General features: G+C 70.5%; 58 protein-coding genes and 3 pseudogenes (2 of these 61 running past the window's edge). 9 read left to right on the forward strand and 52 right to left on the reverse strand.

All coding sequences use genetic code 11. From position 1 onward, the window contains the following. Window positions 1–28, reverse strand: the start of a protein-coding gene (locus KRR39_RS15665) for an RNA polymerase sigma factor sigma-70 region 4 domain-containing protein (protein ID WP_216938332.1). 182 nt of this gene lie to the left of the window's left edge; 28 of the gene's 210 nt are visible here — the first part of the coding sequence; the start codon lies at window positions 26–28; its stop codon lies off the left edge, out of view. Between the two features lie 66 nt (window positions 29–94). On the opposite strand from KRR39_RS15665, the gene KRR39_RS15670 reads away from it, so the two are divergent. Then, window positions 95–1,063 (forward strand): ketopantoate reductase family protein, encoded by a 969-nt coding sequence (locus tag KRR39_RS15670; RefSeq protein ID WP_216938333.1) that lies wholly within the window; start codon window positions 95–97, stop codon window positions 1,061–1,063. Here KRR39_RS15670 and KRR39_RS15675 read toward each other — a convergent pair. Further along, complete coding sequence (locus tag KRR39_RS15675) at window positions 1,060–1,656, reverse strand: class I SAM-dependent methyltransferase (protein WP_216938335.1); 597 nt, start codon at window positions 1,654–1,656, stop codon at window positions 1,060–1,062. The genes KRR39_RS15670 and KRR39_RS15675 overlap by 4 nt on opposite strands. Continuing rightward, a complete protein-coding gene (gene truA, locus KRR39_RS15680; protein ID WP_216938337.1) occupies window positions 1,649–2,503 on the reverse strand; it encodes a tRNA pseudouridine(38-40) synthase TruA in 855 nt (284 codons plus the stop codon). The genes KRR39_RS15675 and truA overlap by 8 nt, the downstream gene beginning before the upstream one ends. A 55-nt stretch (window positions 2,504–2,558) precedes the next feature. Here truA and KRR39_RS15685 point away from each other — a divergent pair, with 55 nt between their 5' ends. Beyond that, entirely contained in the window at window positions 2,559–2,912 is a 354-nt protein-coding gene (locus KRR39_RS15685; protein WP_216938344.1) for a GntR family transcriptional regulator, read from the forward strand. Window positions 2,913–2,969: 57 nt separating this feature from the next. Here the strand turns inward: KRR39_RS15685 and rplQ are convergent, their stop codons facing one another. The 32 genes and pseudogenes from rplQ to rpsJ form a co-directional block, all read right to left on the reverse strand. Further along, window positions 2,970–3,671: a 50S ribosomal protein L17, sunset domain variant gene (rplQ, locus tag KRR39_RS26570; protein WP_216938346.1), complete on the reverse strand. Its 702-nt coding sequence runs from the start codon at window positions 3,669–3,671 to the stop codon at window positions 2,970–2,972. 102 nt (window positions 3,672–3,773) lie between these two features. Then, window positions 3,774–4,787, reverse strand: coding sequence for a DNA-directed RNA polymerase subunit alpha (locus KRR39_RS15695; protein WP_216938349.1), 1,014 nt, complete (start codon window positions 4,785–4,787; stop codon window positions 3,774–3,776). 111 nt (window positions 4,788–4,898) lie between these two features. Continuing rightward, the gene (gene rpsD / locus KRR39_RS15700; protein WP_216938358.1) at window positions 4,899–5,507 is read right to left on the reverse strand and encodes a 30S ribosomal protein S4; all 609 of its coding nucleotides are present in this window, start codon (window positions 5,505–5,507) and stop codon (window positions 4,899–4,901) included. A gap of 32 nt (window positions 5,508–5,539) precedes the next feature. After that, window positions 5,540–5,947, reverse strand: a complete 408-nt coding sequence (rpsK, locus tag KRR39_RS15705) for a 30S ribosomal protein S11 (RefSeq protein ID WP_216938360.1) — start codon at window positions 5,945–5,947, stop codon at window positions 5,540–5,542. Window positions 5,948–6,018: 71 nt separating this feature from the next. Further along, a complete protein-coding gene (gene rpsM, locus KRR39_RS15710) occupies window positions 6,019–6,393 on the reverse strand; it encodes a 30S ribosomal protein S13 (protein ID WP_216938362.1) in 375 nt (124 codons plus the stop codon). Window positions 6,394–6,570: 177 nt separating this feature from the next. Continuing rightward, complete coding sequence (gene rpmJ, locus KRR39_RS15715; protein ID WP_004008316.1) at window positions 6,571–6,684, reverse strand: 50S ribosomal protein L36; 114 nt, start codon at window positions 6,682–6,684, stop codon at window positions 6,571–6,573. 57 nt (window positions 6,685–6,741) lie between these two features. Further along, complete coding sequence (gene infA, locus KRR39_RS15720; protein WP_011757309.1) at window positions 6,742–6,963, reverse strand: translation initiation factor IF-1; 222 nt, start codon at window positions 6,961–6,963, stop codon at window positions 6,742–6,744. Between the two features lie 219 nt (window positions 6,964–7,182). Continuing rightward, window positions 7,183–7,815 (reverse strand): lipase family protein, encoded by a 633-nt coding sequence (locus KRR39_RS15725; RefSeq protein WP_216938365.1) that lies wholly within the window; start codon window positions 7,813–7,815, stop codon window positions 7,183–7,185. A 52-nt stretch (window positions 7,816–7,867) separates the two neighbouring features. Further along, entirely contained in the window at window positions 7,868–8,689 is an 822-nt protein-coding gene (map, locus tag KRR39_RS15730; protein WP_216938367.1) for a type I methionyl aminopeptidase, read from the reverse strand. A 2-nt stretch (window positions 8,690–8,691) separates the two neighbouring features. Continuing rightward, window positions 8,692–9,276, reverse strand: coding sequence for an adenylate kinase (locus KRR39_RS15735; protein ID WP_216938369.1), 585 nt, complete (start codon window positions 9,274–9,276; stop codon window positions 8,692–8,694). Further along, window positions 9,276–10,565, reverse strand: coding sequence for a preprotein translocase subunit SecY (gene secY / locus KRR39_RS15740; RefSeq protein WP_216938370.1), 1,290 nt, complete (start codon window positions 10,563–10,565; stop codon window positions 9,276–9,278). The genes KRR39_RS15735 and secY overlap by 1 nt, the downstream gene beginning before the upstream one ends. Window positions 10,566–10,726: 161 nt before the next feature. Further along, window positions 10,727–11,167: a 50S ribosomal protein L15 gene (rplO, locus tag KRR39_RS15745; protein ID WP_216938373.1), complete on the reverse strand. Its 441-nt coding sequence runs from the start codon at window positions 11,165–11,167 to the stop codon at window positions 10,727–10,729. A gap of 1 nt (window position 11,168) precedes the next feature. Continuing rightward, entirely contained in the window at window positions 11,169–11,351 is a 183-nt protein-coding gene (rpmD, locus tag KRR39_RS15750; protein ID WP_216938379.1) for a 50S ribosomal protein L30, read from the reverse strand. After that, the gene (rpsE, locus tag KRR39_RS15755) at window positions 11,351–11,959 is read right to left on the reverse strand and encodes a 30S ribosomal protein S5 (RefSeq protein ID WP_216938380.1); all 609 of its coding nucleotides are present in this window, start codon (window positions 11,957–11,959) and stop codon (window positions 11,351–11,353) included. The genes rpmD and rpsE overlap by 1 nt, the downstream gene beginning before the upstream one ends. A gap of 49 nt (window positions 11,960–12,008) precedes the next feature. Continuing rightward, a complete protein-coding gene (gene rplR / locus KRR39_RS15760) occupies window positions 12,009–12,392 on the reverse strand; it encodes a 50S ribosomal protein L18 (protein WP_216938381.1) in 384 nt (127 codons plus the stop codon). 2 nt (window positions 12,393–12,394) lie between these two features. Further along, window positions 12,395–12,937 (reverse strand): 50S ribosomal protein L6, encoded by a 543-nt coding sequence (gene rplF / locus KRR39_RS15765; RefSeq protein WP_216938382.1) that lies wholly within the window; start codon window positions 12,935–12,937, stop codon window positions 12,395–12,397. A 26-nt stretch (window positions 12,938–12,963) separates the two neighbouring features. After that, on the reverse strand, window positions 12,964–13,371 hold the full coding sequence (gene rpsH / locus KRR39_RS15770; RefSeq protein WP_216938383.1) for a 30S ribosomal protein S8: 408 nt from the start codon (window positions 13,369–13,371) through the stop codon (window positions 12,964–12,966). A gap of 112 nt (window positions 13,372–13,483) precedes the next feature. Beyond that, entirely contained in the window at window positions 13,484–13,669 is a 186-nt protein-coding gene (locus KRR39_RS15775) for a type Z 30S ribosomal protein S14 (RefSeq protein ID WP_187577247.1), read from the reverse strand. 3 nt (window positions 13,670–13,672) lie between these two features. Next, the gene (gene rplE / locus KRR39_RS15780) at window positions 13,673–14,236 is read right to left on the reverse strand and encodes a 50S ribosomal protein L5 (RefSeq protein ID WP_216938384.1); all 564 of its coding nucleotides are present in this window, start codon (window positions 14,234–14,236) and stop codon (window positions 13,673–13,675) included. Continuing rightward, a complete protein-coding gene (gene rplX, locus KRR39_RS15785) occupies window positions 14,236–14,631 on the reverse strand; it encodes a 50S ribosomal protein L24 (RefSeq protein WP_216938385.1) in 396 nt (131 codons plus the stop codon). Before rplX ends, rplE begins: the two co-directional genes overlap by 1 nt. A 3-nt stretch (window positions 14,632–14,634) precedes the next feature. Next, a complete protein-coding gene (gene rplN / locus KRR39_RS15790) occupies window positions 14,635–15,003 on the reverse strand; it encodes a 50S ribosomal protein L14 (RefSeq protein WP_216938386.1) in 369 nt (122 codons plus the stop codon). 102 nt (window positions 15,004–15,105) lie between these two features. Continuing rightward, a complete protein-coding gene (gene rpsQ, locus KRR39_RS15795; protein ID WP_436972059.1) occupies window positions 15,106–15,381 on the reverse strand; it encodes a 30S ribosomal protein S17 in 276 nt (91 codons plus the stop codon). A gap of 14 nt (window positions 15,382–15,395) precedes the next feature. Continuing rightward, window positions 15,396–15,638, reverse strand: coding sequence for a 50S ribosomal protein L29 (rpmC, locus tag KRR39_RS15800; RefSeq protein WP_216938388.1), 243 nt, complete (start codon window positions 15,636–15,638; stop codon window positions 15,396–15,398). Next, on the reverse strand, window positions 15,638–16,057 hold the full coding sequence (gene rplP / locus KRR39_RS15805) for a 50S ribosomal protein L16 (protein ID WP_216938389.1): 420 nt from the start codon (window positions 16,055–16,057) through the stop codon (window positions 15,638–15,640). Before rplP ends, rpmC begins: the two co-directional genes overlap by 1 nt. A 5-nt stretch (window positions 16,058–16,062) precedes the next feature. Next, window positions 16,063–16,908 (reverse strand): 30S ribosomal protein S3, encoded by an 846-nt coding sequence (gene rpsC / locus KRR39_RS15810; RefSeq protein WP_216938390.1) that lies wholly within the window; start codon window positions 16,906–16,908, stop codon window positions 16,063–16,065. Beyond that, entirely contained in the window at window positions 16,908–17,366 is a 459-nt protein-coding gene (rplV, locus tag KRR39_RS15815) for a 50S ribosomal protein L22 (protein WP_216938391.1), read from the reverse strand. Before rplV ends, rpsC begins: the two co-directional genes overlap by 1 nt. Before the next feature lie 55 nt (window positions 17,367–17,421). After that, window positions 17,422–17,703: a 30S ribosomal protein S19 gene (gene rpsS / locus KRR39_RS15820; RefSeq protein ID WP_216938392.1), complete on the reverse strand. Its 282-nt coding sequence runs from the start codon at window positions 17,701–17,703 to the stop codon at window positions 17,422–17,424. Window positions 17,704–17,718: 15 nt separating this feature from the next. After that, on the reverse strand, window positions 17,719–18,552 hold the full coding sequence (gene rplB / locus KRR39_RS15825) for a 50S ribosomal protein L2 (protein ID WP_216938393.1): 834 nt from the start codon (window positions 18,550–18,552) through the stop codon (window positions 17,719–17,721). Window positions 18,553–18,588: 36 nt separating this feature from the next. Then, window positions 18,589–18,895: pseudogene (gene rplW / locus KRR39_RS15830) on the reverse strand (50S ribosomal protein L23). Continuing rightward, the gene (gene rplD, locus KRR39_RS15835; protein ID WP_216938395.1) at window positions 18,892–19,566 is read right to left on the reverse strand and encodes a 50S ribosomal protein L4; all 675 of its coding nucleotides are present in this window, start codon (window positions 19,564–19,566) and stop codon (window positions 18,892–18,894) included. Before rplD ends, rplW begins: the two are co-directional and overlap by 4 nt. Further along, complete coding sequence (gene rplC, locus KRR39_RS15840; protein WP_216938398.1) at window positions 19,563–20,237, reverse strand: 50S ribosomal protein L3; 675 nt, start codon at window positions 20,235–20,237, stop codon at window positions 19,563–19,565. Before rplC ends, rplD begins: the two co-directional genes overlap by 4 nt. Window positions 20,238–20,260: 23 nt before the next feature. After that, a complete protein-coding gene (rpsJ, locus tag KRR39_RS15845; RefSeq protein ID WP_008360994.1) occupies window positions 20,261–20,569 on the reverse strand; it encodes a 30S ribosomal protein S10 in 309 nt (102 codons plus the stop codon). A gap of 600 nt (window positions 20,570–21,169) precedes the next feature. Here rpsJ and KRR39_RS15850 point away from each other — a divergent pair. The 4 genes and pseudogenes from KRR39_RS15850 to KRR39_RS26585 all read left to right on the forward strand — a co-directional run. After that, window positions 21,170–22,093, forward strand: coding sequence for a hypothetical protein (locus KRR39_RS15850; RefSeq protein ID WP_216938400.1), 924 nt, complete (start codon window positions 21,170–21,172; stop codon window positions 22,091–22,093). 5 nt (window positions 22,094–22,098) lie between these two features. After that, a pseudogene (locus tag KRR39_RS26575) lies at window positions 22,099–24,393 on the forward strand (DUF4350 domain-containing protein); the annotation flags it as partial. A 220-nt stretch (window positions 24,394–24,613) separates the two neighbouring features. Beyond that, window positions 24,614–24,889: an AAA family ATPase gene (locus KRR39_RS26580; protein ID WP_436972060.1), complete on the forward strand. Its 276-nt coding sequence runs from the start codon at window positions 24,614–24,616 to the stop codon at window positions 24,887–24,889. A gap of 581 nt (window positions 24,890–25,470) precedes the next feature. Then, window positions 25,471–26,178 (forward strand): annotated as a pseudogene (locus tag KRR39_RS26585) (DUF58 domain-containing protein); the annotation flags it as partial. Window positions 26,179–26,180: 2 nt separating this feature from the next. Here KRR39_RS26585 and KRR39_RS15870 read toward each other — a convergent pair. After that, on the reverse strand, window positions 26,181–27,176 hold the full coding sequence (locus tag KRR39_RS15870) for a stage II sporulation protein M (RefSeq protein ID WP_216938404.1): 996 nt from the start codon (window positions 27,174–27,176) through the stop codon (window positions 26,181–26,183). 33 nt (window positions 27,177–27,209) lie between these two features. Here KRR39_RS15870 and KRR39_RS15875 point away from each other — a divergent pair, with 33 nt between their 5' ends. After that, window positions 27,210–28,019, forward strand: coding sequence for an RDD family protein (locus KRR39_RS15875; protein WP_216938406.1), 810 nt, complete (start codon window positions 27,210–27,212; stop codon window positions 28,017–28,019). Window position 28,020: 1 nt separating this feature from the next. Here the strand turns inward: KRR39_RS15875 and trmB are convergent, their stop codons facing one another. Next, window positions 28,021–28,692, reverse strand: a complete 672-nt coding sequence (gene trmB, locus KRR39_RS15880) for a tRNA (guanosine(46)-N7)-methyltransferase TrmB (RefSeq protein WP_254185182.1) — start codon at window positions 28,690–28,692, stop codon at window positions 28,021–28,023. Window positions 28,693–28,832: 140 nt separating this feature from the next. Continuing rightward, window positions 28,833–29,438, reverse strand: a complete 606-nt coding sequence (locus tag KRR39_RS15885; protein WP_216938416.1) for a tetratricopeptide repeat protein — start codon at window positions 29,436–29,438, stop codon at window positions 28,833–28,835. A 249-nt stretch (window positions 29,439–29,687) separates the two neighbouring features. Between KRR39_RS15885 and KRR39_RS26220 the strand changes: the two genes are divergently transcribed. Next, window positions 29,688–30,269, forward strand: a complete 582-nt coding sequence (locus tag KRR39_RS26220; protein ID WP_216938419.1) for a tyrosine-type recombinase/integrase — start codon at window positions 29,688–29,690, stop codon at window positions 30,267–30,269. 181 nt (window positions 30,270–30,450) lie between these two features. Here the strand turns inward: KRR39_RS26220 and KRR39_RS25660 are convergent, their stop codons facing one another. The 8 genes from KRR39_RS25660 to KRR39_RS15930 all read right to left on the reverse strand — a co-directional run bounded on the left by KRR39_RS25660 (window position 30,451) and on the right by KRR39_RS15930 (window position 43,149). Beyond that, the gene (locus KRR39_RS25660) at window positions 30,451–32,808 is read right to left on the reverse strand and encodes a collagen-like domain-containing protein (protein ID WP_216938421.1); all 2,358 of its coding nucleotides are present in this window, start codon (window positions 32,806–32,808) and stop codon (window positions 30,451–30,453) included. A gap of 1,071 nt (window positions 32,809–33,879) precedes the next feature. After that, window positions 33,880–35,073: an elongation factor Tu gene (tuf, locus tag KRR39_RS15900; protein WP_216938423.1), complete on the reverse strand. Its 1,194-nt coding sequence runs from the start codon at window positions 35,071–35,073 to the stop codon at window positions 33,880–33,882. Window positions 35,074–35,137: 64 nt separating this feature from the next. Beyond that, window positions 35,138–37,249 (reverse strand): elongation factor G, encoded by a 2,112-nt coding sequence (gene fusA / locus KRR39_RS15905; RefSeq protein ID WP_254185183.1) that lies wholly within the window; start codon window positions 37,247–37,249, stop codon window positions 35,138–35,140. Window positions 37,250–37,358: 109 nt separating this feature from the next. Continuing rightward, the gene (rpsG, locus tag KRR39_RS15910; RefSeq protein WP_216938425.1) at window positions 37,359–37,829 is read right to left on the reverse strand and encodes a 30S ribosomal protein S7; all 471 of its coding nucleotides are present in this window, start codon (window positions 37,827–37,829) and stop codon (window positions 37,359–37,361) included. After that, entirely contained in the window at window positions 37,829–38,203 is a 375-nt protein-coding gene (gene rpsL, locus KRR39_RS15915; RefSeq protein ID WP_216938427.1) for a 30S ribosomal protein S12, read from the reverse strand. The genes rpsG and rpsL overlap by 1 nt, the downstream gene beginning before the upstream one ends. Window positions 38,204–38,545: 342 nt before the next feature. Then, complete coding sequence (locus KRR39_RS15920; protein WP_254185184.1) at window positions 38,546–41,371, reverse strand: FAD-binding and (Fe-S)-binding domain-containing protein; 2,826 nt, start codon at window positions 41,369–41,371, stop codon at window positions 38,546–38,548. Beyond that, window positions 41,368–42,651, reverse strand: a complete 1,284-nt coding sequence (locus KRR39_RS15925) for a hydroxyacid-oxoacid transhydrogenase (protein ID WP_216938431.1) — start codon at window positions 42,649–42,651, stop codon at window positions 41,368–41,370. The genes KRR39_RS15920 and KRR39_RS15925 overlap by 4 nt, the downstream gene beginning before the upstream one ends. A gap of 9 nt (window positions 42,652–42,660) precedes the next feature. Then, window positions 42,661–43,149, reverse strand: coding sequence for an NUDIX hydrolase (locus KRR39_RS15930; RefSeq protein ID WP_216938433.1), 489 nt, complete (start codon window positions 43,147–43,149; stop codon window positions 42,661–42,663). A 108-nt stretch (window positions 43,150–43,257) separates the two neighbouring features. Between KRR39_RS15930 and KRR39_RS15935 the strand changes: the two genes are divergently transcribed. Next, on the forward strand, window positions 43,258–44,382 hold the full coding sequence (locus tag KRR39_RS15935; protein ID WP_216938435.1) for an acyltransferase family protein: 1,125 nt from the start codon (window positions 43,258–43,260) through the stop codon (window positions 44,380–44,382). Here KRR39_RS15935 and KRR39_RS15940 read toward each other — a convergent pair. The 6 genes from KRR39_RS15940 to KRR39_RS15965 all read right to left on the reverse strand — a co-directional run. Then, the gene (locus KRR39_RS15940) at window positions 44,379–45,164 is read right to left on the reverse strand and encodes a lysophospholipid acyltransferase family protein (protein WP_216938436.1); all 786 of its coding nucleotides are present in this window, start codon (window positions 45,162–45,164) and stop codon (window positions 44,379–44,381) included. The genes KRR39_RS15935 and KRR39_RS15940 overlap by 4 nt on opposite strands. Before the next feature lie 48 nt (window positions 45,165–45,212). After that, the gene (locus KRR39_RS15945; protein ID WP_216938438.1) at window positions 45,213–46,934 is read right to left on the reverse strand and encodes a family 16 glycosylhydrolase; all 1,722 of its coding nucleotides are present in this window, start codon (window positions 46,932–46,934) and stop codon (window positions 45,213–45,215) included. A gap of 337 nt (window positions 46,935–47,271) precedes the next feature. Further along, window positions 47,272–51,153, reverse strand: coding sequence for a DNA-directed RNA polymerase subunit beta' (locus tag KRR39_RS15950; RefSeq protein WP_216942707.1), 3,882 nt, complete (start codon window positions 51,151–51,153; stop codon window positions 47,272–47,274). A 90-nt stretch (window positions 51,154–51,243) separates the two neighbouring features. Next, the gene (gene rpoB, locus KRR39_RS15955) at window positions 51,244–54,723 is read right to left on the reverse strand and encodes a DNA-directed RNA polymerase subunit beta (RefSeq protein ID WP_216938440.1); all 3,480 of its coding nucleotides are present in this window, start codon (window positions 54,721–54,723) and stop codon (window positions 51,244–51,246) included. Between the two features lie 346 nt (window positions 54,724–55,069). Further along, complete coding sequence (locus KRR39_RS15960) at window positions 55,070–55,612, reverse strand: hypothetical protein (RefSeq protein WP_216938442.1); 543 nt, start codon at window positions 55,610–55,612, stop codon at window positions 55,070–55,072. A 137-nt stretch (window positions 55,613–55,749) separates the two neighbouring features. Then, window positions 55,750–55,838, reverse strand: partial view of an Rv1363c family protein gene (locus KRR39_RS15965; protein ID WP_216938444.1) — the 3' end only. The gene runs 460 nt beyond the window's last position; the window shows 89 of its 549 coding nt (coding positions 461–549); its start codon lies off the right edge, out of view; it ends in the stop codon at window positions 55,750–55,752.

A 55,838-nucleotide genomic window follows, 5' to 3' on the forward strand; every position in this document is an offset into this window, starting at 1 on the left:
CGGTGGCGAGGTCGTCGGTGCCGGTCATGGCTGTCAACCTACGTTGACGTCACGGGTCCTGTCAACGTTGGTTGACGACTGGCAGGCTGGCGCCATGCGATGGATGGTGTACGGCGCCGGGGCGGTCGGCGGGGTGCTCGGCGGACTGCTGCACGAGGCCGGCCGCGACGTGGTGCTGGTGGCGCGCGGCCCGCACCTCGACGCACTGCGCCGCGACGGGCTGACCCTGGCGTCCCCCGAGGGCACCCGCTCGATCGACGTACCCGCCGCCGGGGACGCGCGCGAGGCCCTCGGCGCGGACGGACCGGTCACCGTGCTGCTGGCGGTCAAGAGCCACCAGACGCAGGCCGCCGTCGAGGACCTGACCTCGGTGCTGCCCGCCTCCACCCCGGTGGTGTCGCTGCAGAACGGCGTGGCCAACGAGCCGTGGCTGCTGCGGTTCTTCGCCGACGTCCAGGGCGTCTGCGTGATGATGCCGACCGGCCACCTCGAGCCCGGGGTCGTCGAGCAGCACTCGGCGCCGGTCCCGGGCATCCTCGACGTCGGTCGCTACCCGGGCGGCACGGACGCCACCAGCCGGGCCGTGGCTGCAGCCTTCCGGGACGCCGGGTTCGTCTCGGAGCCCCGACCGGACGTGATGGCCTGGAAGCACCGCAAGCTGATGATGAACCTCGGCAACGCGGTCCAGGCCTGCTGCGCCCCCGGCCCGGCCGCCGACGACCTGGCCGGGCGGGCGGTGGCCGAGGGCGAGGCCGCCCTGGCTGCGGCCGGGATCCCCGTGGTCGGCGTCGCGCAGGACCGCGAGCGCCGCGGCGACCTCCTCCGGGTCGCCCCGGTCGCCGGTCGCGAGCGCGCCGGCGGGTCGTCCTGGCAGAGCCTGCGGCGCGGCACGGGGAGCATCGAGACCGACTACCTCAACGGCGAGGTGGTCCGGCTCGGTCGGCTGCACGGCGTGCCCACCCCGGCCAACGCGCTGCTCCAGGCCACCGCCCGGCGGCTGGCCGCCACGGGCGGCGTGCCCGGCTCGGTCCCGGCCGCGGACCTGCTCGCCCGGCTCGGCTAGGCCCGGCGCACCTCCAGGACCCGGAAGCCCTTGGCGCTCGAGAGCCGCGCGGTGGGCCAGCCCTGCTCCCCGAGCCAGCGCTGCAGCGAGTCGGCGCCGAGGTTCTTGCCGACCACCAGGACCGCGCGGCCGCCGGGCGCGAGCCGCGGCAGCCAGGTCAGCAGCAGCGCGTGCAGCGCCTCCTTGCCGATCCGGATCGGCGGGTTGGACCAGATCTCGTCGTAGGTCTCGTCGGCGGGCACGTCGGCGGGCGTCGCCGCGGTGAGCCGGTCGGCCACCCCCAGCGCCGCGGCGTTCTCGGCCGCCAGCAGCACCGCCCGCTCGTTGACGTCCACCGCGCGCACGACGGCGCCGGGGACCGCGACCGCGAGGGCCAGCCCGATCATCCCGTAGCCGCACCCGAGGTCGAGGTAGGTCCGGGCCGTCGGCGGCTCGGTCTCCCGGAACAGCACCGCCGTCCCGACGTCGAGGCGGCCGACGGCGAAGACGCCCGACCCCGAGGTCAGCGCGAGCTCGTGCCCCCACACCTCGGCCTGCAGCGGCACCCGCTTGAACGCGACCGTGGGGTCGGCGGAGAAGTAGTGGTCATCCACGGGGCTCCTCCACGCCGCCGGCCAGCACCCGGCGTCGGCGCGACTCCCGGGCGCGGGCAGCCAGCCCGTCGGCGTCCGGGTAGGCGACCTCCTCCAGCGTCAGCCCGTGCGGCTGCGCCACGGTGACACCCGGGTCCCGCACCCGGGCGGCCAGCACGTCCGCGGCCCACGACGCCGGCCGGCGCCCCTCGCCCACCGGGAGCATCACCCCGACCAGCGAGCGGACCATGGTGTGGCAGAACGCGTCGGCGCGCACCCGGGCGACGGCGAGACCCGCCGGGTCCCGCTCCCAGGACAGGTCGAGGAGCGTGCGGATGGTGGTGGCGCCCTCGCGGCGCCGGCAGAACGCCGCGAAGTCGTGCTCGCCGACCAGCGCCTCGGCGGCGCGGTTCATCGCCTCCAGGTCCAGCGGGCGCGACCAGGCCAGCACGTTGCGACGCACCAGCGGGTCGACCAGGCTGGGGCGGTCGGCGATCCGGTAGGCGTAGCGCCGCCAGACCGCGGAGAACCGCGCGTCGAAGCCGTCCGGCGCCTCGACCACCGACCGCACGCGTACGTCGGGGGGCAGCACGCCGTTGAGCCGGCGCAGCAGCGCCCGTGACGGGGTCTCCGCGCTGCGACCCGCGGCTCGCAGCACCGCGTCGGCGTCGACGTCGACGTGCACCACCTGCCCCCGGGCGTGCACCCCGGTGTCGGTGCGCCCGGCGCAGGTGACCGCGACACCGTCCAGGCGCAGCACCCGGGCCAGGGCCTCCTCGAGGAGCCCCTGCACGGTGCGCAGGCCCGGCTGGACGGCCCAGCCGTGGAAGTCGGTGCCGTCGTAGGCAAGGTCGAGTCGGAGCCGCACGGCGACATCCTCCCAACCGGGCGCCGTGGGTGCACATCCGCCCTAGGGTCGGCGCATGACGTTCCGCATCGACGCGACCTCGAGCACGCCGCCGTACGAGCAGCTGCGCACGCAGATCGCCGCCGGCGCGGCCGGCGGCGGGCTGCCGGCGGGCACGAAGCTGCCCACGGTCCGCGCGCTCGCCGAGCAGCTCGGGGTGGCCGCGAACACCGTGGCCCGCGCCTACCGCGAGCTGGAGGCCGACGGGGTGGTGGTCACCGAGGGGCGGCGCGGCACGTTCGTGCGCTCGGACGCGCTCTCCGCCCGGCTCGACGACGGTCTCGCGGACGCCTTCGTGGCCGGCGCCCGGCGGGCCGGCCTCACGCTGCCCGAGGCGGTCCGGCTCGTCGAGCAGGCCTGGGCCCGCTGAGCAGCAGAACGGCCCGCCGCCCCCGGAGGGGCGACGGGCCGTTGCAGGCGTGACGCGTCAGGAACCGGCCTTGGTGAAGCCGGCCGCCTCGGCCGCCTCGGCGGTGGCGAACCACACCTCGGCGACGGTCTGCTCGAACCACTGGCCGTCGGGCTCGTGGTACTTCTTGGAGTCCTCGTTGCCCTTGATCGGGAAGCCCTCCGGAGCCTGCGACTCGTCCTCGAGCGGGACGTGCGAGCCCTCGTAGGGACCCGCCACACCGCCCTCGGTCTCCTCGAAGGCCTCGATGTCGGCGCCCTCGACCTCGACCACGGTCTCCTCGGCCTCGGCCGCAGCCGGGGTCTCGGCGGCCGGGGCGGCGGTCGTGGTGCGGGACTGCGTGGCACGGGTGGTCGGGGAGTACTCCTCGGTCACCAGCTCGATGACCGCCATCGGGGCGTTGTCGCCCTTGCGCGGACCGATCTTGGTGATGCGGGTGTAGCCACCGGGGCGGTCCGCGTAACGGGGGCCGATCTCCTCGAACAGGGCGTGCACGATGCCCTTGTCGCGGATGACCGCGGCCACCTGGCGACGGTTGTGCAGGTCGCCCTTCTTGGCCTTGGTGATCAGCTTCTCCGCGTGCGGACGCAGGACCCGGGCCTTGGCCTCGGTCGTGGTGATCCGACCGTGCTCGAAGAGGCTGGTCGCGAGGTTCGCGATGATCAGCTTCTGGTGGGCCGAGCTGCCGCCGAGGCGGGCGCCCTTCTTGGGGGTAGGCATTCTTCTTCTCGATTCTCCCGGGCCGTGTCAGGTACCCGGATAGATGTGACTACGTCGTGGTGGAGCTGGTCGAGGCTCGTGGGTGGTCGAGCCGGTCGAGACTCAGTACTGCTCGTCCTCGACGAACGAGTCGTCGTCGTCGTCGTACGCCGCGAGGGCAGCCTGCGGGTCGAAGCCCGGCGCGCTGTCCTTGAGCGAGAGACCCATCTCGTGCAGCTTCGCCTTGACCTCGTCGATGGACTTGGCGCCGAAGTTGCGGATGTCGAGCAGGTCCTGCTCCGAGCGCGAGATGAGCTCACCCACGGTGTGGATGCCCTCGCGCTTGAGGCAGTTGTAGGAACGGACCGTGAGCTGCAGGTCCTCGACCGGCAGGGCGAGGTCCGCGGCGAGCTGCTCGTCGACGGGCGACGGGCCGATGTCGATGCCCTCGGCCTCGACGTTGAGCTCGCGGGCCAGGCCGAACAGCTCGACGAGCGTCTTGCCGGCCGAGGCGATCGCGTCGCGGGGACGGATCGACGGCTTGGTCTCGACGTCCAGCACCAGCTTGTCGAAGTCGGTGCGCTGCTCGACACGGGTGGCCTCGACCTTGTAGGTCACCTTCAGCACGGGGCTGTAGATCGAGTCGACCGGCATGCGGCCGATCTCGTTGTCGCCGCCCTTGTTCTGGACCGACGAGACGTAGCCGCGGCCGCGCTCGACGACCAGCTCCATCTCGAGCTTGCCCTTGTCGTTCAGGGTGGCGATCTTGACCTCGGGGTTGTGCACCTCGACACCGGCCGGGGGCGCGATGTCGGCGGCGGTCACGTCACCGGGGCCCTGCTTGCGCAGGTACATGGTCACGGGCTCGTCGTGCTCGGAGGAGACGACGAGGTCCTTGAGGTTCAAGATGACCTCGGTCAGGTCCTCCTTGACGCCCTCGATGGTGGAGAACTCGTGGAGCACCCCGTCGACCTTGATGCTGGTGACCGAGGCACCGGGGATCGAGGAGAGCAGGGTACGGCGGAGGGAGTTGCCGAGCGTGTAGCCGAAACCGGGCTCGAGGGGCTCGATCACGAACCGCGAGCGGAACTCGTCGACGGACTCTTCCGACAGGGTCGGACGCTGAGCGATAAGCACTTCTGGTTTCCTTTCCGAGCCCACCCGCTATTTGACGGACTCGAACACCGATTGTGGAAAGGGAGGGTGGTGGTGGGGGCCGCGGCGGGCCGGAGCCCCCACCGGGTGGTGCTACTTCTTCGAGTAGTACTCGACGATGAGCTGCTCCTGGACCGGGATGTCGATCTGCTGACGGACCGGGAGCGAGTGGATCAGCACGCGCATCCGGCCGGGCAGGGCCTCCATCCACGCCGGGACGATCCGCTCGCCGTGGGTCTCGCGAGCCACGATGAACGGGGTCGTCTCGAGGGACTTCTCCTTGACGTCGATGACGTCGTGCGCGGCGATCTGGTACGACGGGATGTCGACCTTCTTGCCGTTCACCTTGAAGTGGCCGTGGTTGACGAGCTGACGCGCGTGGCGACGCGTGCGGGCGAACCCGGCGCGGTAGACCACGTTGTCGAGACGGCACTCCAGCAGCTGCAGAAGGTTGTCACCGGTCTTGCCGGCGCGCCGGCTGGCCTCGGTGTAGTAGTTGTGGAACTGCTTCTCGAGGACGCCGTAGGTGAAGCGGGCCTTCTGCTTCTCCTGCAGCTGCGAGCGGTACTCGCTCTCCTTGATGCGCGCGCGACCGTGCTGGCCGGGCGGGTAGGGACGACGCTCGAACGCGGCGTCGCCGCCGACCAGGTCGACGCCGAGGCGGCGCGACTTCTTGGTCATGGGGCCGGTGTAACGGGCCATTTCTTAAGCCTCCTGGATCTTGCTGGTCGGGGTCAGACGCGGCGGCGCTTGGGCGGCCGGCATCCGTTGTGGGGCGTGGGCGTGACGTCCTGGATGGTGCCGACCTCGAGGCCGATCGCACCCAGCGAACGGATCGCCGTCTCGCGGCCCGAACCCGGGCCCTTCACGAAGACGTCGATCTTCTTCATGCCGTGCTCCATCGCCCGACGACCAGCAGCCTCGGCTGCCATCTGCGCGGCGAACGGGGTGGACTTGCGCGAACCCTTGAACCCGACCGTGCCGGACGAGGCCCACGCGATCACCGCACCCGTGGGGTCGGTGATCGTCACGATGGTGTTGTTGAACGTGCTCTTGATGTGGGCTTCGCCCTGAGCGATGTTCTTCTTCTCCTTGCGGCGCACCTTCTTGGCGCCGGAAGCCGTACGGCCCTTGGGAGGCATATGTCTGTTCTCCTGAAGTCTGGTGAAAGCGAACTGCGGAAGTCAGCGGGTGGCTGCGTCGAGACGCAGGGTCACTTCGCCTTCTTCTTGCCGGCGACGGTGCGCTTCGGGCCCTTGCGGGTGCGAGCGTTGGTCTTGGTGCGCTGACCACGGACGGGCAGGCCCTGACGGTGCCGTCGTCCCTGGTAGCTGCCGATCTCGATCTTGCGGCGGATGTCCGCCTGGACCTCACGCCGGAGGTCACCCTCGATCTTGTAGTCGGCTTCGATGGCGTCGCGGAGCTTCACCAGCTCGTCGTCACCCAGCGTGTGGACCCGGGCGTTCGGGTCGACCCCGGTGACGGCCAGGAGCTTCTGGGAGGTGGTACGGCCGATGCCGTAGATGTAGGTGAGTGCGATCTCGATGCGCTTGTCACGCGGGAGATCCACACCAACGAGGCGTGCCATGTGGTGGCGTTTCCCTTCGGTTCTGCTGGAGGTGTCTGTGACGTGTCGCGTCCTGGCCCGCCTCGGGTCAGGCCCCGGCCTCCAGACCGGGGGTGGTTCGCTGCGTCCCCCGGGGGGCGACGAGCTAAGCGATCACGTGGAGATGTTCAGTTGTTCTGCTGTCACACCAGGGCTGGATCAGCCCTGGCGCTGCTTGTGGCGAGGGTTCTCGCAGATCACCATGACGCGGCCGTGGCGACGGATCACCTTGCACTTGTCACAGATCGGCTTGACGCTCGGGTTGACCTTCATCAGAGGCCTTTCGGAATCGGCTGGAGCTCCTCCCCGGCAGGCCGGTGAGGAACGTGCTTACTTGTACCGGTAGACGATCCGCCCGCGGGTCAGGTCGTACGGCGAGAGCTCGACGACGACCCTGTCCTCGGGGAGGATCCGGATGTAGTGCTGACGCATCTTGCCGCTGATGTGGGCGAGGACCTTGTGACCGTTGCTGAGCTCCACCCGGAACATTGCGTTCGGGAGAGCCTCCACAACCGTGCCCTCGATCTCGATCACGCCTTCTTTCTTCGGCATGTCCTCCGCAATCTCATGTCTAGAAAAGTCTGACTGGTCTACCGTGGACCCGGGAACCGCCTCGTACGTCGTACGAGTGGACCTCGTGGAACCGCCGCCGCACCCTGACCCACGCACACCGCGAACTGGTTCTCACCGGGTGCCGGGCAGCCGCAGGGCGCCACGAAACGAGCCCACGTTGGGCCGACGCACCAGTCTACGGGAAGAGCTTCACAACCCCTAATCGCGGCGGGCCTCCCCGAGCAGCCGCAGCACCGCCGCCGCCACACCGGCCGGGTCGACGAGCTGGTGCAGGTGCCCACCGGGCAGCGTGCGGGTCGGCCAGCCCCGCGCGACGGCCTCGGCCCGCTCCTCGGCGTAGGTGTCCCCGAACCCGAGGTACGCCGCCGGCAGCCGCTCCCAGCCGGCCGGGCTGGGCACCTCGGCCGCGAAGTAGGACAGCGGCAGCCGGCGCTGCTCCCCCTCGACCGCGGCGCGCGAGCCGGCGTCCGGGAACAGCTCGTCGAGGCCGGCGGCGGGCCACCAGCCGGTCCAGGGCGGCAGCAGCCCGTCCGCGCCGGCCAGCGTCGCCAGGTGCTCCCGCAGCGCCGGCGGCGCGGCGGGGGTGCCCGGCGCGGACGACGGCAGCCCGGCGTCGACGAAGACGACCGCCTGCACGCGGCGCGCGGAGGCGAGGGCGGCGACGTACAGCCCGGCGTTGCTGTGCGGGACGAGCACCAGCGGCTCGCCCGCGGGCAGCCGGTCGAGCAGCCCGGCCACCACGTCGGCGGGTGACGCCACCGGGTCGGGCAGGTCGGGCACCGTCACCGGGCGCCCGTCGGCGCGCAGCCGCTCGGCCACCGGCTCCCACACCGCGGGCCCGAGCAGCGGGCTCGGGAGCAGGACCAGCCGGGTCGTCGGCGGGTCAGTGGCCGCCGTAGGGAACCCCGAGCTCGGCCAGCTTGGCCTTCCCGCCGTCCAGCGCGGTCAGCACCCAGGCACCGCTCCCGGTCAGCGTGAAGGTGTTCTCGAAGTGCGCCGAGAGCGAGCCGTCCTCGGTCGCGACGGTCCAGTCGTCCTCGAGCGTGCGGCTCCAGGGTTCGCCGGCCACGATCATCGGCTCCACGGCCAGCGCGAGGCCCTCGACCAGGCGGGTCCCCCGGCCCGGCCGGCCGACGTTGGGCACGTTGGGCGGCTGGTGCATCGCCGACCCGATCCCGTGCCCGGTGTAGTCCTCGACGATCCCGAAGTCGCCCTGGGAGCGGACGTAGCTCTGCACCGCGTGCGAGATGTCGCCGACGTGCCCGCCGAGCGCGGCCGCGGCGATGCCCCGCCACATGGACTCCTCGGTGACCCGCATCAGCTCGAGCGCCTCGTCGGGGACCTCGCCCACGGCGATGGTCACCGCGGCGTCGCCGTGCCAGCCGTCGACGATCGCGCCGCAGTCGATCGAGACGATGTCGCCCTCGGCGATCACCCGGTCACCCGGGATGCCGTGCACGATCTCGTCGTTGACCGAGACGCAGATGGTCGCCGGGAACGGCGGGTGGCCGTAGCCCAGGAAGGACGGCTTCGCGCCCGCCGCCCGGATGTTCTCCGCGGCGAGGGCGTCGAGCTCGCCGGTGGTCATGCCGGCGCGGGCGGAGGCGCGCAGCAGCGCGAGGGTCTCCCCCACCACCAGACCTGCGGCTCGCATGGTCTCGATCTGGGAAGGCGTCTTGATCTCGACGCCGCGGTCGCGGAACACGGTCAGGACGCGGGCGCGCCGTTGGTCTTCTCGAGCGCGTCGAAGACCCGGGCGGTGACGTCGTCCACCGCACCCATGCCGTCGACCTCGACGAGCAGCCCACGCTCGTCGTACACCTCGATGAGCGGAGCGGTCTGCTCGGTGTAGACGTCCTGGCGGTGCCGCATGACGTCCTCGGTGTCGTCCGAGCGACCCTCGTCCTGGGCCCGCTTGAGGAGCCGCTGGACGACCTCCTCCTTGTCGACGGTCAGCACCACGACGGCGTCGAGCGACTGGCCGGCGTCGGCCAGCATCGCGTCGAGCTCGGCCACCTGGGCCACCGTGCGCGGGTACCCGTCGAGCAGGAAGCCCTGGGCGGCGTCGTCCTCCGCGATCCGGTCGCGGACCATCGCGTTGGTGACCTCGTCCGGGACGTAGTCACCTGCGTCCATGTAGCGCTTGGCCTCGAGGCCGAGCTCGGTCTCCGCCGAGACGTTGGCCCGGAAGATGTCGCCGGTCGAGACCGCCGGGACCGACAGCCGCTCGGCGATCACCTTGGCCTGGGTGCCCTTGCCGGCACCAGGGGGTCCCATCAGGATGATTCTCATCAGCGCAGGAATCCTTCGTAGTTGCGCTGCTGGAGCTGGCTCTCGATCTGCTTCACCGTGTCGAGCGCGACGCCCACCATGATCAGGATGGAGGTGCCACCGAACGGGAAGTTCTGGTTGGCGCCGACGATCGCGATCGCGACCAGCGGGACCAGGGAGATCAGGGCGAGGTACAGCGACCCGGGCAGCGTGATGCGGGACAGGACGTAGTTGAGGTATTCCTCAGTCGGCTTGCCCGCCCGGATCCCGGGGATGAAGCCGCCGTACTTCTTCATGTTGTCTGCCACTTCCTCCGGGTTGAAGGTGATGGCGACGTAGAAGTAGGTGAAGAAGATGATCAGCGCCGCGTAGAGCGCCATGTACAGCGGGTGGTCACCCTTGACCAGGTACGTCGAGATGAACGTGGACCACTTGGAGTTGCCCGCGAACTGCGCGGCCATGGCCGGCAGGTAGAGCAGGCTCGAGGCGAAGATGACCGGGATCACGCCGGCCTGGTTCACCTTGAGCGGGATGTACGTCGAGGAGCCGCCGAACATCTTGCGGCCCACCATGCGCCGGGCGTACTGCACCGGGATGCGGCGCTGGCCCTGCTCCATGAAGATGACCGCGGCGATCAGCACCAGGCCGATGGCCAGGATCAGGGTGAAGACCCACCAGCCCTTGGCGACCCGGACGGCCCACAGGTTGGCGGGGAACGTCGCGACGACCTGGGTGAAGATCAGGATCGACATGCCGTTACCGATGCCGCGGTCGGTGATCAGCTCGCCGAGCCACATGATCACCGCGGTGCCGGCGGTCATGGTGATGACCATGACCAGCATCGTCATCAGGCCCTTGTCGTAGACGAGGTCCTTGCTGCAGCCCTGCAGCAGCTGCCCGCTGCGGGCCAGCGCGACGATGCCGGTGGCCTGCAGGATGGCCAGCGCGAGGGTGAGGTAACGGGTGTACTGGGTGATCTTGGTCTGCCCCGCCTGCCCCTCCTTCTTGAGGGTCTCCAGCCGTGGGATCACCACGACCAGCAGCTGCAGGATGATGCTCGCGGTGATGTACGGCATGATGCCGAGCGCGAAGATCGTGAGGCGCAGCAGCGCCCCGCCCGAGAACAGGTTGATCAGCCCGTAGAGGCCGTCGTTCTTGGTCGCGTCGAAGCAGGCCTGCACGTTGGCCACGTTCACGCCGGGCGCGGGGATCTGCGAGCCGAGCCGGAAGATCACGACGATCAGCAGCACGAACAGCAACTTGCGTCGCAGGTCCGGCGTCCGGAACGCGTTGGCGAATGCGCCTAGCACCTGGTCCTCTTCTCCATCACGTGCGGGTGTCCCCTCGAGTCTGGGAGAGGACCCCGGAAGCCTAACAGGGGCTCGAACGGCCTGGGCTGGCGGTCAAATGCCGCAGTCCGTCTCGTTCGAGCCCCTGACCCGGAGCCTCGCTCCGGAAGACAGCTGAGCCGTCAGATCTCGGTGGTGCTGCCCCCGGCAGCCGCGATCTTCTCCTTGGCGGACGCCGAGAACGCGTGCGCGCTCACGTCGACAGCCACGGTGATCTCGCCGGACCCGAGGACCTTCACCGGCTCGCCGGCGCGGACAGCGCCCTTGGCGACGAGCTCGGCGACGCCGACGGTGCCACCGTTCGGGAACAGAGCGCTCAGGCGGTCGAGGTTGACGACCTGGAACTCCACCTTGAACGGGTTCTTGAAGCCCTTGAGCTTCGGCAGCCGCATGTGGATCGGCATCTGGCCGCCCTCGAAGGCGGCCGGAACCTGGTAGCGGGCCTTGGTGCCCTTGGTGCCTCGACCGGCGGTCTTGCCCTTGGAGCCCTCACCGCGACCCACACGGGTCTTCGCGGTCTTGGCGCCCGGGGCCGGACGCAAGTGGTGCAGCTTGAGCGTCATGTCAGTCCACCTCTTCGACGACGATCAGGTGCCTGACCGTCTGGAGCATCCCACGGATCTCGGGACGGTCCTCCTTGACGACGACGTCGCCGATGCGCTTGAGACCAAGCGTGCGGAGGGTGTCCCGCTGGTTCTTCTTGCAGCCGATCGTCGACCGCTGCTGCTGGACCTTGAGGCGCGCCATCACTGGCTCACCTCTGCTCGGGCCCGGAGCAGAGCGGCGGGAGCGACGTGCTCGACGGGGAGGCCACGGCGGGCCGCGACGGCCTCGGGCTCCTCGAGCGAGCGCAGCGCCTCGACGGTCGCGTGCACGATGTTGATCTGGTTCGAGGAGCCGAGCGACTTGCTCAGCACGTCGTGGATGCCGGCGCACTCCAGCACGGCGCGCACCGGGCCACCGGCGATCACACCGGTACCGGGAGCAGCCGGACGGAGCATGACGACGCCCGCGGCCTTCTCACCCTGGACGGGGTGCGGGATCGTGCCCTGGCTCCGGGGGACCTTGAAGAAGCTCTTCTTGGCCTCCTCGACGCCCTTGGCGATCGCCGCGGGAACTTCCTTGGCCTTGCCGTACCCGACACCGACCATGCCGTCGCCGTCGCCCACGATCACCAGGGCGGTGAAGCTGAAGCGACGACCACCCTTCACGACCTTGGCGACACGGTTGATCGCGACGACACGCTCGATGTAGGCGGTCTTGTCCGCACCCTGGCCACCGCGGCGGTCGTCGCGGCCTCCACGGCCGCCCCCTGACCCGCCACCGGCACCGGTACGGCGCTGTGATCCGCTCATGTTCGAACTACCTTCCTAACAGTCTGTGAGAACTGGTCTGTCTTCGCGATCAGAACGCGAGGCCACCCTCGCGGGCGCCGTCGGCGAGCGCTGCGACGCGCCCGTGGTACTTGTTGCCGGCGCGGTCGAAGACCACGCCGTCGACACCGGCGGCCTTGGCGCGCTCGGCGACGAGCTCACCGACCTTGCGGGCCTTGGCGGACTTGTCGCCGTCGAAGGAGCGCAGGTCGGCCTCCATCGTGCTCGCCGAGGCGAGCGTACGGCCGACCAGGTCGTCGACGACCTGCACGGTGATGTGCTTCGACGAGCGGGTGACCACGAGACGCGGACGGTCCGCCGTGCCGGAGAGCTTCTTGCGGCCCCGGACCTGGCGACGCAGCCGTGAGGCGACGCGAGCGCTCGTGTGCTTGCCGGACTTGAGTGAGATAGCCATCGTCACTTACCAGCCTTTCCGACCTTGCGACGGATCTGCTCGCCGGCGTACCGGACGCCCTTGCCCTTGTAAGGCTCGGGCTTGCGCAGCTTGCGGATGTTGGCAGCGGTTTCGCCGACGAGCTGCTTGTCGATGCCCTGGACGCCGAGCCGGGTGGGCCCGTCCACCGTGAAGGTGATCCCGTCGGGAGCGTTGAACGTGATCGTGTGCGAGTAGCCCAGCTGGAACTCCAGCTGCGTGGGGCCCTTGGACAGGACCCGGTAGCCGACGCCCACGATCTCGAGCTTCTTTTCGTAGCCCTCGGTCACGCCCTGCACCATGTTGGCGATCAGCGTGCGGGTGAGGCCGTGGAGCGACTTGCTGATGCGGTGCTCGTCGGGACGCACCACCTCGATGGAACCGTCGTCGGCGCGGCCGACGGTGATCGGCTCCGCGACGTTGTGGCTCAGGGTGCCCTTGGGGCCCTTCACCGTCACCAGGCGGTCGTCGACGGCGACGTCGACACCCGACGGGACCGTGATGGGGAGCTTGCCAATGCGCGACATGCTTGTTTCTCCTCTCGGTCTCGTCGTTACCAGACGTAGGCGAGGACTTCCCCACCCACGCCCTTCTTGTGTGCCTGACGGTCGGTCAGCAAGCCGGTGCTCGTCGAGATGATCGCGACGCCGAGGCCACCGAGCACCTTCGGGAGTCCGGTGTGCTTGGCGTAGACGCGCAGGCCGGGCTTGGAGATGCGGCGGATGCCCGCGATGGAACGCTCGCGGTTCTGGCCGTACTTCAGCGTCAGCTCGAGGGTCTTGCCGATCTCGCCCTCGGGGTTGTCCTCGACCTTCCAGGAGGAGATGTAGCCCTCCTGCTGGAGGATCTCGGCGACGCCGGCCTTCAGCTTGCTGTGAGGCATGGAGACCTCGTCGTGGTACGCCTGGTTGGCGTTTCGCAGACGCGTGAGCATGTCTGCGATCGGGTCAGTCATCGTCATGGCCGTTGCGGCCCTTTCCCACCGTGGTTTCGCAGCTCCCGGACGGGAGAGCGACCTTCAGCGATCTCGTTAGATCTGTTGCCTGGATTCGTGCAAGGACTGAGGATGTCGGCTACCAGCTGCTCTTGGTGACGCCGGGCAGCTCGCCCCGGTGCGCCATCTCGCGCAGGCAGATCCGGCAGAGGCCGAACTTGCGGTAGACGGCCTTGGGGCGGCCGCAGCGCTGGCAGCGGGTGTAGCCGCGCACCTTGAACTTCGGCGTGCGTGCCGCCTTGACCTTGAGAGATGTCTTGGCCATGGGTCACTGCTCCTTGAAGGGGAAGCCGAGCTGCTTGAGCAGCGCGCGACCCTCGTCGTCGTTCGTGGCGGTGGTCACGACCGTGATGTCCATGCCCCGCGAGCGGTCGACCTTGTCCTGGTCGATCTCGTGGAACATGACCTGCTCGGTCAGACCGAAGGTGTAGTTGCCACGCCCGTCGAACTGCTTGCCCGACAGGCCGCGGAAGTCGCGGATGCGGGGCAGCGCGATGGTGAGCAGGCGGTCCAGGAACTCCCACATGCGGTCGCCGCGCAGCGTGACGTGCGCACCGATCGGCATGCCCTCGCGCAGCTTGAACTGCGCGATGGACTTGCGGGCCTTGGTGACCTGCGGCTTCTGTCCGGTGATCGCGGTGAGGTCCTTGACCGCACCCTCGATCAGCTTGGAGTCGCGCGCAGCCTCGCCGACACCCATGTTGACCACGATCTTCGTCAGACCGGGCACCTGCATGAGGTTGGCGTAGTGGAACTGCTCCTGCATCGCGGGGATGATCTCCTCGCGGTAGCGGGTCTGCAGCCGCGGACGCTCGTTCGTGGTGGTCGTCATCAGATCTCCTCACCGGACTTGCGGGAGACGCGCGTGCTGCGCGTCGCCGCGTAGGTCGAACCGTCGGAACGGCGCTTGGTGACCTCGTCGCGACGGAAGCCGAGGCGCGTGGTGACCTTGCCCTTCGCGTCGCTGCCCTTGGGCGCGTCGACCAGGAGCATCACGTTGGACACGTGGATCGCCGCCTCCTGGGTGACGATGCCGCCGGTCGTGCCGGCGCGGCCGCCCTGGTTGACCACCTTGGTGTGCCGCTTGATGCGGTTCACGCCCTCGACGATCACGCGGTCGCGCTCGGAGTCGACCGAGATGACCTTGCCCTCGGCGCCCTTGTCCTGGCCGGCGATGACGCGCACGACATCGCCCTTCTTGATGTTCAAGTTCTTCTTCTTCGCCATGGGTCAGAGCACCTCCGGAGCCAGCGAGATGATCTTCATGAACTTCTTCTCACGCAGCTCGCGGCCCACCGGGCCGAAGATGCGGGTGCCGCGCGGCTCGAGGTCGCCCTTGAGGATCACGGCCGCGTTCTCGTCGAAGCGGATGTAGGAACCGTCGGGACGACGGCGCTCCTTCACGGTCCGCACAATGACGGCCTTGACGACTTCGCCCTTCTTGACGTTGCCACCGGGGATCGCATCCTTCACGGTGGCAACGATGACGTCGCCGATTCCGGCGTAGCGCCGACCCGAGCCACCGAGGACACGGATGCAAAGGATCTCCTTCGCACCTGTGTTGTCGGCGACCTTGAGTCGCGACTCCTGCTGGATCATCGATTCTCCTGTTGTCTCGTCGGTTCTCGGCCGGCCCTGATGACTGGCCGAGCCTGACGGAACTCTCTGTCGGACCTGGGGCTACCGCCCCGGGGGGATGTCTTACTTGGCCTTCTCGAGGACCTCGACGACGCGCCAGCGCTTCGTGGCGGACAGCGGGCGGGTCTCCTGGATCCGGACCCGGTCGCCGACGCCGCACTGGTTCTGCTCGTCGTGGGCCTTCAGCTTGCTCGTGCGTCGCAGCACCTTGCCGTAGAGCGCGTGCTTCACCCGGTCCTCGACGGAGACGACGACGGTCTTCTCCATCTTGTCGCTGACCACGAGACCCTCACGGATCTTGCGGTAGGGGCGAGTTGCTTCGGCCTGGTTGCTGCTCACGTTCGTTCCCTCGCTCATGCGGCTCCGTCCTGGGCGCCCGAGCCGGCAGGCGTCTGCCGGATCCCGAGCTCGCGCTCACGCACCACGGTGTAGATGCGGGCGATGTCACGCTTGACCGTCCGGAGACGGCCGTGGCTCTCGAGCTGGCCGGTCGCAGCCTGGAAGCGCAGGTTGAACAGCTCTTCCTTGTGCTCGCGGAGCTTCGCCTCGAGGTCGACGTTGGTCATGTCGTTCAGCTCGTGGGCAGTCGTTGCCATCAGAACTCACCACTCTCACGGGTGACGAACTTGCACTTCATCGGCAGCTTGTGGATCGCGCGACGCATCGCCTCACGGGCGACGTCCTCGTCGACACCGGCCAGCTCGAACATGATGCGTCCGGGCTTGACGTTGGCGACCCACCACTCCGGCGAACCCTTGCCGGAACCCATGCGGGTCTCGGCAGGCTTCTTGGTCAGCGGGCGGTCGGGGTAGATGTTGATCCACACCTTGCCGCCACGCTTGATGTGACGCGTCATCGCGATACGAGCGGACTCGATCTGACGGTTGGTGACGTAGGCCGGCTCGAGGGCCTGGATGCCGAAGTCGCCGAAGGCGAGTTCGGTGCCACCCTTGGCCGCGCCGGAACGCTTGGGGTGGTGCTGCTTGCGGTGCTTGACCCTGCGGGGCATCAACATGGTGCTCAGGCCTCCCCACTCGGCGTCGTGGTGGCGGCGGCGGTCGCGTCGGCTGCGGGAGCCTCGGTGGCCGGGGCTGCGGACTCCGCCGGCGCGTCGGTGCGAGCCGAACGCGTCGGACGGTCGGCGCGGGTGCCACGCGTGGGGCGCTCGCCGCCACGGGCGGGACGGCCACGGCCGGGCGCACCGGCCCGGGCAGCAGCCTGGGCCTCACGCTCGGCGCGGGTGCCCGCGACCTCGCCCTTGTAGATCCAGACCTTCACGCCGATGCGGCCGAAGGTGGTCTTGGCCTCGTAGAACCCGTAGTCGATGTCCGCACGGAGGGTGTGCAGGGGCACGCGGCCCTCGCGGTAGAACTCCGAGCGGGACATCTCGGCGCCGCCGAGACGACCCGAGCACTGGATCCGGATGCCCTTGGCGCCGCTGCGCATGGTGGTCTGCATCGCCTTGCGCATCGCGCGGCGGAACGCCACCCGACCCGCGAGCTGCTCGGCCACGCCCTGCGCGACCAGCTGAGCGTCGATCTCGGGGTTCTTGACCTCGAGGATGTTCAGCTGGACCTGCTTGCCGGTGAGCTTCTCAAGCTCGCCACGGATGCGGTCGGCCTCGGCGCCACGGCGACCGATCACGATGCCCGGACGAGCCGTGTGGATGTCCACACGGACCCGGTCCCGGGTGCGCTCGATCTCGACCTTGGAGATGCCGGCCCGCTCCATGCCCTTGGACAGGAGGCGACGGATCGCGACGTCCTCACCGACGTAGGCCTTGTACAGCTTGTCGGCGTACCAGCGGCTCTTGTGGTCGGTGGAGATGCCGAGGCGGAAACCGTTCGGGTTGATCTTCTGACCCATCAGGCGTTCCGTCCCTTCTTGTTCGACGTGGTGGACCCGGAACCCTTGGGGGTGCCGTGGTCCTCGATGCGGGGCTGCACCACGAGGGTGATGTGGCTGGTCCGCTTGTTGATCCGCGACGCCCGGCCCTGGGCCCGGGGGCGCCAGCGCTTCATCGTCGGGCCCTCGTCGACCATCGCCTTGCTGACGACCAGGGTGTCCCGGTCGAGGCTCTCGGTGCCGGCTGCGTTCGCAACGGCGCTCTCGAGGACCTTGTAGACGGTCTCGCTCGCGGCCTGCGGGGCGAACTGCAGCAGCGCCAGGGCCTCGTCGACGCCCATGCCGCGGACCATGTCCACGACGCGGCGCGCCTTCATCGGGGTGATCCGGACGAAGCGTGCGCTGGCGAAAGCGCCAGGCTCGTCGCCCAGCAGGCTCTCGCGGCGGGCGCTTACGCGCCTGCGCTCCATAGTGCTCATCTCTTCGACTCTCTCGACTCGGTCGTCAGTCTCTTGGTGGTCGGCTGCCTCCGCATCAGCGGCGGCGGGCCTTCCGGTCGTCCTTGACGTGCCCGCGGTAGGTGCGGGTCGGTGCGAACTCGCCCAGCTTGTGCCCGACCATCGAGTCGGTCACGAACACCGGGACGTGCTTGCGGCCGTCGTGCACGGCGATCGTGTGGCCGATCATGGCCGGCACGATCATCGAGCGACGTGACCACGTCTTGATGACGTTGTGGGTGCCCTTGTCGTTCTGTCCGTCCACCTTCTTGATCAGGTGGCCGTCGACGAAGGGACCCTTCTTCAGGCTGCGAGGCATGTCTTCCTATCCCTTCTAGCGACGCTTGCCGGACTTGCGGCGACGGACGATGAGCGCGTCGGAGGCCTTGCGCTTGCGCGTGCGGCCCTCCTTCTTGCCCCAGGGCGAGACCGGGTGGCGACCACCGGAGGTCTTGCCCTCACCACCGCCGTGCGGGTGGTCGACCGGGTTCATGACGACACCACGGACGGTCGGGCGGATGCCCTTCCAGCGCATGCGGCCGGCCTTGCCCCAGTTGATGTTCGACTGCTCGGCGTTGCCGACGCCGCCGATGGTGGCGCGGCAGCGGACGTCGACGTAGCGCATCTCACCGGAGGGCAGGCGCAGCTGCGCGCGGCTGCCTTCCTTGGCGACCAGCTGCGCCGAGTTGCCGGCCGAGCGGGCCATCTTGGCGCCACCGCCCGGACGAAGCTCGATGCAGTGGATCGTCGTACCCACCGGGATGTTGCGCAGCGGCAGGTTGTTGCCCGGCTTGATGTCGGCCTTGGGGCCGGCCTCGACGGTGCCACCCTGACGCAGGTTCTGCGGAGCGATGATGTACCGCTTCTCGCCGTCCGCGTAGTGCAGCAGCGCGATGCGCGCCGTGCGGTTCGGGTCGTACTCGATGTGCGCGACCTTGGCCGGCACGCCGTCCTTGTCGTAGCGACGGAAGTCGATGATCCGGTAGGCGCGCTTGTGACCGCCACCCTGGTGACGGGTGGTGATCCGGCCCTGGTTGTTGCGGCCGCCCTTCTTCGGGAGCGGGCGCACCAGCGACTTCTCCGGCGTCGACCGCGTCACCTCGACGAAGTCGGCGACCGACGAGCCACGACGGCCCGGGGTGGTCGGCTTGTACTTACGGATGCCCATGAGTTCTCAGTCCTCGATCTGTATTCGGCTGCCCGGTCAGGAGACCGGACCCCCGAAGATGTCGATGCGCTGGCCCGCGGCAAGGCTGACGATCGCGCGCTTGGTGTTCGCGCGCTTGCCCATCCCGAAGCGGGTGCGACGGGTCTTGCCCTGGCGGTTGATCGTGTTGACGCTGGTCACCTTGACGTCGAAGACCTTCTCGACCGCGATCTTGATCTCGGTCTTGTTGGCGTCCGTGCGCACCAGGAAGGTGTACTTGTTGGCGTCCAGCAGGCCGTAGCTCTTCTCGCTCACCACGGGGGGCGATGAGAACGTCGCGGTGGTCCTTGTGGAAGTTGCTCACTTGGACTCCTCCTCGGCGGCAGTGTCGGACTCTGCCTCGGTCGACGTGGCGACGGCCTTGACCGACTTGCCGGTGGCCGGACCGGCCACGAACGCGTCGTAGGCGGCCTTGGTGAAGACCACGTCGTCGGACAGCAGCACGTCGTAGGTGTTGAGCTGGTCGACCGCGAGCAGGTGGACGGTGTCCACGTTGCGCAGCGAGAGCCAGGTCAGGTTGTCGCCGCGCTCGAGCACGATCAGCGTGCGCGGGCGACCGGTCAGACCGGTCAGCGCGCCCAGCGCGTCCTTCGTGTTCGGCAGGTCGCCGGAGACGAAGCTCTCGACGACATGCACGCGGCCGGCACGGGCCCGGTCGGACAGGGCGCCGCGCAGGGCAGCAGCCTTCATCTTCTTGGGCGTGCGCTGGTCGTAGCTGCGCGGCGTCGGGCCGTGCACGACGCCACCGCCGGCGAACTGGGGAGCGCGGACCGAACCCTGACGGGCGCGGCCGGTGCCCTTCTGCTTGTACGGCTTGCGACCGCCACCGCGGACCTCGCCCCGCGACTTGGTGTCGTGGGTGCCCTGGCGGGCGGCGGCCTGCTGAGCGACGACGACCTGGTGGATCAACGGGATGTTGACCTGGACGTCGAAGATCTCGGCGGGGAAGTCGACCTTCAGTGCCTTGGCAGTCATGCGGTGACCTCCCTGTCGGTGCGGGCCTTGGCCGAGGAACGGACGACCACGAGACCACCCTTGGGGCCGGGAACGGCACCCTTGAGCAGGATCAGGCCGTTCTCGACGTCGATGGCGTGGACGGTGACGTTCTGGGTGGTGACGGTGTCGCCACCCATGCGGCCGGCCATCTTCATGCCCTTGAAGACGCGACCGGGCGTGGCGCAGCCGCCGATGGAGCCCGGGGAGCGGTGGTTGCGGTGCGCACCGTGCGAGGCGCGGGAGCCGTGGAAGCCGTGACGCTTCATGACACCGGCGTACCCCTTGCCCTTGCTGGTCCCGGTGACGTCGACCTCTTCGCCGGCGGAGAACAGCTCGGGGCTGAGCTCCTGGCCGACGGAGTACGACGCGGCGTCAGCCGTCCGGATCTCCAGCAGGTGGCGGCGCGGCGTGACGCCGGCCTTCTCGAAGTGGCCCGCCTTCGGCTTGGACACCTTGCGGCCCTCGATCTCGCCGAACCCGATCTGGACGGCGTTGTAGCCGTCGGTCTCGGGGTGGCGGACCTGCGTGACCACGTTGGTGCCGGCTGCGACGACAGTCACAGGCACGACGCGGTTGTTCTCGTCCCAGGTCTGGGTCATGCCGAGCTTGGTGCCCAGCAGCCCACGGACGTTTCTCTCAAGAGTGCTCATGGATATCAGGTCCTCGTCGCGACTCAGAGCTTGATCTCGATGTCGACACCGGCAGGCAGGTCGAGACGCATCAGCGAGTCGACCGTCTTCGGTGTCGGATCGATGATGTCGATCAGACGCTTGTGGGTGCGCATCTCGAAGTGCTCGCGGCTGTCCTTGTACTTGTGGGGCGAGCGGATGACGCAGTAGACGTTCTTCTCTGTCGGCAGTGGCACAGGGCCGGCAACCTTCGCGCCCGTTCGGGTGACCGTGTCAACGATCTTGCGCGCCGAGGTGTCGATCACCTCGTGGTCGTAGGCCTTGAGCCGGATGCGGATCTTTTGTCCCGCCATAGCTCTCAGTTCGTCCTCACTACTCAGTACCGCCAGATCGGACGTGGCCCGGCGGGCCACACCCGTTGCTTCTCTCCGTCCGACCCCCGCGGTCGGGCGTGTCGCGTCCTGTTCGACGCAACACGACACCAGCTGGATCGTGTTGGAGTGGCACCCGACGCATCAGTGGAACGGACGCCGGGCTCGGAACAGGGTCTCACGGTGCGGTGCGGACACAGAACCAGACCACCGCGTGCGGGAGACCCTGTTCAATAGTCAATATGTGACCTTGTGTCCGCACCCCGGCGACCCCGCCGGAGCAACCGGACTATCTTGTCAGAGACCGGTCGGAGTAATCAAATCGAGGCTCGGACCGGGCCGGTCCAGGCGTGGAAGTCCGGTCCGGGCGAGACGCCCCCGGAGCCCGCGGCCGCGTGCAAGGATGGCCGGTCTCGCGTCGCACGCACCGGCCGCCGCCGGCCCGACACGTCTCTGGGGGACCATCGTGACACAGCCACCGCCTCCGGGCTGGGTGCCGCCGGGCTACGGCACGCCGCCCCCCCGCGCCGGGAGCGGAACCGGGCCCGCCCGGCTACCGGCCGTACGGGCTGGGGCCCCCCGGTGCACAAGCCCGGGGTCGTGGCGCTGCGTCCGCTGGCCCTCGGCGACTTCTTCGACGGCGCGTTCAAGACGATCCGTCTCAACCCCCGGGCGATGGTCGGGCTGGCCGCGCTCGTCACCTCGGTCTTCATGGCGGTGCCGGTCCTGCTCAGCCTGGCGCTGGCCGCGCTCGGCGAGCTGTCCACCGGGGGGCCGTCCAGCGGCCTCGGCGGTGTCGGGAGCGCTGCGGTGCTGGTGACCTACCTGGGCTCGTTCTTCGGGCTGTTCGCGGCGGTGGTCCTCAACGGCATGCTCGTGCAAGTCGTCGCCGAGGCGGTGCTGGGCCGGCGGACGACGATCGGGGCGGCGTGGGCGGCCACCCGGGGGCGGATGTGGCGCCTGGTGGGGCTGATGGCGACCACGTTCGTCCTGGCGCTCGTGCTGTTCGGGGTGCCGGTCGCCGTCGGCGTCGGTGTCGGTCTGCGGGCCGGGGTCGGCCCCGGGGTCCTCGTCGGCGTCCCGCTGCTGCTGGCGGGGCTGGTGCTCTACCTGTTCGTGCAGGTGCGGTACTTCCTGCTGGCCGCCCCCGCCCTGGTGCTGGAGCGCACCGGGGTGTTCGCCTCGCTGGGCCGGGCCGGCCGGCTCAGCCGCGGGCAGTTCTGGCGGCTGTTCGGGACCATGCTGCTGGCCGCGCTGCTGGTCGGCGTGGTCAGCCAGGTGGTCTCGGTGCCGCTCGGCCTCGTCGGGGCGGTCGGCCCGCTGCTGTTCCCCGGTACGACCGGCGCGCTGATGCTGGTGCTCTCCTCCTTCGTGACCCAGGTCGTGGTCGGCGCGCTGACCGCGCCGTTCACCTCCGCGGTCACCGCGCTGCAGTACGTCGACCAGCGGATCCGCAAGGAAGGGCTCGACGTGCAGCTCATCGCGGCCTCGCAGGGCACCCGCTGAGCCCGATGCCGCTCCTCCTCGTGCCCGTCCCGGACGCCCTGCGCCCGGACCCCGGCCAGGCCCGGTCCTGGGTGGAGCGCGAGCTGTCCCGGGCGGAGTACCACCGGCCGCTCCTCGAGCGGTTCCTGTCCTGGCTGCGGGGGCTGTGGGAGTCGCTGACCCGAAGCGCCCTGGACGCCTCTCCCCTGTCCGCCGGCCTCGCCGTCCTGGTGGCGGTGGTCGTCCTCGCCCTGGTCGTGGTGGCGGCCGCCCGGTTGCGGCGCGACCCGGGGCTCCCCCGGCAGGCCGCGTCCCTGCTCGGCGTCGCGGACGCGTCCCCCGAGGAGCACCGGGCCGCCGCCGAGGCGGCGCTCGCCGCGGGCCGGCCGGACACCGGCCTGGTCGAGGCGTTCCGGGCCCTGGCCTCACGCGCCCTGCGGCGGGGGCTGGTCGACGCACGGCCCGGCCTGACCGCGCACGAGCTGGCCGACGACCTGTCCCCCCGCGTTCCCGGCGCACGCGGCCGACCTAGCCGGCTCGGCCCGGCTCTTCGACCTGGTGTTCTACGGGGAGCAGCCCGTGGACGCCGACGCCGCACGGTCCGTCCTGGCGCTCGACGCGACGCTCCGCGACGCGCGGCCCGACCTGCACGCGGAGACCGGCGACCGGCCTGGCGCGGCGGTCCCCCGGTGAGCGTCGTGAGCACCGTGGCCCGCCTGCGCACCCACCGTCGCACCGCCGTCGTGGTCACCCTGGTGGTGGTGCTCCTCGTGGTGCTGAGCGTGCTGACCGTCGGCACGGCACGGCACGGCGGCGACCTCGACCCCGAGAACCCCGGCGCGTCCGGCGCGCAGGCGGTGGCCCGGGTGCTCGCCGACCACGGCGTCGACGTGACCGTCGTACGACGGGCGGCGGAGCTGGAGCGCACGCCGGTCGGCGGGCGCACCACGGTGCTGGTCACCGCCACCGAGCGGCTCGGACGAGCCACGTCGCGCGCCCTCGGCGCGCGCAGCCGGGACGCCGCCGCGCTGGTCCTCGCCGCGCCCGGCCCGCGGGTGCTCCGCGCGCTCGGCCTGCCCCTGGTCGTGACCGACGCGCGGACCGCGGGCAGCACGACGGCCGCGTGCCGCGACCCGCTGCTCGACGGGCTTGAGGTCGCAGTCGGGCCGTCCGCGGGCTACCGCGCCACGAGGGGTGGCCGCGTGACCGGCTGCTTCCCCGGCACCGGCGCCCCCCCGGCCGCCCTCGTCGCCCGGGTCGACCGGGGCGTGCCGACCTACGCCCTGGGCGGCGTGGACGTGCTCACCAACGACCGGGTCGACGACGCGGACAACGCGGCCGTCGCGCTCCGGCTGCTCGGCCGGGGCGACCGCCTGGTGTGGTACGTCCCGGACCCGCGGGACGTCGCCGCCGGGGACGCGGGCTCCCTGCGGGCACAGCTCCCCCCGCGGGCTGGTGCCGGCCCTGTGGCTGCTCGGCGTCGCGGTGCTGGCCACCATGCTGTGGCGCGGTCGCCGGCTCGGACCGCTGGTCGTCGAGCCGCTCCCCGTGGTCGTGAAGGCCGTCGAGTCCACCCGGGGCCGCGGCCGGCTCTACGCGCGGGTCCGGGACCGACGGCACGCCGCCGGGATCCTGCGGGCGGCCACCGGGCGGCGGCTCGCGGCCCGGCTCCGGCTCGGCGCCGCCACCGACCCCGCCACCCTGGTCGCCCCGGTCGCCCGCGCCACCGGCCGCGACCCCGCGGACGTGCACGACCTGCTGGCCGGCCGCCCGGTGCCGGACGACGCCGCCCTGACCCGACTGGCCGGGGACCTGGCCGCACTCGAGAGAGAGGTACACCACCCATGACCGAGCTGAGCGTGGCCCCCGAGGCCGCCCGTACGGCGCTCGACCGTGTCCGCACCGAGGTCGCCAAGGCCGTGGTCGGGCAGGACGCCGCCGTCTCCGGCCTGCTCGTCGCGCTGCTCAGCGGCGGCCACGTGCTGATGGAGGGGGTTCCCGGCGTGGCCAAGACGCTGCTGGTCCGCTCGCTCGCCGCCGCGCTGTCCGTGGACACCAAGCGGGTGCAGTTCACCCCCGACCTGATGCCCGGCGACATCACCGGCTCAATGGTCTACGACAACCGGGCCGGCGAGCTGTCCTTCCGCGAGGGGCCGCTGTTCACCAACCTGCTGCTCGCCGACGAGATCAACCGGACGCCGCCCAAGACCCAGTCCGCGCTGCTCGAGGCGATGGAGGAGGGCCAGGTCTCGGCCGACGGGGTGTCCCGGCGGCTGCCGCGGCCGTTCCTGGTGGCCGCCACCCAGAACCCGGTGGAGTACGAAGGCACCTACCCGTTGCCCGAGGCCCAGCTCGACCGGTTCCTGCTCAAGGTCGTGCTGCCGGTGCCGGAGCGGGCCGAGGAGCTGCAGATCCTGCAGCGGCACGCCGACGGCTTCGACCCGCACGACATCGCGGCCGCCGGAGTGCGCGCGGTGGCCGGTGCCGGCGACGTCGAGGCCGCCGCGAGCGCCGTCCGCACCGTGGTGGTCTCCCCCCGAGGTGTCCGGCTACGTCGTCGACATCGCCCGCGCCACCCGGGTCTCCCCGTCGCTGAGCCTCGGCGTCAGCCCCCGCGGCGCCACCGCGCTGCTGCGCACCAGCCGCGCCTGGGCCTGGCTGCAGGGCCGGACGTTCGTGACCCCCGACGACGTCAAGGCGCTCGCCGGTGCCACCCTCGCCCACCGGCTCGGGCTGCGCCCCGAGGCCGAGCTCGAGGGCGTGTCGGTGGGCCAGGTGCTGCAGAGCGCCGTCGACTCGGTGCCCGTCCCGCGATGAGCCTGACCGGCCGGGTGCCGCTGCTGGTGCTGCTGGGCGTGGGCGCGCTCGTGGTGCGTCCGTCCGGCGGTACGGCGGCCTGGTGGGTGCTCGCGGTGGCGCTGCTGGTCGTCGTGGACCTGCTGCTGGCCCCGCGGCCGGAGCGGCTCACCGTCACCCGCCGCCCCACGGGCCAGGTCCGGCAGGGCCAGGCCACCGGCACCGACCTCCTGGTCGCCAACCCCGGGGACCGCCGGGTCCGCGGGCTGCTGCGCGACGCCTGGCAGCCGTCCGCGGGGGCGACCGGCAACCGGCACCGCCTCGACCTCGCCGCCGGCGACCAGGTCCGGCTGACCACCCCGCTCACGCCGACCCGGCGCGGCGACCGGCGCACCGACCGGGTGACCGTGCGCTGCAGCGGCCCGCTGGGCCTGGCTGCCCGGCAGGCGTCGCGCGAGGTGCCCGGTCGGGTGCGGGTGCTGCCGCCGTTCCACTCCCGCAAGCACCTGCCCAGCCGGCTCGCCAAGCTGCGCGAGCTCGACGGTCGCGCGGCGGTCCGGGTCCGCGGCCAGGGCACCGAGTTCGACTCGCTGCGCGACTACGTGCTCGGGGACGACGTACGCAGCATCGACTGGCGGGCCAGCGCCCGGTCCCGCACCGTGGTGGTCCGGACCTGGCAGCCCGAGCGGCACCGCCGGGTGCTGCTGGTCCTGGACACCTCCCGCACCTCGGCCGGCCGCGTCGACGACGTCCCGCGGCTGGACTCCGCGATGGACGCCGCGCTGCTGCTGGCCGCGCTGGCCTCCCGCGCCGGGGACAGCGTGGACTTCCTGGCCGGCGACCGGCAGGTGCGGGCCCGGGTCCGCGCCGGAGGGCACCGGGACGCGCTGGTGCAGGTGGTCGAGGCGATGGCCGACCTTGAGCCGGCCCTCGTGGAGGCCGACTGGTCGCGGCTCTCGTCCGCAGTCGTCGCGCTCGGCCGGCAACCGGCGCTGGTGGTCCTGCTGACCGCGCTCGAGCCGGCCGCCGTCGAGCACGGGCTGCTGCCGGCCCTGCCCGCGCTGGCCCGGCGGCACCGCGTGGTGCTCGCGTCGGTGCGCGACCCGGAGCTTGAGCGGCTCGCCGAGCGGCGGGCCACCGCCTCGGAGGTGTACGACGCCGCCGCGGCCGAGCAGGTGCTGGCCGACCGGGCCCGCACCGCCGACGTGCTCACCCGGCTCGGCGTCGACGTCGTGGACGCGGACGCGGACCGGCTGCCGGTGGCGCTCACCGACCACTACCTGATGCTGAAGGGGCGCGGCCTGCTCTGAGCTCAGCCTGCGGTGGCGACCTGGTCCTCGAGGCGGTCGGCGGCGAGGTCACCGGTGTGGCCGGCCCGGAACGCCCGCCGGCCGGGGCCGAACACGTAGCCGAAGAACAGCGCCTCCGCCGCGGCGCCGATGCCGATCCGGGCCCAGGTGGGCAGCGGCGACGGCGTCACGAACGCCTCGATCACGCCGCTGACCAGCAGCACCAGCACCAGCCCGAGGGCGACCGCGACGGCGCTGCGGCCCTCGTGCGCGAGCGACTGTCCCCGGGTCCGGGGACCGGGGTCGACCCAGGACCAGAACAGCCGCAGCCCCACCCCGGCGGCGACGAAGACCGCGGTCAGCTCGAGCAGGCCGTGCGGCAGGATCAGCCCGAAGAACAGCGAGCCGCGGCCGTGCTGGATCATCAGCGCGCCGATCACCGCGACGTTCAGGACGTTGGTGAGGAGCAGGTAGACCACCGGCAGGCCGAACACCCCGAGGGAGATGCAGAGCGCCGCCACCCACGCGTTGTTGGTCCACACCTGGGCCGCGAAGTGCGAGGCGGCGTAGGTGCTGTAGTACCGCTCGAAGTCCACGTCGACCAGCCGGTCCGCCTCGGCCGGCGGGACCAGCGTGGACTGCACCCCCGGGTGCTGCAGCAGCCAGAGGATCATCACCGCGGCCACCGCGACGTCGACCAGCAGCGTGCCGATCCACCAGCGCCGGGTCCGGTACAGCGCCGCCGGGAACGTCGCCCCGAGGAACGTGCCGACGTCGCGCCAGGAGGCGGTGCGGGTGCCCGTCGTACGCGTGCGGGCGCGGGCCAGCACGCTGGACAGGTAGGCCACCAGGGCGGCGTCGGGGGCCGAGGAACGCACCACGGACAGGTGGGTCGCGACCTCCTGGTAGCCGTCGACCAGCTCGTCGGACTCCGGGCCGCTGAGCCGCCGCCGGCGGGCCAGCTCCTCGAGCCGCCGCCACCGCGGCCCGTGCGCGGCCACGAAGGCGTCGATGTCCACGCGGCCACTGTAGGCGTCGCCTAGCCTGGCCCGATGGCGAACGCGGACTGGCTGCTCGGGGACGACGACCTCGTCACCGGGGAGGCCGTCGCGCTCGACCTGCCGCCCGCCACGGTCGGGGTCCGGCTCACCTCCGGGCTGGTCGACGTAGCCGCCGAGGGGCTGCTGCTGGTGCTGGTCTTCGTGCTCGGCATGGTCGTCGTGGCCGGGGGCGACGACGCCCTGCGCGCGGTGGCCGGGCTGCTCTCGGTGGTGCTCGTGCTCGTCGTGCTGCCGACCACTTTGGAGACGCTGACCCACGGCCGCTCGCTCGGCAAGCTGGCGCTCGGGCTGCGCACCGTCCGCGACGACGCCGGCCCGATCTCGTTGCGGCACGCGCTGACCCGCTCGCTCATCGCCGTCGTGGAGATCTGGCTGCTGAGCGGGGTTCCGGCGCTCGTCTGCGCGCTGGTCAACCCGCGGGGGAAGCGGGTCGGGGACGTGGTCGCCGGCACCTACGTGGTCCGGGAGCGGTTCGCCTTCCCGCAGGTCCGGCCCGCGCTGATGCCGCCGCACCTGGCCGGCTGGGCGGCCGCCGCGGACATGGCCCCGCTGCCCGACGGGCTCGCGCTCGCGGTGCGCCAGTTCCTGGACCGGGCGGCGTCGCTGAACCCGGTGTCCCGCGCCACGCTCGGCACGCAGCTGGCCGCGCAGGTCCTCACGCACGTCGCGCCGGCCCCGCCCCCGGGCCAGCACCCCGAGGCGGTGCTGGCCGCCGTGGTGGCCGAGCGGCGTCGCCGCGACGAGGCCCGGCTGGCCCGGGACGAGGCGCTGCGGGTGCGGCTGCGCGGGCCCCGACGGTGAGTCAGACGCGCCGGTAGGTCAGGTCGGTGATCGACCGGCCGGCGTCCAGGCCGCGCCGCTCGAAGCGGGTCAGCGGCCGGTCCGCCCAGCGAGGGGCGGGTCCGGCGTGCACGTTCTCCAGCAGCGGCTCGGTGTCGAGCACCTCGACCATCCGCTCGGCGTAGTCGCCCCAGTCGGTCGCCAGCCGCCACAGGCCGCCCGGCTTGAGGCGGTCCGCCGCCAGGTGCGCGAAGACCGGGTCGACGAGCCGCCGCCGGTGGTGCCGCTTCTTGGGCCACGGGTCGGGGAAGAACGTCCACAGCTCGTGGATGCCGCCGGTCCCGAACAGGTGCCGCAGCGACCACACCGCGTCGACGCTGACCAGCCGCACGTTCTCGACCCCGGCCTGCTCCAGCCGGTGGAACGTGTCGGCCACCCCCGGGTGCCAGACCTCGAAGGCCAGCACGTCGTACGACGGACGCGCCGCCGCCAGCTCGACGGTGGCCTCCCCCACCCCGGAGCCGATCTCCACGACCAGCGGGGCGTCCCGGCCGAACCACGACCGCAGGTCGAAGCCGGGACGGTCGACGGCGTCGTCGGGGACCCACCACGTCGCGTGCCGCCGCTCCCAGGCCGCGGCCTGCCGGTCGTTGAGCCGGTTGCCGCGCCGGCTGTAGGACAGCACCTCTTGCATGCGCCGGCCGTCCTCCGTCACGACCTGATGAGGTCGCGCCCGCCGTGACCGTGTGCTGTCAGAGGCGTCCATCCGACGTGCGGCCTCCTTCTCGTCCGTGGGGGGCTGCGCCCGACGTACCCAGACTGGCGTGTCTGTACTCAACCGCCTGAGGGGGCCTTGGCCTTCGCCTTCGCCGGCGGGTTGGGGTCCTTGAGCTCGGGGTTCAGGCCGATCGCTCGCAGCACTGCCGTGTCCCCTGCCTTCTCCTGACCTTCCTGCCGGAGCAGAAGTCCGAGGTTAAGCCAGGCGGCTGCGTCCTTCGGGTTCGCGGCGACCGCACGCTTGTACAACGAGATGGCCTCGGCGGTGTCCTTGTTGGCGTTGCGCAGGATCGCCAGGTTGAACAGGGCCGGCTCGTAGGCGGGGTCTGTCTTGAGGGCTGCGCGGTAGTGCTGCTCCGCGATCCCGTAGTTGCCGTTCGCAGCGTCGATCAACGCGAGGTTGTAGAAGGCGAACTTGTTCTTGGCGTCGTACTTCAACGTCTTGTTGTAGTCGGCCTCTGCAGCAGAGAGGTCACCGGCGGAATGCGCCTTCAGCCCGGCCTTGAGTGCGACGGAGGCCTTCTTCGCGTCCGGTGCGCTGGCAGAGGAGCCGGCCGACGAACTGCCGTCTGAGCAGGCGGTCGCCCCGAGCGCCAGGACGGACGTGAGGGCCAGAGCGCGAAGGCCGCGGCCGGCACGGCTCGACTGACGAGAGAGGTTCATGGTTTCCCCGAATTCTTGGAAGGTACGTCGCGAAGTCGTGCATCAAGCAGATCTCGGGCGACTTCTCCCAGCCGCGAAGAAGCGCCCCTCGCTGGGCTGAGCCACCCGGGTCGGCCTCCGCACCCTGTATTTCAGTCTATCTGTGGCCATGCGGCTGCAAAGCGGAATCCAATTTCCCCGGCCGCAAGGAGCGTGCCCGTCGCTGATCCCAGCAGCACGGGTGCACCCCTCACAACATCGACACCATTCGTGTCGTCGCCACCGCAGCTCCGGTGTTGCCCCACTAGCCCTGGACGACCTGGATCACCTGGCTCCCGATGTCGCCCCGAGGACCCGTCGCGCCGGCGGGACCGCTGTCAGCCGGACCAGCCGAGCCACCAAACGAGGCGCGGAACTCCGCGCTTCGATTACCACATCTTCGGAACGGCGACCGGCACCGTCGCCCTGGACCACCGTCAGATCAGCACCGCCTTCCGGCTCGCCGTCACACGCGCCGACTTCCACGGCACGGGCCGACTCTCCCCGCACTCGCTGCGGCACGGCTACGCCTCCACCCTGATCAGCCAAGGACTCAACGTCGTGTTCGTCTCCCGCCAACTCGGCCACGCCAACCCCAACATCACCCTCGGGGTCTACGCCCACCTCTTCCAACACGCCGACCACGTCACCGCCGCCCGCCAAGCCCTCGACACCAGTTACCGCACCCTGAACCCCCGCCCCCTTGCGGACACACGCACCAAGCCCGGCACAGGCCCCACAACAGGACCCACGCCACCCGCACCGGATGGAAACGACAGTGGTAACAACCACCCCACCCCCGATCAGCGATGAACGAGACACCCAGACCAGGGCGACCCGCCCTCCCTGGCCTGCTACGAGAGCGACCACGACGTGACCCCAACAGCAGAGCCAGACCGCGCACGGGGCTCGGTCCACATCTCGATCCACCTCCGCGCGGCAACGCAGAACGGGCCCGCCAAGAATCTGACGGACCCGCTCGCTGTTGCTTCGATCAGTTGACGCACACCACGTAGACCATATACGCGCTGTTATTGCTTCCCTTCACTCTCCAAGCTGTCGGCGTCTGACCGGCTGTTGCGAACGCTGTGCCGACAGCAGGAGCCGAGGCGTCGATGGTGCCAGCGGTGAGGTTGTACCCGCCGCCCATCGCGATCTTCCCTGCTGCACAGGTTGCGCTCGTTCCACCGGCACCCGTCCCGCTCGCCGTGACGACCGTGGCCGCTGCGATGCTGCCACCGGTTGCACCGGTGTCACCCTTGACGCCTTGGATGCCCTGGATGCCCTGGTCACCCTTGGCCCCTGACGGACCTGTCGGACCTGTCGGACCAGCCACCGTGGAGTCTGCCCCCTTAGGTCCGGTGGGTCCTGCCGGACCGGTTGCACCGGTGGCACCGGTAGGACCAGTAGGACCAGCGACCGTCGAGTCGGCTCCGGTGGCTCCGGTGGCTCCGGTGTCGCCCTTGACGCCCTGCGGACCCTGCGGTCCAGTTTCTCCGGTCTGCCCCTGCGGGCCGATCGGACCAGTAGCACCAGTTTCACCGGTGGCACCGGTGGCACCGGTGGCTCCCTGGGTTCCGACACCGGCAGCGCCAGCAGCGCCAGTGTCGCCCTGCGGACCAGCCGGACCAGCGGCGCCGGTCGCACCCTGCGGACCAGCCGGGCCAACAGCACCCTCCGTGCCCTGCGGACCAGCCGGACCGACCGCACCAGTGGCCCCGGTCAACCCGGTGTCACCGGTCGCGCCCGTGGCTCCTGTAGCGCCAGCCGGACCAGCCGGACCAGCCGGACCCATCTCACCGGTCGCACCCTGGAGACCGCGCTCACCCTGAGCACCTGTGGCACCGGTTGCACCGATGTCGCCCTTGTCGCCCTTGGCGCCAACCTCACCCTGCGGGCCAACCGGGCCCTGCGCACCCACCGCGCCGGTCTCACCCTGGAGACCCCGCTCGCCCTGAGCACCCTGAGCACCCGTGGCACCGGTCGAGCCGGTGGCACCAGTCGCACCGATCTCACCCTTGTCGCCCTTGGCGCCAACCTCACCCTGCGGACCAGCCGGACCAGCCGGACCCATCTCACCGGTCGCACCCTGGAGACCCCGCTCGCCCTGAGCACCCTGAGCACCCGTGGCACCGGTCGAGCCGGTGGCACCAGTCGCACCGATCTCACCCTTGTCGCCCTGAGCTCCCGTGGCACCGGTCGCACCCTGGCCGCCCTGAGCGCCGGTCGCACCGGTCAGGCCGATGTCGCCCTTGTCACCGGTCGCACCGGTCGCACCGGTCGCACCGATGTCGCCCTTGTCGCCCTTGGCGCCAACCTCACCCTGCGGACCAGCCGGACCAGCCGGACCCATCTCACCGGTCGCACCCTGGAGACCCCGCTCGCCCTGAGCACCCTGAGCACCCGTGGCACCGGTCGAGCCGGTGGCACCAGTCGCACCGATCTCACCCTTGTCGCCCTGAGCACCCGTGGCACCGGTCGCACCCTGGCCGCCCTGAGCGCCGGTCGCACCGGTCAGGCCGATGTCGCCCTTGTCACCGGTCGCACCGGTCGCACCGGTCGCACCGATGTCGCCCTTGTCGCCCTTGTCGCCCTTGGCGCCAACCTCACCCTGCGGACCAGCCGGACCAGCCGGACCCATCTCACCGGTCTCACCCTGGAGACCCCGCTCACCCTGAGCACCCTGAGCACCCGTGGCACCGGTCGAGCCGGTGGCACCAGTCGCACCGATCTCACCCTTGTCGCCCTGAGCACCCGTGGCACCGGTCGCACCCTGGCCGCCCTGAGCGCCGGTCGCACCGGTCAGGCCGATGTCGCCCTTGTCACCGGTCGCACCGGTCGCACCGATGTCGCCCTTGTCGCCCTTGGCGCCAACCTCACCCTGCGGACCAGCCGGACCAGCCGGACCCATCTCACCGGTCGCACCCTGGAGACCCCGCTCACCCTGAGCACCCTGAGCACCCGTGGCACCGGTCGAGCCGGTGGCACCAGTCGCACCGATCTCACCCTTGTCGCCCTGAGCTCCCGTGGCACCGGTCGCACCCTGGACGCCCTGAGCACCGGTCGCACCGGTCGCACCGATGTCGCCCTTGTCGCCCTTGTCGCCCTTGGCGCCAACCTCACCCTGCGGGCCAACCGGGCCCTGCGCACCCACCGCGCCGGTCTCACCCTGGAGACCCCGCTCGCCCTGAGCACCCTGAGCACCCGTGGCACCGGTCGAGCCGGTGGCACCAGTCGCACCGATCTCACCCTTGTCACCCTGAGCGCCGGTCGCACCGGTCGCACCGATGTCGCCCTTGTCGCCCTTGGCTCCAACCTCACCCTGCGAACCGATCGGACCCTGCGGACCCACCGCGCCAGTCTCACCCTGGAGACCCCGCTCACCCTGAGCACCAGTCGCGCCGTTGATTCCGTTGGTGCCGTTCAAGCCGTTGGTGCCGTTCGTGCCGTTGATACCGTCAGCACCAGCAGCACCGGTGTCACCCTTGTCGCCTTGCTGACCCTGAGCGCCGGTGTCTCCCTTGTCGCCCTGCTGACCCTGAGCGCCGGTGTCTCCCTTGTCGCCCTTCTGGCCTTGAGCGCCAGTCGCACCGGTTGCTCCAGCCGGGCCAGCCGGCCCAGCAGCGCCGGTTGCGCCTGTGGCGCCAGCGGGACCAGCCGGGCCAACGGCCCCTGTGGCACCAGTTGCGCCGGTGGCACCAGTTGCGCCGGTAGCACCAGTTGCGCCGGTAGCGCCGGTGTTGCCCTTGACGCCCTGGATCCCCTGGGGACCCTGCGGGCCCATCTGACCCGCCTGGTTCCAGTTGATCAGGGTCTCGCCACCCTTGCAGCTGGCCTTGGCCGCGTCGATGATGCGGACCGCGCCGTCGGACTTGGTGAAGCACGCGCTGATGACCCCGTTGCTGGCGGGGATCGAGGCCTGGGCGGCGCTCACCCCGGCCATCATGAGGACGGCGGCGCTGCCTCCGAGGACGAACTTGGTTCCCGGCCGAATCCGGCCGGTCCGTGCTTTGTTGGTCGACATAGGCCGTAGGCCCCCCATGGCAGAAATGGAAAGCGCCGGTTTCGCCTCTGCTCCCCGTCAGGCCAGCGGCGACCATGTCGCCCGACGGATCATCACTCGCCACGACCGTGTCCGGCCGACGTCAAAAAGATATGTGGAACGGGCGCGAAATGGGACACATAGGCCGCGATATCCCTCTAAGGGGCTATCCAGGCAGCATGGGCATACGGGACGGACGTGGTCTGCGAGGAAATGTAACCAGGTGGTAACGCCCAAGTGGTGAGAAAGGAACCAAAACTGTCCTATACCCTGCAGTCTCTATATTCTCCGTTGTTATAGCGCCAAAAGGCCCGGTCCCCCTCACGGGGACCGGGCCTCTTCGGCTGTGGCTGGTGACTGCTCGACAGGGTCGAGCTCAGGTCACTTGTTGATCTTGGTGACCCGGCCGGCGCCGACGGTGCGGCCACCCTCACGGATCGCGAACCGCAGACCGTCCTCCATGGCGATCGGCTGGATCAGCTCGACCGACATGTCGGTGTTGTCGCCGGGCATGACCATCTCGGTGCCCTCGGGGAGGGTCACGACGCCGGTCACGTCCGTCGTACGGAAGTAGAACTGCGGGCGGTAGTTGTTGAAGAACGGCGTGTGGCGGCCGCCCTCCTCCTTCGACAGGATGTAGACCGAGGCGTCGAAGTTGGTGTGCGGGGTCGTGGTGCCCGGCTTGATGACGACCATGCCGCGCTCGACGTCCTCGCGCTTGGTGCCACGGAGCAGGAGGCCCACGTTCTCGCCGGCCTGGCCCTCGTCGAGCAGCTTGCGGAACATCTCGACGCCGGTGACCGTGGTGGTCTGCTTGACGTCGCGGATCCCGATGATGTCGACGGTCTCGTTGACCTTGACCACGCCACGCTCGATGCGGCCGGTGATGACCGTGCCACGACCGGTGATCGTGAAGACGTCCTCGACGGGCATCAGGAACGGCTTGTCGATCTCGCGCTCGGGCTGCGGGATGTGCTCGTCGACGGCCGTCATGAGCTCCATGATCGACTCGCCCCACTTCTCGTCGCCCTGGAGCGCCGGGAACGCGGCCACGCGGACCACGGGGATCTCGTCACCGTCGAACTCGTACTCGGTGAGGAGCTCGCGGACCTCCATCTCGACGAGCTCGATGAGCTCCTCGTCGTCGACCATGTCGCACTTGTTCAGGGCGACCACGATCGCCGGCACGCCGACCTGGCGGGCGAGCAGCACGTGCTCACGCGTCTGGGGCATGGGGCCGTCGGTGGCGGCGACCACGAGGATCGCGCCGTCCATCTGGGCCGCACCGGTGATCATGTTCTTGATGTAGTCGGCGTGACCCGGGCAGTCGACGTGCGCGTAGTGGCGCGCCTCGGTCTGGTACTCGACGTGCGCGATCGAGATCGTGATGCCGCGCTGACGCTCCTCGGGAGCCTTGTCGATCTGGTCGAAGGCCGAGGCCTCGTTCAGGGTCGGGTACTTGTCGTGCAGCACCTTGGTGATCGCTGCCGTCAACGTCGTCTTGCCGTGGTCGATGTGACCAATCGTGCCGATGTTGACATGCGGCTTAGTCCGCTGGAACTTCGCCTTAGCCACGGGGGCTCCTCCTCGTAAAAGTACGTTGACTCGTCTGCTGGGGGTGAACTGCTAGTCCGACGAACTACTCGCCGCGGACCTTCTTGATGATCTCGTCGGCGACGTTCTGCGGAACCTCGGCGTACGAGTCGAACTCCATCGAGTACGACGCCTGGCCGGAGGTCTTGGACCTCAGGTCGCCAACGTACCCGAACATCTCTGACAGCGGTACCAGCGCCTCGACCACCCGGTCACCCGAGCGCTCGAACATCGTGGACACCTGTCCGCGGCGCGAGTTGATGTCGCCGATGACGTCACCCAGGAAGCTCTCCGGGGTGGTCACCTCCACGGCGAACATCGGCTCGAGCAGCACGGGCTTGGCCATGCGAGCGGCCTCCTTGAAGGCCTGCCCGCCGGCGAGCTTGAACGCCAGCTCGGAGGAGTCGACGTCGTGGTAGGCGCCGTCCTCGAGCGTGAACTTCACGTCGACCATCGGGTAGCCGGCGAGCACGCCGAACTCCATGGCGCCCTGGCCACCCTGGTCGACCGACGGGATGTACTCGCGCGGGATACGACCACCGGACACGTTGTTGATGAACTCGTAGCCGGCGCCGAGGCCGGTCTCCGGGTCCACGTTCGGGCCGAGGCTGATGACCACCTTCGCGAACTGGCCGGAACCACCGGTCTGCTTCTTGTGCGTGTAGGAGTGGTTCTTGACCTCCTTGCGGATGGTCTCGCGGTAGGCCACCTGCGGCTTGCCGACGGTCGCCTCGACGCGGAACTCGCGACGCATCCGGTCCACGAGGATCTCCAGGTGGAGCTCGCCCATGCCGGCGATGATCGTCTGGCCGGTCTCCATGTCGGACTTCACCGTGAAGGTGGGGTCCTCGTCGGAGAGCCGCTGGATCGCGACGCCGAGCTTCTCCTGGTCGCCCTTGGTCTTGGGCTCGATCGCGACCTCGATCACCGGGGCCGGGAACGTCATCGACTCGAGGACGACCGGGTTCTGCGGGTCGCTCAGCGTGTGACCGGTCTTGGTGTCCTTCAGACCCATCACGGCCACGATCTGGCCGGCGCCGACCGACGCGATCTCCTCACGCTTGTTCGCGTGCATCTGGTAGACCTTGCCGATCCGCTCCTTGCGGCCGTTGACCGAGTTCAGCACGGTCGAGCCGGCGACGAGCTTGCCGGAGTACACCCGGACGTAGATCAGCTTGCCGAGGTGCGGGTCGGTGGCGACCTTGTACGCGAGGCCGGAGAACGGCTCGTCGTCGCTGGGCTGACGGACGATCACCTTCTCCTCGTCCTTGGCGTCGTGGCCCTGGATGCCGTCGATGTCGAGCGGCGACGGCAGGTACTTCACGACCGCGTCGAGCAGGGGCTGCACGCCCTTGTTCTTGAACGCGGTGCCGCAGAGGACGGGGTTGATCTTGTCGGCCAGCGTGGCGCGACGGATCGCGGCCTCGAGCTCCTCGACGGAGAGCTCCTCGCCCTCGAGGTACTTCTCCATGACGGCGTCGTCGGCCTCGGCGAGCGTCTCGAGGAACTTCTCGCGCCACTCGGCGGCCTGGTCGGCCAGCGCGGCGGGGATCTCCTCGATGTCGTAGTCCTCGCCCATCTTGGTCTCGCCGCGCCAGGTGAGCGCGCGCATGCCGACCAGGTCGACGACCCCGAGGAAGTCGCCCTCGGCGCCGATCGGGATCTGCAGGACCAGCGGGGTGGAGTTGAGGCGGTCGATCATCATGTCGACGCAGCGGAAGAAGTCCGCACCGGTGCGGTCGAGCTTGTTGACGAAGCACATCCGCGGGACGGAGTACTTGTTCGCCTGGCGCCAGACGGTCATCGTCTGGGGCTCGACGCCCGCGACACCGTCGAACACCGCGACCGCACCGTCGAGGACGCGGAGCGAACGCTCCACCTCCGCGGTGAAGTCCACGTGCCCGGGGGTGTCGATGATGTTGATCTGGTGGTTCTTCCACCAGCAGGTCGTCGCGGCGGACGTGATGGTGATGCCGCGCTCCTGCTCCTGCTCCATCCAGTCCATGACGGCCGCGCCCTCGTGGACCTCGCCGATCTTGTAGGAGATGCCGGTGTAGAAGAGGATCCGCTCGGTCGTGGTGGTCTTGCCGGCGTCGATGTGCGCCATGATGCCGATGTTGCGGACCTTGGTCAGGTCGGTGGTGATGTCGACGGCCACTTGTCAGTGATCCCCTTCTAGCTAGGTGGTGCTGCGAACACGCTGGAGCCGGTACGGCGTGCAGGGCTGCCGGGTGAGGCGGCCGACTGCGCGTCGTACCGGACGGGTGTCACCAGCGGTAGTGGGCGAACGCCTTGTTGGCTTCGGCCATCTTGTGGACGTCCTCGCGACGCTTGACAGCGGCGCCGAGTCCGTTGGAGGCGTCGAGGATCTCGTTCATCAGACGCTCGGCCATGGTCTTCTCGCGACGCGCGGCGGAGTAGCTGACCAGCCAGCGCAGGGCGAGGGTCATCGAGCGGTTGCCCTTGACCTCGACCGGCACCTGGTAGGTGGCGCCACCGACGCGGCGGCTGCGGACCTCGAGGGCCGGCTTCACGTTGTCCAGCGCACGCTTGAGCGTGACGACGGGGTCGGTGCCGGTCTTCTCGCGGCAGCCCTCGAGCGCGCCGTACACGATGCGCTGGGCGGTCTGCTTCTTGCCGTCCTTGAGCACCTTGCTGACCAGCTGGGTGACGACCTGCGAACCGTAGACCGGGTCGACGTCGAGCGGCCGCTTCGGGGCGGGGCCCTTACGAGGCATTAGCTCTTCTCCTTCTTCGCGCCGTACCGGCTGCGAGCCTGCTTGCGGTTCTTCACGCCCTGGGTGTCGAGCGTGCCGCGGATGATCTTGTACCGGACACCGGGAAGGTCCTTCACACGACCGCCACGCACGAGCACGATCGAGTGCTCCTGGAGGTTGTGGCCGACGCCCGGGATGTACGCCGTGACCTCGATGCCGCTGGACAGGCGCACACGGGCGACCTTGCGCAGAGCGGAGTTCGGCTTCTTCGGGGTGGTCGTGTAGACACGCGTGCACACGCCGCGTCGCTGGGGCGAACCCTTCAGAGCGGGCGTCTTGGACTTCGACACCTTGTCCTGGCGGCCCTTACGGACCAACTGCTGGATGGTGGGCACCGCGTGGTTCTCTTTCCTCTTCGGTGATGCTGTCTTGTGTGTCCGGATCGGTTTCCGGCCTGCTGCGCTGCTCCCGCGCTACTCCCCCGACTGCCTACCCCGCGGTCGGGCGTGTCGCCCGGTGCGGGCCTCCGCGGTGCAGCTGGGCGGAGGAGCATTCGTGAAGTTCGCTGCGAGTGCAGCTACGCGGCCCCGTCACGATCACGGTCACGAGCACGCGCAGGGCCTGGGTGTCCCAGACACGAAGAAAAAGATTACCGGCTCGCCGGAACGCGGTCAAAACGAGCAGACCGCGGATGCGGTAGGGGTGCGTCCTCGGGCTCCGTGCCTGAGGCCTCCAGCCTAGCCGGGGGCCCCAACGCGAGCCGCACCGAGGGTCCCGCTGGGGGCGGCCAACAGCTCGGCGAGGTGCAGCGCGCGCACGCCGGCGAGGTCGTCGAGCTGGGTGCGGCAGGAGAAGCCGTCGGCGAGCACCACCGCGTCCTGGCCCGCGGCGCGGACCGCCGGCAGCAGGTCGTGCTCGGCCACCGCGACCGATACCTCGTAGTGGCCCTGCTCGACGCCGAAGTTGCCGGCCAGCCCGCAGCAGCCGCCGACGCGGGTGACGGTGGCGCCGGTCCGGGCCAGCAGGGCGGCGTCCGCGTCCCAGCCGATGACGCTGGCGTGGTGGCAGTGCGGCTGCACCACGACCGTCGTGCCGGTCAGGTCCGGGGGCACCCAGCCGGGCAGCGTGGCGAGCACCTCGGCGAGCGAGCGCACCCCGGCGGCGACCTCGGCGGCCCGCGGGTCGGCCGTCAGCTCGACGGCGTCCGAGCGCAGCGTGGCCAGGCAGGACGGCTCGAGCCCCACGACCGGGATCCCGGCCGCGACGTAGGGGTGCAGCACGTCGATCGTGTGCCCGATGATCCGTCGCGCCGCGGTGAGCTGTCCGGTGCTCACCCAGGTCAGCCCGCAGCAGGCCGGCTCGGTGACCACGCCGACCCGCAGGCCGGCCGCCTCCAGCACCTCGACGGCCGCCCGTCCGCTGGCCGAGGCGAACCCGTCGGTGAACGAGTCCGCCCAGAGCACCACGTCGTGGTCCGGGCCCGGCGAGGCGGCGTACGAGGTCCGGCGGGCCCAGCGGCGCAGCGGCTCGGTGGCGAACGCCGGGACCGAGCGGCGCTGGTCGATGCCGGCGGCCGCCTTGGCGAGCCGCTGCACGGCGCCGATCCGCATCACCCGGTTCGCGAGCGGTGCGACCGGCTGGGCCAGCCGGGCCCAGCGGGGCAGCTGGCCCAGGGCGTAGTGGCTGCGCGGGCGGATCCGCCGGCGGTAGCGCTGGTGCAGCGCCTCCGCCTTGTACGTCGCCATGTCGATGCCCGTGGGGCAGTCCGAGGAGCAGCCCTTGCAGGACAGGCAGAGGTCGAGGGCCTCGTGCACCTCGTCGGACTTCCACCCGTCGGTGACCAGCGAGCCGTTGATCATCTCCTGGAGCACCCGCGAGCGGCCGCGCGTGGAGTCCTTCTCGTCCCGGGTCGCGAGGTAGGACGGGCACATCACCCCGCCGGCGCCGGTGTTGTCCGCGACGCACTTGCCGACGCCGGTGCAGCGGTGCACGGCGTCCACGACGGACCCGCCGTCGTGGGCGAGCCGCAGGGTCCGGCGGGGCTCGCGCAGCCGGGCGGCGAGCCGCAGGTCGGCGTCGACCGGCCGCGGGTCGACCAGCACGCCGGGGTTCAGCAGGTTGCCCGGGTCGAAGAGGTGCTTGACCGCCCCGAAGAGGTCGATCACCTCCGGCGAGTACATCCGGGACAGCAGCTCGGAGCGGGCCCGCCCGTCGCCGTGCTCCCCGGACAGGCTGCCGCCGTGCGCGGCGGTCAGGTCGGCGGCCGCCTCGACGAACGACCGGAAGCCCCGCGGACCTCCGCGCTCGGTGAGCGGGAAGTCGATCCGGACGTGCACGCAGCCGTCCCCGAAGTGCCCGTAGGGCACGCCGTCCAGGCCGGAGTCGCGCAGCAGCGCGTCGAACCCGCGCAGGTAGTCGCCGAGCCGCTCCGGCGGCACCGCGGCGTCCTCCCAGCCGGAGTGCGCCGGACGGTCCAGGCTGCGGGCGGCCAGCCCGGCGCCGTCCTCCCGGATCCGCCACAGCGCGGCCATCTCCCGCACGTCGCTGACCAGGCGAACGTCGACCGCGCCGGCGTCCGCGGCCACAGCGGAGGCGGCGGCGTGCGCCTCCTCGGCGGTGGAGCCGGTCACCTCGGCGAACAGCCAGCCGGCGCCGCGCGGCAGGTCGGGCACGCTGCCGGTGCCGGTCCGCACCACGTCGACGATCCGGGAGTCCAGGCCCTCGCAGGCGACCAGGGGGTGGTGCAGCAGCGCCGGGACGGCGTCGGCGGCCTCGAACATCGAGGGGTAGCCGAGCACGGCCAGCGCCCGGAAGGGCTCGTCGAGGACCAGCCGGACCGTGGCGCCGGCGACGACGCCGAGGGTGCCCTCGGTGCCGACCAGGAACCGGGACAGGTCGCGGCCCTTCTCGGGCAGCAGGTGCTCCAGGCTGTAGCCCGACACCTGGCGGGTGAACCGCCCGAAGTCGGTGCGGATCGTCGCCAGGTGGTCGGCGACCAGGGCGTCGAGCCGGTCGTGCAGCGCGGTGCGGCCGTCCGCGGGGGTGATCCGTCCGCCGTCGGCGGTGAGCACGTCGAGCCCGACCACGTTGTCGACGGTCCGGCCGTAGCCCAGGGCCCGCGAGCCGCAGGCGTTGTTGCCGATCATCCCGCCGACCGTGCAGCGGGTGTGGGTCGAGGGGTCCGGCCCGAAGCGCAGGCCGTGCGCGGTGGCGGCCCGCTGCAGCGTCGCGTGCACGGCGCCCGGCTCGACGACGGCGGTCCGGGCCTCCGGGTCGATCGAGAGCACCCGGTTGAGGTGCCGGGTGGTGTCCACCACGATGCCGGTGCCCACGGCGTTCCCGGCGATCGACGTACCGGCGCCGCGCATGGTCAGCGGGGTGCCGCTGTCCCGGGCGACGGCGACGGTGGCGGCGAGCTCGTCGACCGAGCGCGGCCGCACCACGACCTGCGGGACGACGCGGTAGAGCGAGGCGTCGGTGGAGTACAGCGCGCGGGCCAGCGTCGAGTCGTCGGCGTCGTGGACGCCCTCCCGGGCCAGTGCCGCGACCAGGTCGCCGCTCACCACAGCTCGATCGAGCGGCGCAGGATGCCGGCGAGGTCGTCCGCGGAGGCCTCGCGGGGCGCGGTGGCGAGCAGCCGCTGCTGCTGCAGCGTGCCGGTGACCAGGTCGTCGACGTCGGCCTCGGCGTACCCCACCGCCCCGATGCCGTTGGGGATGTCGATGTCGCGCATCAGGTCGGCGAGCACCCCGGGCAGGAAGTCGCGCAGGTCGTCGGGGCGCTCGGCCCCGGGCGCGAGGAGCTCGGCGGCCCGCACGTGCCGCTCCGGTGCGGCCTCGAAGGTGAACCGGAACGCCTCGGGAGCGGTCAGCGAGACGGCCATGCCGTGCGGCACCATCGGCTCGTCGTCGGGGTAGCCGGCCGGGTGGAAGTCCCGGACCCGGCCCGCGATCGGGTAGGCGTTGGCGTGCGGGATGTGCACCCCGGCGTTGCCGAAGCCCATCCCGGCGAACGTCGCGGCCAGCGCCATCTGCTCGCGGGCGTGCTCGTCGTCGCCGTGGTGCACCGAGGTCCGGAACGACCCGGCGAGCAGGCTCATCGCCTTCTCCGACCACATGTCCGCGATCGGGTTCGCGCCGCAGTAGGGCACCCGCTGCTCAGGGGTCTTGCGCGCGTAGGAGTCGAAGGGCCGGGCGGTCCAGCTCTCCAGCGCGTGGCAGAGGATGTCCATGCCCGAGGCGGCGGTCACCCCGGCCGGCTGGGACAGCGTGAGCCGGGGGTCCACCACCGCCAGGGTCGGGCGCAGCAGCGGGTGGCTGATGCCGCTCTTCACCTGCTGCTCGAGCACGTCGAGGACGCAGACCGTGGTGCTCTCGCTGCCGGTGCCGGTCGTGGTCGGCACGGCGACCAGCGGGGCGAGCCGGTTCACCGGCGCCCGGCCCCGGCCGACCGGGGCGTTCACGTAGTCGAGCAGGTCACCGGGGTTGGTGCACAGCAGGTTGACGGCCTTGGCCGTGTCGATCGCCGACCCGCCGCCCACCGCGACGAACGCGTCCCAGGGACCGCCGTCCCGGGCGAACTCGACCGCCTCCACCATGCTCTCGTCGGTGGGCTCGACGTGCGCCCGGTCGAAGAGCACCGCCTCGATGCCGGCGGCGTTCACCTGGTCGGTGATCCGCTGCGGGTGCCCGGTCGCCGCGACGCCGGGGTCGGTGATCACCAGCACCCGCCGGACGCCGTACGTCGAGAGGTCGAAGCCGATCTCGTCGGAGGAGCCGGAGCCGAACTTCAGCTGGGGGGCGCCATAGGTGAACACGGTCTCGGAGCTGCCGGACTGGACCATGGCGCAAGGCTAGTCGGGGCGTTCCACCTCGGTGAGGGCGTATCGCGCTGCGGAGAGCAGGTCGAGGCCCAGGGCCTCCTCCCGCGGCACCCAGGCGGCCCGGTCGGTGGACCCGTCGACCTCGACGACGTATGGCTCGACGCCCACCGACCGCCGCAGCACGCGGGCGCCGAAGATCAGGTGCACGCCGTGGTAGTCCTCGACGAGCCCGTCGGAGCGGGCGCCGACGAAGTGCGTGGAGTGCACGTCCAGCACCCGGGTGGGCTCGACGTGCAGGCCGGTCTCCTCGAGCACCTCGCGGCGCAGCGCGTCCCGCGGGTCCTCGCCGTGGTCGATGCCCCCGCCCGGCAGCGTCCACCGGCCCTCGATGCGGGTGCGCGACGACATCCGGGTGAGCAGCACCTCCTCGCCGCTGCCCGACCCGCGCACCAGCACGGCGTACGCCGCGATCCGCTGACGCTGCGGGGGAAGGCCGTCGGGAGAGGTGGGATCGGACATGCCCGCGAGTCTAGGAGGCGGGCGGTCCCAGCCGTCGGCCGACCGTTTCGGCGAGCCCCGACCGGGGGACACTGGAGGCAGACCCGGTCCCCGACCCCGCGAGAGCCGATGAGCACGTTGCACGCCCCCGCCGCACCGCCCGAGGCCCGACGGGCCCGCGGGTCCTCGCGCGACCCGTTCTTCGACAACGCCAAGATGCTGCTGGTCACGCTGGTCGTGGTCGGGCACTCCTGGACCCTGCTGCCGGACGTCTCGACCTCCTCGCCGGTCTACGTGTTCCTGTACTCCTTCCACGTGCCGGCCTTCGTGCTGGTCACCGGCTACCTGTCGCGCAGCTTCACCTTCACCCGGCGCAACCTGCACAAGCTGGCCACGACGGTGGTCGTGCCGTACCTCGTCTTCGAGACGCTGCTGGCACTGTTCCGCACGGTCGTGGGCCACGAGAACTTCGGCGTCCTCTACGTCAGCCCGCACTGGCCGTTGTGGTACCTCACCGTGCTGTTCCTGTGGCGGCTGGCCACTCCCCTGCTCACCCGGCTGCGGCCGCCGGTCGCGATGGCCGTCGCCGTGGCGGTCTGCCTGGTCGGCGGGCTGAACACCGTCCCGGCCCTCGACCTCCCCCGCACCTTCGGGCTGCTGCCGTTCTTCGTGGCCGGCCTGGTGATGACCCGCGCGCAGTTCGACTGGCTGGCCCGCCCGCGGGTGCGGGTGGTCGCCGCGGTGCTGATGGCGGTGGCCTTCGCGGTGGCCACGGTCGCCGCCGGGCACTTCAGCAAGGAGTGGCTCTACTGGCGCACCGGCTACCCCGATCTCGAGGTGTCGTTCTGGGTCGGCGCCGCGGTCCGGCTGGGCCTGCTGGTGGTGGCCGGCACCCTGGCGCTGTCCGCGCTGTCCCTGATGCCCCGCTCGCAGCGCTGGTTCACCTCCCTGGGCTCCGCGAGCCTGGTGGTCTACCTCTGCCACGGCTTCGTCGTCAAGGGCGCGGAGTACGCCGGGGTGGGCGCCCTGTCCGAGAAGGACCCGGTGACCGCGTTCCTGGCGGTCACGGCCGCCGCCGTGGGCGTGAGCCTGCTGCTCGCCGCCACCCCGGTCAGCCGGCGGCTCAACGTCCTGGTCGACCCGATCACCACGCTGACCGCCGACACCCCGGGCGTGCTGGAGCCGGAGCACCACCGCACCGAGACCCTCGACCGGCTGGCGCTCACGCACCGCGACCCGACCCGGCTGAGCTAGCCGGCCCGGAGCACGTCGAGCGGCCGCCAGGACGGCGGCACCGCGCTGCGCGGCACCGACTCCTCGGCCCGGGCGGCGTCCACCGGCGGTGCGCCGCCCCCGAGGTGGGCCGGGTGCCAGGGTGCGGGCTCCCCCGGCCGTGGCTGGTGCACCGGGCGGGACTGCAGGTCGTCGAGCAGGGCCTGCACGGTCGCCCCGAGCAGCTCGGTCCCCCGGCGCAGGTCGGTCGCGGGGTCGACGTACAGGGGCGGCCCGACGAGCAGCGAGACCGGCCGACCGCGCCGCAGGTCGACCGGACGGTGGGCGGTGAGGATCCGCTGCGGTCCCCAGATCGCCATCGGCACGATCGGGACGCCGAGCTCACGGGCCAGCGCCACCGGCCCGGGCATCAGCGAGCGGACGGTGAACGAGGTGCTGACCCCGGCCTCCGGGAAGATCCCGACCGCCTCGCCCCGCCGGAGCAGCGTCCGGGACCGGAGGTACGCCGCGGCCGGCGCGGCCCGGTCCACCGGCACGTGCCGCATGCGGCGCAGGAACGGTCCGGCGACGGGGTGGGCGAACAGGTCGTGCCGGGCCAGGAAGCGTACGTCGCGGCGGCTGCCGCGCGCCGCGAGGCCGACCAGCATGAAGTCCAGGAAGCTGACGTGGTTGCTGGCGAGCACCACCGGCCCGGTGCGCGGGACGTGCTCGTCCCCCTCGACGTCGATGCGCAGGTCGAGCGCCCGGAAGACGCCCCGGGCCACGCCGATGACCGTCCGGTAGGTCCACTGTCCACGTCGCACGCCTGATGTTCGCAGCCGACTGCCGGTCGGCTCGGTCGGGCGCGCGCGTCAGCGGCGGCCGCTGTCGTAGTAGCGCGCGCCGCCGGTGCGCACGAACCGCCAGTCGTAGCTGCCGTCGGGATGCAGCACCAGCCGCAGCCAGCCGAACGTCCGGCTCTCCCGGGTGAGCGAGTTCTGCGCCGTCGACTCCCAGGGGTAGAACCCGATGCCGCCGGTGCCCACGACGAACTGCTGGGTGCCGGTCGCGGCGTCCAGGGTCCCGCCGGCGTCCTGCGGCGCGAAGCGTTCGTAGCCGTGCTGGTGGCCGGACAGGAGCAGCGGCACGTCGTAGCTGTCCAGCACCTGGATCCACGGACGCAGCGCCGTGTCCGCCGTGTGCTCCTGGGTCGACGAGGTCCAGTAGGGCTCGTGCCAGATCACCAGGGGGTGGTCACCGGCGGCCTTCCCCCGGGCCAGCGCCCCGGCCAACCAGCGGGTCACCCGGGCGGCCCGGGCCGGGGAGTAGCGCCACAGGCCGGAGGAGACCGAGTAGACCCGCCACGTGCCGAGGTCGACCTCGTAGCTGGAGCCGGGCCCGAGCCGCCGCCCGGTGGCCCGGTCCGCGAGCGACTTCCCGGAGGTCTGCCCCGGGCAGGTGCCGGCCAGGTGCCGGGCGTAGGCGCTGGTGTCGCCGAGGGCCGCCCAGTCGTGCGTCGGGCCCGCGGTCGCGATCATCTTGGGCATCAGCGCACCCCAGCCCGCGGCGTCGAAGGACCGCACCAGCGTGGAGCAGGTGCCGTGCTCGTACTGGAAGTCGCCGAGGAACGCCACCGCCCGGGGTGCGGCCCGGCGGATCGAGGCGGCCACCCGACCGGTGTTCGAGCTGGTCGTGGACGACGGCGGGCTGGCGTCGCCCACGGCAGCCAGCACGATGTCGCCCGTGGTGCCGCGCGGGGACGACCGGGACGGGTCCGGTGTGGTGTCCCTCGCGGCGGGCGGCGGGGTGATCGGCGTCGGGGAGACCGCCCGGGGCCCGACCGGGTCCTTCGCCCTGCGCCAGGCGACCGCCCAGTCGACGTACAGGTGCCCGCGGGTCGAGTCCGCCGGGATGCTGCCGTCGGTCGACGTCTCGGTCTGCAGCACCCAGTGCATCGGCTCGCGCGGGACCCACTTGCGGCTCCTGCCGATCCGCTTGCCGTCCAGGAAGAAGTCCACTTGGCCCGGCCGCCACTCGGTCACGGCCGTGTGCCAGCGCTGGTAGCGACCGGGGGCGTTGAAGCCGGCCTGCCCGCCCGCGGGTCGCGCGAAGTGGTTGAAGGCCGTGAAGGAGGTGCCGTCCAGGTTTCCCTCGGGCCAGTCGATCTCGCCGCCCTCGGGCCACTTCTTGGAGTCCGGCCACAGCAGCCAGGCCGTCTTGTAGCCGTGCATCCGACGGTCGGCCCGGAACCGGACGGCGTAGCGGCCGTAGGAGCCCACCTCCGACAGGGGCAGGGCGGCGGCGACCAGGTGCTGGCCCCCGGAGCTGTGCAGGTAGTAGTCGAGGAGCCCGCCGTGCACCGAGAGCACCTGGCTGGGTGCGTAGGTCCCCAGCTTGGTGGTGTCCTTCCAGCCGTCCGGGTAGACCCGCCAGCTCGCGCCGTAGACGGTGCCGGGGAACGCGCCACGGGCCACCGGCTGGCGGAAGTCCTCGGCGAACACCCGGCGCCAGCCCTTCTTGTAGAGCGGCATCCGCTGCCCGCTGGGCGCGTAGTTGGGCTGCGCCGCGGTCGCCGCCCGCACGGAGGCGGACACCCCCCCGGACCGGCTCCGGGGGCGCGGCCACCGGCACGCTGCCGCAACCGGCGCTGACCACGACTCCGAGGACGGCGAGCAGCAGGGCGGGCAGTTTCATGGTGACCTCCTGCCGCGCAGCCTAAGGACTCCGGGGGTCCCGGCGGGAGGGCGGCGGACCGAAATGACCCGCATGGAGCAGGGACGAAACCCACCTTCCGCCGGAACCGGTAATCCGGGGCTGCAGCGGCAAGACGCCGGGAACGCCGAAGGCCGGCTCCCCGTGGGGAGCCGGCCTCCGGCCGTGCTGTGCGCTGTCCTGCTCGATCCGGTTCCTGCTACCGGAACCTCGCTCCGCTCAGTTCTGGTAGGAACCGAAATCGAAGTCGTCGAGTGCCACGGCCTGGCCTCCGGTGTTCCCGAAGTCGTAGTCGTAGTCGCCGTACCCGGTGACGGAGTACGCGTTCGCACGCGCCTCCTCGGTCGGCTCCACCCGGATGTTGCGGTAGCGCTCCAGGCCGGTGCCGGCCGGGATCAGCTTGCCGATGATCACGTTCTCCTTGAGACCGCGCAGCGAGTCGGACTTGCCGTGGATCGCCGCGTCGGTCAGGACCCGCGTGGTCTCCTGGAACGACGCCGCCGACAGCCACGACTCGGTGGCCAGCGACGCCTTGGTGATGCCCATCAGCTGCGGACGGCCGGCCGCGGGCTTGCCGCCCTCGGAGACCACCCGACGGTTCTCCTCCTCGAAGATGACCCGGTCGATGAGGTCCGACGGGAGCAGCTTGGTGTCGCCCTGCTCCAGCACGAGGACACGGCGCAGCATCTGCCGCACGATGATCTCGATGTGCTTGTCGTGGATGGCCACGCCCTGGCTGCGGTACACAGCCTGGACCTCGTCCACCAGGTGCTCCTGGGCCTTGCGGACACCGAGGATGCGCAGCACCTCCTGCGGGTCCGGCGTGCCCTGGGTCAGCTGCTGGCCGACCTCGACGTGGTCGCCCTCGCCGACGGTCAGACGCGACCGCTTGCTGATCGGGTACTCCTGGACCTCGGACCCGTCGTCCGGGGTGATCAGGATCTTCTTCGCCTTGTCGGTCTCGTCGATCGTCACGCGGCCGGCGGCCTCGGTGATCGGCGAGCGACCCTTGGGCTGGCGGGCCTCGAAGAGCTCGACCACGCGGGGCAGGCCCTGCGTGATGTCGTCCGCGGAGGCCACACCACCGGTGTGGAAGGTACGCATCGTCAGCTGCGTGCCGGGCTCACCGATCGACTGGGCCGCGATGATGCCGACGGCCTCGCCGATGTCGACGAGCTTGCCGGTCGCCAGCGAACGCCCGTAGCACTTGGCGCAGGTGCCGGTCCGGGCGTCACAGGTGAGCACGGAACGGACCTTCACCTCCTCGATGCCGGCCTCGACGAGCTCGTTGATCTTGACGTCGCCGAGGTCGCCGCCCGCCTCGACCAGCACTGCGCCGGTCTCCGGGTGCGTGACCTCGACGGACGCCGAGCGGGCGTACGCCGCGGTCTCGGCGTTCTCGTCCTTGACCACGCGGCCGTCGTCGAGCTTGACGCCGATCCGCTTGGGCAGGCCGCGCTCGGTGCCGCAGTCGTCCTCACGGATGATGACGTCCTGCGACACGTCGACCAGACGACGGGTCAGGTAGCCCGAGTCCGCCGTACGCAGCGCCGTGTCGGCCAGACCCTTGCGGGCACCGTGCGTCGCGATGAAGTACTCCAGGACGGTCAGGCCCTCCCGGAAGTTCGACTTGATCGGCCGCGGGATGATGTCGCCCTTGGGGTTGGCCACCAGACCACGCATGGCCGCGATCTGCCGGACCTGCATCATGTTTCCGCGCGCACCGGAGTGCACCATCATGTAGATCGGGTTCATCTTGTCGAAGGTCTTCTCGAGCTCGGCCGCGACCTCGTTGGAGGCCTGCGTCCAGATCTCGATGAGCTCCTGGCGACGCTCGTCGTCGGTGATCAGGCCACGCTCGAACTGGACCTGCACCTTCTTGGCCTGGTCCTCGAACACCTCGAGGATCTCGGCCTTGCGGGGCGGGGTGACGACGTCCTCGATGGAGACCGTCACACCGGAGCGGGTGCCCCAGTGGAAGCCGGCGTCCTTGAGGGCGTCGAGCGCCGCGGCGACCTCGACCTTGGTGTAGCGCTCGGCCAGGTCGTTCACGATGACCCCGAGCTGCTTCTTGCCGACCTCGTAGTTCACGAAGGCGTAGTCCGGCGGAAGCGTCTCGTTGAACAGCGCGCGCCCCAGGGTGGTGTCCAGGATCAGCGGCTCGCCCTCGGTCCAGCCCTCCGGAAGCGGCACGCCGAACGGCGGCACCACCTGCGGGAAGCGGATCTTCACCTTGCTCTGCAGGGTGATCTCGCCCTTGTCCAGGGCCATGATCGCCTCGGAGGTCGAGGAGAACGCGCGGCCGTGGCCGGCGAGCTCGCCCTCCATCTCCCGGGTGAGGAAGAACAGACCGATGATCATGTCCTGGGTGGGCATGGTGACCGGACGACCGTCGGACGGCTTGAGGATGTTGTTCGTCGACAGCATCAGGATCCGGGCCTCGGCCTGCGCCTCCGCGGAGAGCGGCAGGTGCACGGCCATCTGGTCACCGTCGAAGTCCGCGTTGAACGCGGAGCAGACGAGCGGGTGGATCTGGATGGCCTTGCCCTCGATCAGCTGGGGCTCGAACGCCTGGATGCCCAGACGGTGCAGCGTGGGCGCACGGTTGAGCAGCACCGGGTGCTCGGTGATGACCTCTTCCAGGACGTCCCACACGACCGGACGGGCGCGCTCGACCATGCGCTTGGCGCTCTTGATGTTCTGCGCGTGGTTCAGGTCGACCAGACGCTTCATCACGAACGGCTTGAACAGCTCGAGCGCCATCTGCTTGGGCAGGCCGCACTGGTGCAGCTTGAGCTGCGGGCCGACCACGATGACCGAACGGCCGGAGTAGTCGACGCGCTTGCCGAGCAGGTTCTGCCGGAAGCGACCCTGCTTGCCCTTGAGCATGTCGGACAGCGACTTCAGCGGCCGGTTGCCCGGGCCGGTGACCGGACGGCCGCGACGGCCGTTGTCGAACAGCGAGTCGACGGCCTCCTGGAGCATCCGCTTCTCGTTGTTGACGATGATCTCGGGCGCACCGAGGTCGAGCAGCCGCTTGAGGCGGTTGTTCCGGTTGATCACGCGGCGGTACAGGTCGTTCAGGTCGGACGTCGCGAACCGGCCACCGTCGAGCTGCACCATCGGGCGCAGGTCCGGCGGGATGACCGGGACGGCGTCGAGCACCATGCCGCGCGGGCTGTTGGTCGTCTTGCGGAACGCGTCGACGACCTTGAGGCGCTTGAGGGCGCGGACCTTGCGCTGGCCCTTGCCGGTCGCGATGGTCTCGCGCAGGCTCTCCACCTCGGCGTCGAGGTCGAAGGTCTCGAGGCGCTTCTGGATCGCCGTGGCGCCCATGTGGCCCTCGAAGTACTTGCCGAACCAGTTCTTCATCTCGCGGTAGAGCAGCTCGTCGCCCTCGAGGTCCTGGACCTTGAGGTTCTTGAAGCGGCTCCACACCTCGTCGAGACGGTCCAGCTCGCGCTGGGACCGGTCGCGGACCTGCTTCATCTCGCGCTCGGCGCCGTCCTTGACCTTGCGACGCGCGTCGGCCTTGGCACCTTCGGCCTCGAGGGACGCGAGGTCCTCCTCGAGCTTCTTGGCGCGCTCGTCGATCTGGTTGTCGCGGCGGCTCTCGAGACGCTTGCGCTCGAGGTCGATCTTGCCCTCGTTCGAGGACAGGTCGCGGTGCCGCGCGTCCTCGTCGACGTGCGTGATCATGTACGCCGCGAAGTAGATGACCTTCTCGAGGTCCTTCGGGGCGAGGTCGAGCAGGTAGCCGAGCCGGCTGGGCACACCCTTGAAGTACCAGATGTGCGTCACCGGGGCGGCGAGCTCGATGTGGCCCATCCGCTCGCGGCGGACCTTGGAACGGGTCACCTCGACGCCGCAGCGCTCGCAGATGATGCCCTTGAAGCGCACGCGCTTGTACTTGCCGCAGTAGCACTCCCAGTCCCGGGTGGGACCGAAGATCTTCTCGCAGAAGAGACCGTCACGCTCGGGCTTGAGCGTGCGGTAGTTGATCGTCTCCGGCTTCTTGACCTCGCCGTGGCTCCACGTGCGGATGTCGTCCGCGGTGGCCAGGCCGATCTTCAGCTGGTCGAAGAAGTTCACGTCGAGCACGGTGGCTTCTTTCCTCAAGATGTCAGGTTGAACAAAAGACGGGGACCGAGGGCGGGGAGCACGGCCTCACGGGCCGCGCTCCCCCACACCTCAGACTTCCTCGACGCTGCTGGGCTCGCGGCGGGACAGGTCGATGCCGAGCTCCTCGGCGGCGCGGAAGACGTCTTCCTCCGCGTCGCGCATCTCGATCGCGGTGCCGTCCTGGGACAGCACCTCGACGTTGAGGCAGAGCGACTGCATCTCCTTGACGAGAACCTTGAACGACTCGGGGATGCCGGAGTCGGGGATGTTCTCGCCCTTCACGATGGCCTCGTAGACCTTGACGCGTCCGGGGACGTCGTCGGACTTGATGGTCAGGAGCTCCTGCAGGGCGTAGGCGGCGCCGTACGCCTCCATCGCCCAGACCTCCATCTCACCGAAGCGCTGGCCACCGAACTGGGCCTTACCGCCGAGCGGCTGCTGGGTGATCATCGAGTACGGACCCGTCGACCGCGCGTGGATCTTGTCGTCCACGAGGTGGTGCAGCTTCAGGATGTACATGTAGCCGACCGAGACCGGGTCCGGGAAAGGCTCTCCCGAGCGGCCGTCGAACAGCATCGCCTTGCCGTTCTCCTTGACGACGCGGACGCCGTCGCGGTTCGGCAGGGTCGAGCCGAGCAGACCGACGATCTCGTCCTCGCGCGCACCGTCGAACACGGGGGTCGCGACGTTGGTCTCGGCCTCCGCGGCGTCGGCGTGGATCGAGATGAGGCGCTTCTTCCAGTCCTCGTCGTCGCCCTCGACCTGCCAGCCCTGCTTGGCCAGCCAGCCCAGGTGGATCTCGAGGATCTGACCGATGTTCATCCGGCCCGGCACGCCGAGCGGGTTGAGCACCACGTCGACGGGCGTCCCGTCCTCCATGAACGGCATGTCCTCGACCGGAAGGATCTTGGAGATGACGCCCTTGTTGCCGTGCCGGCCGGCGAGCTTGTCGCCCACCGAGATCTTGCGCTTCTGGGCCACGTAGACGCGGACCAGCTGGTTCACGCCCGGAGGCAGCTCGTCGCCCTCCTCGCGGTCGAAGACCCGGACGCCGATGACGGTGCCGGACTCGCCGTGCGGGACCTTCATCGAGGTGTCGCGCACCTCGCGCGCCTTCTCACCGAAGATCGCGCGGAGCAGGCGCTCCTCGGGGGTCAGCTCGGTCTCGCCCTTGGGCGTCACCTTGCCGACGAGGATGTCGCCGGTCGTGACCTCGGCGCCGATGCGGATGATCCCGCGCTCGTCGAGGTCGGCCAGCATCTCCTCGGAGACGTTCGGGATGTCCCGGGTGATCTCCTCCGGCCCCAGCTTCGTGTCGCGGGCGTCGACCTCGTGCTCCTCGATGTGGATCGAGGTGAGGACGTCCTGCTGCACGAGACGCTGCGACAGGATGATCGCGTCCTCGTAGTTGTGGCCCTGCCACGGCATGAACGCGACGAGCAGGTTCGTGCCGAGCGCCATCTCGCCCTCGTCGGTGCAGGGACCGTCGGCGATCGGCGAACCGACCTCGAGGCGCTGCCCCTCCGAGACCAGCGGGCGCTGGTTGATGCACGTGCCCTGGTTCGAGCGGCTGAACTTCTGCATCCGGTAGGTGCGGTAGGTGCCGTCGTCCTGCATGACCTCGACCGCGTCGGCCGAGACCTCCTGCACGACGCCGGACTGGGCCGCGACGACCACGTCACCGGCGTCGACGGCGGCACGGAACTCCATGCCGGTGCCGACCAGCGGCGCGTCGCTCTTGATGAGCGGCACGGCCTGGCGCTGCATGTTGGAGCCCATCAGCGCGCGGTTCGCGTCGTCGTGCTCCAGGAACGGGATCAGCGCGGTCGCGACAGACACCATCTGGCGCGGCGAGACGTCCATGTAGTCGACCTCGTCGGCCGGCACCACGTCGACCTCGTTCTCGCGCTGGCGCACCAGCACGCGCTCCTCGGAGAACGTGTTGTCGTCGTTCAGGCCGGCGTTGGCCTGCGCGATGACGTAGCGGTCCTCCTCGTCGGCGGTGAGGTAGTCGACCTTGTCGGTGACGGTGCCGTTCTCGACCTTGCGGTACGGCGTCTCGACGAAGCCGAACGGGTTGATCCGCCCGAACGTCGCGAGCGAGCCGATCAGGCCGATGTTCGGGCCCTCAGGCGTCTCGATCGGGCACATGCGGCCGTAGTGCGACGGGTGGACGTCGCGGACCTCGAAGCCCGCGCGGTCACGCGAGAGACCACCGGGGCCCAGCGCGGACAAGCGACGCTTGTGCGTCAGGCCCGCGATCGGGTTCGTCTGGTCCATGAACTGCGACAGCTGGGAGGTTCCGAAGAACTCCTTGAGCGCCGCGACCACGGGACGGATGTTGATCAGGGACTGCGGCGTGATCGCCTCGACGTCCTGCGTCGTCATCCGCTCGCGGACGACCCGCTCCATGCGGGCCAGGCCGGTGCGCAGCTGGTTCTGGATCAGCTCGCCCACCGTGCGCATGCGCCGGTTGCCGAAGTGGTCGATGTCGTCGGCCCGGACCTCGTTGGCGCCGCCACCGGCGGGCGTCACGAGCTCGGTCTGGCCGTCGTGCAGCGCCACGATGTAGCGGATCGCCGCGACGATGTCGTCGATGGTCAGCGTCTGCTGGTCGAAGGCCTCGGTGGTGCCGAGCTTCTTGTTGATCTTGTAGCGACCGACCTTGGCGAGGTCGTAGCGCTTGCCGTTGAAGTAATAGTTGTCCAACAGCGTCTGCGCGGCCTCGCGCGTGGGCGGCTCGCCCGGGCGCAGCTTGCGGTAGATGTCGAGCAGCGCGTCGTCCTGGCCCTCGGTGTGGTCCTTCTCGAGGGTCAGCATCATCGACTCGTACTGGCCGAACTCCTCGCGGATCTGCTCGTTGGTCCAGCCGAGGGCCTTGAGCAGCACCGTGACGTTCTGCTTGCGCTTGCGGTCGAGGCGGACGCCGACCAGGTCGCGCTTGTCGATCTCGAACTCGAGCCACGCACCGCGCGAGGGGATGACCTTGGCGGTGTAGATGTCCTTGTCGGACGTCTTGTCGGCGCTGCGCTCGAAGTAGACGCCCGGCGACCGGACGAGCTGCGAGACGACGACGCGCTCGGTGCCGTTGATGACGAAGGTGCCCTTGTCGGTCATCAGGGGGAAGTCCCCCATGAAGACCGTCTGGCCCTTGATCTCACCGGTCTCGTTGTTGGTGAACTCCGCGGAGACGTAGAGAGGAGCGGAGTAGGTGAAGTCCTTCTCCTTGCACTCGTCCACGGTGTTCTTGGGGTCGTAGAAGACCGGGTTCTCGAAGGAGAGGGACATGGTCCCGGAGAAGTCCTCGATCGGGGAGATCTCCTCGAAGATCTCCTCGAGGCCCGACTTGAGGGAGGCGTCCTCCCCGTTGTCGAGACGCTTCTGCGTGTCGGTCTTCCACTCCTCGTTGCCCACGAGCCAGTCGAAGCTCTTGGTCTGGAGGTCGAGAAGCTTCGGGACCTCGAGGACTTCCGAGATCTTCGCGAAGGAGATGCGGCGGGGAGCGAGAGGGTTTTCGATGGTCTTGCTGGTGCTGCGCGAGGCGGCCAAGACTGGTCCTTCCAAGGGCTCGCGTGATGTCGTCGACCCCCCTCATTCCAGCCGACCGGGCAGGCTGGAGGCATTTGAGAGCAGACGCAAGGATCGATACTAGCCCAAGGGCAGTGCCTCACACAACCGGCCCTGGCCACCACCGTCGGTCCTCGATCACCTGCAGCGGGCCGGCCTGTCCGTGTTGTACCGGAACGAGGGCCGATCCTCGGTGGTGAGAGGTCCGAGAGGCGGAGGCCACGCGGAAACGCACGCACAGCATGAACCGCCGATCCGGCGGAGTCAAGAACCCTCGCGGCGCCCGGCGGGCCCCCGGCGGGCCCCCGGCGGGTGCCCCCCGGGTGCGTCAGTAGGACGTGATGCCGTCGACCAACCAGGTGCCGCCCTGGCGCACCATCGAGAGCTGCACCCGGTTGAGCGCGACCTGCGGCCGACCGCCGTTGGCGGTGCTGGTGGTGGACTGGTTGACGTAGAGCAGCACGTTCACCCGGTCGGCGTCCGCGTGCGCGACGCCCGAGGCCTTGACCTCGGCCTGCACCTTGGCCCGGACCTCGGCGGCGTTCGGCCGGACCAGCCGGTCGAAGGTGTCTTTGTACTGCTTGCGGTAGGCCGGCGTCATGTACCGCTCCGCGGCCTTCTCGTCGGCGTCCAGCGACCCGTAGTCGTAGGACAGGATCGCGGCCGAGGCGCGCTCGGCGGCCGCGGGCGCCGTCCGGGACGCCTCGTCGACGGCGTCCTGGTCGCGGACCTCGCGGTAGTCCCAGGTGGCCAGGCCCAGCCACGCGGCGGTGAGCACCAGGGCCAGGGCGACGACGCCCAGCACCGCGACCACCGGCCAGGACGGGCCGGATCCTCGTGAGTCGACCGTGTCGATACTTTCATGAGTCACGGGCCCATGTAGTGGCGGCGATGAGTCACTGATGGCGTCGCCCCGCCGCTGTTGTCTTTCGCGACGCTTGAGCTGAGCCGGTGTTAGATGGGTTGACGGGAGGTCGGTGGGCCTGTACCCACCCGGGGTCGACCCGCTCATGCGACCGGGGTGAAGTTGTCGACGAGCCACGAGCCGTCGATGCGGACCAGTGACACCTCCCAGCGGAAGTGCCGGGCGCGGGTGT

This window comes from Nocardioides panacis (assembly GCF_019039255.1).
Lineage (GTDB): Bacteria > Actinomycetota > Actinomycetes > Propionibacteriales > Nocardioidaceae > Nocardioides_B > Nocardioides_B panacis.

Excerpts from the sequence above, each read along its gene's own strand:
- KRR39_RS15775 (WP_187577247.1), bottom strand. The coding sequence starts at position 13,669 with ATGGCCAAGACATCTCTCAAGGTCAAGGCGGCACGCACGCCGAAGTTC.
- rpsS (WP_216938392.1), bottom strand. The coding sequence starts at position 17,703 with ATGCCTCGCAGCCTGAAGAAGGGTCCCTTCGTCGACGGCCACCTGATC.
- rplN (WP_216938386.1), bottom strand. The coding sequence starts at position 15,003 with ATGATCCAGCAGGAGTCGCGACTCAAGGTCGCCGACAACACAGGTGCG.
- KRR39_RS15885 (WP_216938416.1), bottom strand. The coding sequence starts at position 29,438 with ATGAACCTCTCTCGTCAGTCGAGCCGTGCCGGCCGCGGCCTTCGCGCT.
- rpsG (WP_216938425.1), bottom strand. The coding sequence starts at position 37,829 with ATGCCTCGTAAGGGCCCCGCCCCGAAGCGGCCGCTCGACGTCGACCCG.
- rplR (WP_216938381.1), bottom strand. The coding sequence starts at position 12,392 with ATGGCTATCTCACTCAAGTCCGGCAAGCACACGAGCGCTCGCGTCGCC.
- rplO (WP_216938373.1), bottom strand. The coding sequence starts at position 11,167 with ATGACGCTCAAGCTGCACCACTTGCGTCCGGCCCCGGGCGCCAAGACC.
- rplV (WP_216938391.1), bottom strand. The coding sequence starts at position 17,366 with ATGAGCACTATGGAGCGCAGGCGCGTAAGCGCCCGCCGCGAGAGCCTG.
- KRR39_RS15935 (WP_216938435.1), top strand. The coding sequence starts at position 43,258 with ATGAGCACGTTGCACGCCCCCGCCGCACCGCCCGAGGCCCGACGGGCC.
- rpsD (WP_216938358.1), bottom strand. The coding sequence starts at position 5,507 with ATGGCCCGTTACACCGGCCCCATGACCAAGAAGTCGCGCCGCCTCGGC.
- rplF (WP_216938382.1), bottom strand. The coding sequence starts at position 12,937 with ATGTCGCGCATTGGCAAGCTCCCCATCACGGTCCCGTCGGGTGTCGAC.
- trmB (WP_254185182.1), bottom strand. The coding sequence starts at position 28,692 with ATGCAAGAGGTGCTGTCCTACAGCCGGCGCGGCAACCGGCTCAACGAC.
- rplE (WP_216938384.1), bottom strand. The coding sequence starts at position 14,236 with ATGACGACCACCACGAACGAGCGTCCGCGGCTGCAGACCCGCTACCGC.
- rplP (WP_216938389.1), bottom strand. The coding sequence starts at position 16,057 with ATGTTGATGCCCCGCAGGGTCAAGCACCGCAAGCAGCACCACCCCAAG.
- rpsK (WP_216938360.1), bottom strand. The coding sequence starts at position 5,947 with ATGCCTCCCAAGGGCCGTACGGCTTCCGGCGCCAAGAAGGTGCGCCGC.
- rplQ (WP_216938346.1), bottom strand. The coding sequence starts at position 3,671 with ATGCCTACCCCCAAGAAGGGCGCCCGCCTCGGCGGCAGCTCGGCCCAC.
- rpsC (WP_216938390.1), bottom strand. The coding sequence starts at position 16,908 with ATGGGTCAGAAGATCAACCCGAACGGTTTCCGCCTCGGCATCTCCACC.
- KRR39_RS15875 (WP_216938406.1), top strand. The coding sequence starts at position 27,210 with ATGGCGAACGCGGACTGGCTGCTCGGGGACGACGACCTCGTCACCGGG.
- rpmJ (WP_004008316.1), bottom strand. The coding sequence starts at position 6,684 with ATGAAGGTCAACCCGAGCGTCAAGCCGATCTGTGACAAGTGCAAGGTG.
- rpsJ (WP_008360994.1), bottom strand. The coding sequence starts at position 20,569 with ATGGCGGGACAAAAGATCCGCATCCGGCTCAAGGCCTACGACCACGAG.
- rpsH (WP_216938383.1), bottom strand. The coding sequence starts at position 13,371 with ATGACGATGACTGACCCGATCGCAGACATGCTCACGCGTCTGCGAAAC.
- KRR39_RS15930 (WP_216938433.1), bottom strand. The coding sequence starts at position 43,149 with ATGTCCGATCCCACCTCTCCCGACGGCCTTCCCCCGCAGCGTCAGCGG.
- KRR39_RS15735 (WP_216938369.1), bottom strand. The coding sequence starts at position 9,276 with ATGAGAATCATCCTGATGGGACCCCCTGGTGCCGGCAAGGGCACCCAG.
- rplB (WP_216938393.1), bottom strand. The coding sequence starts at position 18,552 with ATGGGCATCCGTAAGTACAAGCCGACCACCCCGGGCCGTCGTGGCTCG.
- KRR39_RS15670 (WP_216938333.1), top strand. The coding sequence starts at position 95 with ATGCGATGGATGGTGTACGGCGCCGGGGCGGTCGGCGGGGTGCTCGGC.
- rplD (WP_216938395.1), bottom strand. The coding sequence starts at position 19,566 with ATGACTGCCAAGGCACTGAAGGTCGACTTCCCCGCCGAGATCTTCGAC.
- infA (WP_011757309.1), bottom strand. The coding sequence starts at position 6,963 with ATGCCGAAGAAAGAAGGCGTGATCGAGATCGAGGGCACGGTTGTGGAG.
- rpmC (WP_216938388.1), bottom strand. The coding sequence starts at position 15,638 with ATGGCAACGACTGCCCACGAGCTGAACGACATGACCAACGTCGACCTC.
- rplX (WP_216938385.1), bottom strand. The coding sequence starts at position 14,631 with ATGGCGAAGAAGAAGAACTTGAACATCAAGAAGGGCGATGTCGTGCGC.
- rplC (WP_216938398.1), bottom strand. The coding sequence starts at position 20,237 with ATGAGCACTCTTGAGAGAAACGTCCGTGGGCTGCTGGGCACCAAGCTC.
- KRR39_RS15925 (WP_216938431.1), bottom strand. The coding sequence starts at position 42,651 with ATGGTCCAGTCCGGCAGCTCCGAGACCGTGTTCACCTATGGCGCCCCC.
- KRR39_RS15685 (WP_216938344.1), top strand. The coding sequence starts at position 2,559 with ATGACGTTCCGCATCGACGCGACCTCGAGCACGCCGCCGTACGAGCAG.
- rpsM (WP_216938362.1), bottom strand. The coding sequence starts at position 6,393 with ATGGCACGCCTCGTTGGTGTGGATCTCCCGCGTGACAAGCGCATCGAG.
- rpmD (WP_216938379.1), bottom strand. The coding sequence starts at position 11,351 with ATGGCGCGCCTCAAGGTCCAGCAGCAGCGGTCGACGATCGGCTGCAAG.
- rpsE (WP_216938380.1), bottom strand. The coding sequence starts at position 11,959 with ATGAGCGGATCACAGCGCCGTACCGGTGCCGGTGGCGGGTCAGGGGGC.